The sequence below is a fragment of the Delftia sp. WSY_12 genome (assembly GCF_043104645.1).
GTDB lineage: Bacteria > Pseudomonadota > Gammaproteobacteria > Burkholderiales > Burkholderiaceae_C > Comamonas > Comamonas tsuruhatensis.
The window spans coordinates 1-56,775 of record NZ_JBICKW010000062.1 but is presented as its reverse complement, the minus strand read 5'-3'; the positions used below and the strand labels follow the sequence as shown (position 1 = coordinate 56,775).

The following is a 56,775-nucleotide window of genomic DNA, read 5'->3' as shown; positions in this document are numbered from 1 at the left end:
CACGGCGGGAATGGCACCGGCCTCGCCCGTGCTCCAGTTGGCCAGGTCGCCCGTGGCCGAGACCTGGAAGGCGCCCAGCACGCAGATGTCCAGGTGGCCGCCGCGCATCATGGCGAAGCTGTCGGCATGGTGGAAGTAGCAGCCGCCCGGCAGCAGGGTGACGGGCTGCTTGCCGGCATTGGTCAGGTCATAGTCCTCCTGGCCTTCGGCGGGCGCCGGGCCCATGCCCAGGATGCCGTTCTCGCTTTGCAGGATGACCTCGCGGCCGGCCGGGATGTGGTTGGCCACCTGGGTGGGCATGCCGATGCCCAGGTTGACGTAGGCGCCGTCGAAGATGTCTTCGGCCACGCGCCGGGCCAGCTCTTGCTTGCTGCGTTTCTGGTAGCTGCTCATGCTCTTGCTTTCGGCGGTTGGGGCGCTCATGCGGTTTTCTTGAAGCCGCCGGCCTGGGTGGCCACGCGGTCGATCTTCACGATCTGGCTCACGTAGATGCCGGGCGTGACCACGGCCTCGGGGTCCAGCGCGCCCAGCTCCACGATCTCGTGCACGGTGGCGATCGTGTGCTTGGCCGCCGTGGCCATCACGGGCCCGAAGTTGCGGGCCGACATGCGGTAGGTGAGGTTGCCCCAGCGGTCGCCCTTCTCGGCCTTGACCAGTGCCACGTCGCCGTGGATGGGATGCTCCAGCACATAGTGCTTGCCGTTGATCTCGCGCGTTTCCTTGCCGTTGGCCAGCTCCGTGCCATAGGCCGTGGGGCAGAAGAAGCCGCCGATGCCGGCGCCGGCGGCGCGCAGGCGCTCGGCCAGGTTGCCCTGGGGCACGAGTTCCAGCTCGATCTTGCCGCTGCGGTACAGGTCGTCGAACACCCAGCTGTCCACCTGGCGGGGGAAGCTGCAGATGATCTTGCGCACCTGGCCGCTCTTGAGCAGCGCGGCCAGCCCCTGGTCTCCGTTGCCCGCGTTGTTGTTGACCACGGTCAGCTCGCGTGCGCCCTGGGCGATCAGGCCGTCGATGAGTTCGGTGGGATTGCCCGAGGTGCCGAAGCCCCCGATCAGCACGGTGGAGCCGTCCTGGACGCCCGACAACGCCTCGGCGATGGTGTCGGTGATTTTGTTGATCACTTGCTTGTCTCCGGTATGCAGGCCGCTGGCGCTGCGCTAAAATGTTCGTATGTAGAACAAAAGTTCGCAGAAAGAATTATAGAGCCATGGAAAAAAATGCCGCTTCCGTAATTTCCACAGGTGGGGTTGAAGAAGAGGGCGGTACGCCGCGCCCCGGCGACAGCTATGTGCAGTCCTTTGCGCGCGGCCTGGGCGTGATCCGCTCGTTCAGCGCCGAGGCGCCTGCGCAGACGCTCAGCGAGGTGGCGGCGCGCACGGGGCTCACGCGCGCCGGGGCCCGGCGCATCCTGCTGACGCTGCAGACGCTGGGCTATGTGAAGAGCGATGGCAAGCTGTTCCAGCTCACGCCGCGCATCATGGAACTGGGCTTTGCCTACCTCAGTTCCACCCCGGTCTGGAACCTGGCCGAGCCCGTGATGGAGAGCCTGGTCGACGAGGTCAAGGAGTCCTGCTCGGCCGCCGTGCTCGATGGGGGCGACATCGTCTATGTGCTGCGCGTGCACACCCACAAGATCATGAGCACCAACCTCAGCGTGGGCTCGCGCCTGCCGGCCTGCTGGACTTCGATGGGGCGCGTGCTGCTGGCCGGCGAGAGCGATGAATCCCTGCAGGCCCTGCTGGATGCGCGCGAGCGCCGCCAGTTCACGGCGCTGACCGAGCAGGACGACGAGCGCCTGCGCCAGCGCATTCTGGAGGTGCGCGCCCAGGGCTGGGCCCTGGTGGACCAGGAATTGGCCGAAGGCCTGATCTCCATCGCGGCGCCCGTGAAGAACGCGGCAGGGCGCACCGTGGCCGCGCTCAACATCAGCGGCCAGGCCAACCGCAACAGCGCCGAGATGATGCGCGTGCAACTGCTGCCCCGGCTGCTGGCCGCCACGCAGCTGGTGAGCCAGCTGTTGAGGGCCTCGTCGCGTCTTTCCCTGTAAAACGGAGTGTGGCGCAGTGCGGCAGCGCGGGGCGGGGCGGGGCGGGGCGCTCCATAATTGCCGCTCCACGCCCTGCACCCGCTTGCCTGCACCCAGCACCATGGCCCGCCTGCCCAGACTCACCATTGCGGATCTGCCGCACCACATCATCCAGCTCGGCAACAACGGCGCGGACATCTTCATCGATGCCCAGGACCGGGAGACCATGCTGGGGCTGCTGCGCGAGATGGCGCGCAGCTGCGAGCTGGCCGTGCATGCCTACGTGCTCCTGCCCAGCCAGTTCCACCTGCTGGCCACGCCGCGCACCGACGATGGCCTGCCCAGGTTCATGCAGGCCGTGGGCCGGCGCTATGTCCGCTACTTCAACGACCGCCACGGCCGCAGCGGCACGCTGTGGGAAGGCCGCTATCGCGGCACGGTGCTGCAGCCCAGCTGGCTGCTGCCCACCATGGTCTTCATGGACGACAGCCCCGTGCGCGCCGGCCTGGTCCAGCGGCCGGCCGACTGGCCCTGGTCCAGCTACGCGCACAACGCCGGCCTGCGCAGCGACGCGCTGATCCAGCCGCATGCCGTGTTCTGGGAGCTGGGCAACACCCCGTTTGCGCGCGACGCGGCGTATGTGTCGGCCGTGGAAGAGGGCGTCAGCAGCGATGACGGCGAACGCATCAGCCAGTCGGCGCTGAGGGGCTGGGCGCTGGGCGATGAGCAATTCATTGCCGATTTACAACAGCGCACCGAGCGCCGCGTGACCCGCCAGCGCGCCGGCCGTCCGCCAGGACGGACCAATGAGCGCACCACAACAGTGCGTTAGTACCCACTGATGGACTGCAAGTGCTTGATTCCTCATCGCAGGCCTCTGTGAAATAAATATGTCCCTTATTAATTTCCGATTTTTTTGTTCTGGAATTAATTGGGATCTGACCCTTATATAAATTTATTGCATGAGGTGATGCCTTGCCTTAATCTTGCGTTCCCTGCGAAAAATTTGAGGATTCCGCCATGACGACGGCTGCCGAGATAAAGCATCTCCAAGACCACGGTCTGTACTCCAAGAGCAACGAGCACGACGCCTGCGGCCTCGGCTTTGTTGCACATATCAAGGGCGTCAAGCGCCATGACATCGTCACCGGCGCGCTCAAGATCCTCGAAAACATCGACCATCGCGGTGCCGTGGGTGCCGACAAGCTCATGGGCGATGGCGCGGGCATTCTGATCCAGATTCCCGACCAGCTCTACCGCGAAGAGATGGCAAAGCAGGGCGTGGCCCTGCCGCCCGCGGGCGAGTACGGCGTGGGCATGATCTTCCTGCCCAAGGAACACGCCTCGCGCCTGGCCTGCGAGCAGGAGATGGAACGCGCCATCAAGGCCGAAGGCCAGGTCCTGCTGGGCTGGCGCGATGTGCCCGTGAACCGCGACATGCCCATGTCGCCCACGGTCCAGGAAAAGGAACCCATCCTGCGCCAGGTCTTCATCGGTCGCGGCGCCGACGTGATCGTGCAGGACGCGCTGGAGCGCAAGCTGTACGTGATCCGCAAGACGGCCAGCGCCGCCATCCAGAACCTCAAGCTCAAGCACAGCAAGGAATACTACGTTCCCAGCATGAGCAGCCGCACCGTGGTCTACAAGGGCCTGCTGCTGGCCGACCAGGTGGGCGTGTACTACAACGACCTGTCCGACGAGCGCTGCGTCTCGGCCATCGGCCTGGTGCACCAGCGCTTTTCGACCAACACCTTCCCCGAGTGGCCGCTGGCCCACCCCTACCGCTACGTGGCCCACAACGGTGAAATCAACACCGTGCGCGGCAACTACAACTGGATGCTGGCGCGCGAGGGCGTGATGGCCTCGCCCGTGCTGGCCGAGGACCTCAAGAAGCTCTATCCCATCAGCTTCGCCGGCCAGTCCGACACGGCAACGTTCGACAACTGCCTGGAACTGCTGACCATGGCCGGCTACCCCATCAGCCAGGCCGTGATGATGATGATTCCCGAGCCCTGGGAACAGCACGAGTCCATGGACGAGCGCCGCCGCGCCTTCTATGAATACCACGCCGCCATGATGGAGCCCTGGGACGGCCCGGCCTCCATCGTGTTCACCGACGGCCGCCAGATCGGCGCCACGCTGGACCGCAACGGCCTGCGCCCCTCGCGCTACGTGATCACCGATGACGACCTGGTCATCCTGGCGTCCGAAGCCGGCGTGCTGCCCGTGCCCGACAGCGCCATCGTGCGCAAGTGGCGCCTGCAGCCCGGCAAGATGCTGCTGATCGACCTGGAGCAGGGCCGCCTGATCGAGGACGACGAGCTCAAGGCCAACATCGTCAACACCAAGCCCTACAAGCAGTGGATCGAGAACCTGCGCATCAAGCTGGGCAGCGTGGGCGGTGACACCCATGCCGGCCCCGAGGCAGCCAGCCTGCCGCTGCTCGAGCGCCAGCAGGCCTTCGGCTTCACGCAGGAAGACATCAAGTTCCTGCTGGCCCCCATGGCCAAGAACGGCGAGGAAGGCATCGGCTCCATGGGCAACGACAGCCCGCTGGCCGTGCTGTCGGACAAGAACAAGCCGCTGTACAACTACTTCCGCCAGATGTTCGCGCAGGTGACCAACCCGCCGATCGACCCCATCCGCGAAGCCATCGTGATGTCGCTGGTGTCCTTCATCGGACCCAAGCCCAACCTGCTGGACATCAACCAGGTCAACCCGCCCATGCGCCTGGAAGTGCACCAGCCCGTGCTGGACTTCGCCGACATGGCCAAGCTGCGCGACATCGAACGCCACACGCAGGGCAAGTTCAAGAGCGCAACGATCGACATCACCTACCCGCTGTCCTGGGGCAAGCAGGGCGTGGAAGCCAAGCTGGCATCGCTGTGCGCGCAGGCCGTGGACGCCATCAAGGGCGGCGCCAACATCCTGATCATCAGCGACCGCCATGTGAGCGCCACCCAGGTGGCCATCCCCGCGCTGCTGGCGCTGTCGGCCATCCACCAGCACCTGGTGCGCGAGGGCCTGCGCACCACGGCCGGCCTGGTCGTGGAGACGGGCACGGCGCGCGAAGTGCACCACTTCGCCGTGCTGGCAGGCTACGGCGCCGAGGCCGTGCACCCCTACCTGGCCATGGAAACCCTGGCCGACATGCACAAGGAGCTGGGCGGCGACCTGTCGGCCGACAAGGCCATCTACAACTACGTCAAGGCCATCGGCAAGGGCCTGTCCAAGATCATGTCCAAGATGGGCGTGTCCACCTACATGTCCTATTGCGGCGCCCAACTGTTCGAGGTGATCGGCCTGAACAGCGACACCGTGGACAAGTACTTCACCGGCACGGCCAGCCGCGTCGAGGGCATCGGCGTCTTCGAGATCGCCGAGGAAACCATCCGCAACCACCGCGCGGCCTTCGGTGACGATCCCGTGCTGGAGACCATGCTGGACGCCGGTGGCGAATACGCCTGGCGCGCCCGTGGCGAAGAGCACATGTGGTCGCCCGACGCCATCGCCAAGCTGCAGCATTCCACGCGCTCCAACAACTGGAGCACGTACAAGGAATACGCCCAGCTGATCAACGACCAGAGCAAGCGCCACATGACGCTGCGCGGCCTGTTCGAGTTCAAGTTCGACCCGGCCAAGGCCATCCCGCTGGACCAGGTCGAGTCGGCCAAGGAGATCGTCAAGCGCTTTGCCACGGGCGCCATGTCGCTGGGCTCGATCAGCACCGAGGCCCATGCCACGCTGGCCGTGGCCATGAACCGCATCGGCGGCAAGAGCAACACCGGCGAAGGCGGGGAAGATCCCCAGCGCTACCGCAACGAGCTCAAGGGCATCCCGATCAGGAAGGGCGAGACCCTGGGCTCCATCATCGGCGCCGACAAGGTCGAGGCCGACATCGAGCTGCAGGACGGCGACTCGCTGCGCTCCAGGATCAAGCAGGTGGCATCGGGCCGCTTCGGCGTCACGGCCGAGTACCTGTCGTCCTCGGACCAGGTGCAGATCAAGATGGCCCAGGGCGCCAAGCCCGGCGAGGGCGGCCAGCTTCCCGGCGGCAAGGTGTCCGACTACATCGGCAAGCTGCGCCACTCCGTGCCCGGCGTCGGACTGATCTCGCCCCCGCCCCACCACGACATCTACTCCATCGAGGATCTGGCCCAGCTGATCCACGACCTGAAGAACGTGGCGCCGCACGCCGACATCTCGGTCAAGCTCGTGTCCGAAGTGGGCGTGGGCACCATCGCGGCCGGCGTGGCCAAGTGCAAGAGCGACCACGTGGTCATCGCAGGCCATGACGGCGGCACGGGCGCATCGCCCTGGTCGTCCATCAAGCATGCGGGCTCGCCCTGGGAAATCGGCCTGGCCGAGACCCAGCAGACCCTGGTGCTCAACCGCCTGCGCGGCCGCATCCGCGTGCAGGCCGACGGCCAGATGAAGACCGGCCGCGACGTCGTCATCGGCGCGCTGCTGGGCGCCGACGAGTTCGGCTTCGCCACGGCGCCCCTGGTCGTCGAGGGCTGCATCATGATGCGCAAGTGCCACCTGAACACCTGCCCCGTGGGCGTGGCCACGCAGGACCCGGTGCTGCGCGCCAAGTTCTCGGGCAAGCCCGAGCATGTGGTGAACTACTTCTTCTTCATCGCCGAGGAAGTGCGCCAGATCATGGCCCAGCTCGGCGTGGCGAAGTTCGACGACCTGATCGGCCGCTCCGACCTGCTGGACACCCGCAAGGGCCTGCAGCACTGGAAGGCCCAGGGCCTGGACTTCTCGCGCCTGTTCGCCCAGCCCGAAGTGCCCGCCGACGTGGCGCGCTTCCATGTCGAAAAGCAGGACCACCTGCTGGACAAGGCGCTGGACGTGAAGCTCATCGAGCGCTGCAAGCCCGCCATCGAGAACGGCGAGCGCGTGCGCATCATGGAAGTGGCGCGCAACGTCAACCGCTCCGTGGGCGCCATGCTCTCCGGTGCCGTGACGCGCGTGCATCCCGAAGGACTGCCCGATGACACCATCCGCATCCACTTCGAGGGAACCGGCGGCCAGTCCTTCGGTGCCTTCCTGTGCAACGGCATCACGCTGAACCTGCGCGGCGATGCCAACGACTACACGGGCAAGGGCCTGTCCGGCGGCCGCGTGGTGGTGCATGCCAGCCATGAATTCCGCGGCGACACGACGACCAACACCATCGTCGGCAACACCGTGATGTTCGGCGCCACCAGCGGCGAGGCCTTCTTCGGCGGCGTGGCCGGCGAGCGTTTCGCGGTCCGCCTGTCTGGCGCCACCGCCGTGGTCGAAGGCGTGGGCGACCACGGCTGCGAATACATGACCGGCGGCACCGTGGTGGTGCTGGGCAAGACCGGCCGCAACTTCGCTGCCGGCATGAGCGGCGGCGTGGCCTATGTCTACGACGAGGATGGCCGCTTCGCCGAGCGCTGCAACAAGGCGTCCGTCTCGCTGGACCAGGTGCTGCCCCATGACGAGCACCTGGCCCAGGTCTCGCCTGCCGTCTGGCACCGCCGCGAGACCGACGAGCGCCAACTGCGCGCGCTGATCGAGGCGCACAGCCGCTGGACGGGCTCCAAGCGCGCCCGCGATCTGCTGGACAACTGGGCGGCGGCCCGCTCCAAGTTCGTCAAGGTCTTCCCCAGCGAATACAAGCGTGCCCTGTCCGAGATGTACGAGCGCCAGGTGATGGAAGAGCCCGCCACGCCCGAGGTCGAGGAACACGCCAAGGAGGCGGTGGCCGCCAAATAACAAGGAAGCGAAGGATGCGGGCAGCGGCCCGCACCCATCCCTGCACCCCACACATCAGGACAACGAATCATGGGAAAGACCACCGGCTTCATGGAATATGAGCGCCTCGAGGAGGGCTATGCGCCCGTCGCCGAGCGCGTGAAGCACTACAAGGAATTCGTCATCGGCCTCGATGACAGCCAGGCCAAGATCCAGGGCGCGCGCTGCATGGACTGCGGCACGCCGTTCTGCAACAACGGCTGCCCGGTCAACAACATCATTCCGGACTTCAACGACCTGGTCTTCCACGGCGGCTGGAAGAGCGCCAGCGCCGTGCTGCACAGCACCAACAACTTCCCCGAGTTCACGGGCCGCATCTGCCCCGCACCCTGCGAGGCCGCCTGCACCCTGAACATCAACGACGACGCCGTGGGCATCAAGTCCATCGAGCACGCCATCATCGACCGTGCCTGGGCCGAAGGCTGGGTCAAGCCGCTGCCCAGCAGCCGCAAGACCGGCAAGAAGGTCGCCGTGGTCGGCGCCGGCCCCGCAGGCCTGGCGGCCTCGCAGCAGCTGGCCCGCGCCGGCCACGATGTGACGCTGTTCGAGAAGAACGACCGCGTCGGCGGCCTGCTGCGCTACGGCATTCCCGACTTCAAGATGGAGAAGTCGCACATCGACCGCCGCGTCGAGCAGCTCGTGGCCGAAGGCGTCAAGATCCGTACCGGCGTGCTGGTGGCGGGCAAGGACGGCCTGGGCGAAGACTCCAAGGTCACCAACTGGGCCAAGGAAACCGTCAGCCCCGAGCAGCTCATGGCCGAGTTCGACGCCGTGCTGCTGACCGGCGGTGCCGAGCAGTCGCGCGACCTGCCCGTGCCCGGCCGTGAACTCAAGGGCATCCATTTCGCCATGGAGTTCCTGCCGCAGCAAAACAAGGTCAACGCCGGCGACAAGCTCAAGGGCCAGCTGCGTGCCGATGGCAAGCATGTCATCGTCATCGGTGGCGGCGACACGGGCTCCGACTGCGTGGGCACCAGCAACCGCCACGGCGCCGTCAGCGTGACCCAGTTCGAGCTGATGCCCATGCCGCCCGAGCAGGAGAACAAGCCCCTGGTCTGGCCCTACTGGCCGATCAAGCTGCGCACCAGCTCCAGCCACGAGGAAGGCTGCGAGCGCGAGTTCGCCATCGCCACCAAGGAGTTCATCGGCGAGAAGGGCCAGGTCACGGCCGTCAAGACCGTGCGCATCGAAATGAAGGACGGCAAGATGGTCGAGGTGCCCGGCAGCGAGCAGGTGCTCAAGGCCGACCTGGTGCTGCTGGCCATGGGCTTCGTCAGCCCCGTGCAGGCCGTGCTCGATGCCTTTGGCGTGGACAAGGACGCACGCGGCAACGCCAAGGCCACCACCGACTTCACGGGCGGCTACGCCACCAGCGTGCCCAAGCTCTTCGCCGCCGGCGACGTGCGCCGCGGCCAGTCCCTGGTGGTCTGGGCCATCCGCGAAGGCCGCCAGGCCGCTCGCTCCATTGACGAGTTCCTCATGGGCACGTCCGACCTGCCTCGGTGAGATGCCAACCCCGGAAGGGGCTTGGCCATAGACAAAGAAAAAGCCCTTGGTGATGAACCAAGGGCTTTTTATTACAAATTCCTCGTGTTTCAGCGTAGGCCCTTGAAACTGGCGCGCCCTAAAGCGAGGGACACCGAGGAAGGGCCTGGGCCGGCCGCGCCGCCCCGCACCGAGGGTGTCGTCCCCCTCTGGGGGAAGGCGCGAAGCGACTCAGGGGGAGGGTTTATCCTCTGCGGGCTTATCCACTGCGGTGCCGGGTTCGGCTTCTTCTTCCGGCGCCTTGGAGACGCGGCTGAACCAGCCGGCACCCAGGATGCCGATCTCGTAAAGAATGCACATGGGCACGGCCAGGGCCAGCTGGGAGATCACGTCGGGCGGCGTGACCACGGCGGCGATGATGAAGGCCACCACGATGAAATAGCCGCGGAAGGACTTGAGCTTGGCGATGTCCACCAGGCCGAAGCGCACCAGCAACATGACCACGATGGGCACCTGGAAGGCCAGGCCAAAGGCCAGGTACAGCGACAGGATGGCCTCCACATACGATGCAATGTCCGGCGTGGCCGCCACGCTGTCCGGGGTGAAGCCCTGGATGAAGGCGAACATCTTGTCGAGCACGAAGAACTGCACGAAGGCGATGCCGATATAGGCCAGCAGGCTGCCGAAGATGATCAGCGGCAGCGCAAAGCGCTTTTCATGGCTGTAAAGGCCGGGCGCCACGAAGGCCCACATCTGGTACATGATCCAGGGCAGCACGGCCAAGATGCCCACCATCATCAGTACCTTGAGCGGCACGAAGAAGGGGGTGAACACGCCGACTGCGATGAGCTTGGCATCGGGCGGCATGTGGGCCTTGATCGGGTGGGCGATGAAGTCGATCAGCCCGTTGGGGCCGGGCCATATGGCCAGCACGGCGATCGCCAGACCGATGCCGTAGATGCAGTAGAGCAGGCGGTCGCGCAGCTCCATCAGGTGCTGGACGAAAGGCTGCTCGGTGCCTGCCAGCTCGTCGTCTTTAGGTGGAATGTCGGACATGGTGCGAAACCGCGGCGGGCCGCAAGGGCGTCCACGGACCTGGTATGAAAAGCAGAAAGCCCGACGGATCGGGCAGGGTGGGGCGATGGCGGGTGCCCGGATGGCAGAGGCTGGGCCGGTTGCCTCGTGGCCCGCTGCGCGCCAGCATCTTCAGCGGGACTTCTGGGGACGAAAGCGCGCCACGCGCGCCGCGCCCGACTGCGCCTTGGTGCGCACGCCGGCACGGGCCTTGTACCACTGGGGCACGGCAGCACGCTTGAGGCGCCAGTTCTTGCCCGGGTGGCGGTAGGCCGGCGCCACGGCGCTGTACGTATCGCTGCCTGAATCGTAGGAAGAGGAGTCGTACGAGGAAGACGTGCCGTTGAGCGATGCCGTGGACTCGTTCCAGTCCTTCTCGAAATTGGCGGCCGAAGTGTGGATGGACTGCTCGACGTCACGCGCCGCGCCTTCCACCGTGTCCTTCATCTTGCGCAACTCGTCGAGTTCCATCGAACGGTTGACCTCGGCCTTCACATCGGAGACGTAGCGCTGGGCCTTGCCCAGCAGGGTACCGACGGTGCGCGCCACGCGCGGCAGCTTCTCGGGGCCGATGACCACGAGAGCCACGGCGCCGATCAGCGCCATCTTGGACAGACCGATATCAAACATGGAGGCTTGGCGTGCGGAGCATCAGCTCTTTTGCTTGGCTTCGACGTCGATGGTGGCCTTGTCGGTGGCTGTCTGGCCTGCAACCTGGCCAGGGGCAGCTGCGGGGGTGTCGGTGGAGGTCGAGCCGTCCTTCACACCGTCCTTGAAGCCCTTGACTGCACCGCCAAGGTCGGAACCGATGTTCTTCAGCTTCTTGGTTCCGAACACCAGAACCACGATGGCCAGGACGATCAGCCAATGCCAGATGGAAAACGAGCCCATGAGAATCTCTCCTAAGAATTGCAGATCATTTTAGACGCCGGGCCATGGCGGCAGTTCGCAAGGCCCCACAAAAGCCGTTCGGCCGGCGCATGTACGCAGAAGTCGCAAGCAAGAGGCGGGCCATCTTGCGCGCAAGCCTGCGTCCAGCAAAGGCTTCAGCCCTTCAGCCAGGGGCGGGGGCCGCCCATGACATGGATGTGCAGGTGGTGGACTTCCTGTCCGCCCTCGGTGCCCGTGTTGACCACCAGACGGAAACCGCCGTCGGGATACGGATTGCAGCCTTGCTCGGCGGCCAGGCGGGGCGCCAGCACCATCATGCGGCCCAGCAGCGCAGCGTCGTCGGCCTGGACCTGGGCCATGGAGGGGATGTGCTTCTTGGGCACCATCAGAAAGTGGATGGGCGCGCCGGGATGGATGTCGTGGAAGGCGAAGACTTCATCGTCCTCATAGACCTTGCGGGAAGGGATCTCGCCTTTGATGATGCGGCAAAACAGGCAGTTCGGGTCGTGGTCGTGCATGGCGCTACGGGAGTCCTGGGAAGCTGGCGGTGGATCGAAAAATCAGGGTGAATTGTCGTTGATGTGCAGTGTCTGGCGCACGCCGATGTCGCTGCGGTGCTGCTGGAGCCAGTGCTGCCCCTGCTCGCGCCCCAGCTCGAACAGCTCGCGCACGAAACGCATGTCGGAGCGCGTCTTGGTCGAGGCGCCGTAGCCCTTGAGCACCGCCCCGCCGTCCACGCGGTGCAGCAGCACCTTTTTGTAGCGTGCCGGGTCCAGCTTGCCCTGCTCCAGCAGGCGCTTGACGAACTCGATGGCGCGCAGCTCGGACAGCAGGCCGGCGTTGAAGGTGACCTCGTTCATGCGGTCCATGATGTCGGCCGCCGTGTTGGGCAGGTCGGTGTGCTCGATGGGATTGATCTGCACCAGCAGGATGTCGCTGGACGCCGTGCCGTAGATCAGGGGATACAGGGCGGGATTGCCCGAGAAACCGCCGTCCCAGTAAGGCTCGCCATCGATTTCCACGGCCTTGAACAGCTGGGGCAGGCAGGCCGAGGCCATGACCGCGTCGGCACTGAGCCTTCTGCCCGAAAAGATGCTTCCCCGGCCTGTGCGCACATTGGTGGCGCAGACAAAGACTTTGGGCACCACGCCCTCCACGGGCGGACGCGTCAGCGCCTCGAAATCCACGACCCGTTCGAGCAGCTTGCGCAGCGGGTTGATGTCCAGCGGGTTGGTCTGGTAGGGCGAGAAGAACTGGTTGAGCACGCCCATGAAGGGGCTGCCCGGCAATGGCGCGCCCCACATCAGGCTGCCCATGGTGCCCACGCCTTCCCACAGTTCGGTCAGCGAGGCGCGGGCCAATTGGGCGCCCAGCGCCTGGGCGGCCACAGGGTCGCTTTCCTGGCGCGCTGCCTGGGCAAAGCCCTGTGCCAGGGCCACGGCATTCATGGCGCCGGCGCTGGTGCCGCTGATGCCGTCGAAGACAAGGCTGCCGTCTTCCAGCAGTGCGTCCAGCACGCCCCAGGTCAGGGCGCCGTGCGAGCCCCCGCCCTGCAGGGCGAGGTTGATCTTGCAGGTCGGGGTGGAGGACATGGCGGGCGGGCCGGCGGCTTCAGCGGTCCACGGCCTGGTTGCGGTTCATGGCGACCATGCCGCGCACGATGCGGTACAGGAACCAGATGGAGATCACCGTCCAGGCGATCCAGCCGGGCACGAAGAACAGCAGCCACAGCGGTGCCGTGACCAGGTACAGGATGCCGGCCCAGATCACGCTGCGGATGCGCCACGAGAAATGGTTGGCCATCCAGCTGCCTTCGGCGTCGCCGCGCTTGACCAGGTCGATGATCAGGGCGATCACCAGCAGCGCGATGCTGGGCTGGGCGCCGGGCACGACGGCGGCCACGGCCACCACCAGGTGCAGCAGGTAGCTGACCCAGCCCCAGGCCTTGAGGCCTTCGATGCGGGACTGGTCCAGGGCACGGACTTCGATGTAATCGTCATTCATGGCAGCGGTCCTTTCTCGTTCACATCACGTTCCTGGGCCTTGCGCAGCGCCTTTTCCTCGATGCCGCTGGTGCCTTCGCGGCGCTCCAGCTCGGCAACGACCTGGGCGGGCGTCAGGCCATAGTGGGCCAGGGCGATCATGCTATGGAACCACAGATCGGCCACTTCGTAGAGGATTTTGCCGGCGTCCCCGCCATGGTCTGCGTTCTTGGCGGCCATGACCACTTCGGTGGCCTCTTCGCCGATCTTCTTCAAAAAGGCATCCGGGCCCTTGTGCAGCAGGCGGGCGACGTAGCTTTTGTCGGGGTCGCCGCCGTTGGCGGGCTTGCGGCTTTCGATGACGGCGGCCAGGCGCGCCAGGGCGTCCTGCGAGGAAGTGCTTGCGGTGTCGTTCATGTTCGTGGAATTCATTTGTAGATCGATTCGGGGTCTTTCAAGACCGGATCGACGGCCTGCCACTGTCCATCGCGCAGCACGCTGTAGAAGCAGCTGTGGCGCCCCGTGTGGCAGGCAATGCCGGGCTCGTGGCCGGTCTGGGTGATCTTGAGCAGGACCACGTCGTTGTCGCAGTCGATGCGCACCTCGTGCACGGTCTGCACGTGGCCCGATTCCTCGCCCTTGAACCACAGCTTGTTGCGCGAGCGGCTGAAGTAGACGGCGCGGCCCAGCTCGGCCGTCTTGGCCAGGGCCTCGCGGTTCATCCAGGCGAACATCAGCACGTCGCCCGTGTCCTTTTCCTGCGCGATCACGGGCACCAGGCCCTGCGCATCCCATTTGACTTGATCTAGCCAGTTCATTGCCTGCATTGTGAATATCCTGGGTTGGAATCCCTGTGACAGCATTGTCAGGAATTGCCTGGATTGAAAATACACCCCCTGAGTCGCTTCGCGCCTTCCCCCTCTCTCGCTGCGCGGGAGGGAGACGACAGCCTTGCTGCGGGGCGGCCCTTGCTCGCTGTCCCTGGTCCCTTGGGCCGCGCCGGTTTCATGGGTTGTGGGCGGCGCGAGCGCCATGGAAAACTGAAATGAAGGAGTCCGCCGACGCGCCGTATCAGAGGCGCACGGGCACGCCGCGCTCGGCCATGCGCTGCTTGGCCTGGCCCACGGTGAATTCGCCATAGTGGAAGATGCTGGCGGCCAGCACGGCGTCGGCGCCGCCCAGGGTCACGCCATCGGCCAGGTCGTCCAGTGAGCCCACGCCGCCCGAGGCGATCACGGGCACGGGCACGGCGTCGCTGACGGCGCGCGTGAGCTTCAGGTCGAACCCGGACTTGGTGCCGTCGCGGTCCATGCTGGTCAGCAGGATCTCGCCCGCGCCGCGGCGCGCCATCTCGGCGGCCCACTGCACGGCGTCCAGGCCGGTGTTCTTGCGTCCGCCGTGGCTGTAGACATCCCAGCCGGGGCCGGCGGCGCGGCCGTCGGTGCCGATGCGCTGCTCGTCTTCGGCGGTGCGGCGCTTGGCGTCGATGGCCACCACGATGCACTGCGCGCCGTACTTGTCGGAGGCGGCATTGATCACGTCGGGGTTGGCGATGGCGGCCGAGTTGAAGCTGGTCTTGTCGGCGCCCGCGTTGAGCAGGCGGCGCACGTCCTCGACGGTGCGCACGCCACCGCCCACGGTCAGCGGAATGAAGACCTGGCTGGCCACCGATTCGATGATGGGCAGGATCAGGTCTCGGCCATCGCTGGTGGCCGTGATGTCCAGGAAGGTCAGCTCGTCCGCGCCCTGGGCGTTGTAGCGCGCGGCGATCTCCACCGGGTCGCCCGCATCGCGCAGCTCCACGAAGTTCACGCCTTTGACGACGCGCCCTCCCGTGACGTCAAGACAGGGGATGATGCGTTTGGCAAGCATGGGCAGACTCGTGGCTAGGGCGTGAAACAAGGGCGAAAAGATACCACGCCCTCGGCGTCCGCAGGCGCTGCGGGGTTCAGCGCTTGAGACCTGCGGCCTGGCTTTGCCAGCGCCATGCGTCCTCGCACATGCGGTCCAGGTCCAGCATGGCCTTCCAGCCCAGCAGGCGCTCGGCCTCGGCGGGGTCGGCCCAGCACTGGGCCACGTCGCCGGGGCGGCGCGCCACGATCTGGTAGGGCACGGGGCGGCCGCTGGCGCGCTCGAAGGCCTTGACCATCTCCAGCACCGAGACCGGGCGCCCCGTGCCCAGGTTCACCGTCAGCAGGCCTTGCTGTTCACGCAGATGGCGCAGCGCCGCCAGGTGGCCGCGCGCCAGGTCGGTGACGTGGATGTAGTCACGCACGCCCGTGCCGTCCGGCGTGGCGTAGTCATCCCCATAGACACTGAGCTGCTGGCGCTGGCCGATGGCGACCTGCGACACATAGGGCATGAGGTTGTTGGGGATGTCGCGCGGGTCCTCCCCGATCAGGCCGCTTTCATGGGCGCCCACGGGATTGAAGTAGCGCAGCCGTGCCAGGCGCCACTGGCCGGGCTCGGCGCGGTCCAGGTCGGCCAGCATTTCCTCGATCCACAGCTTGCTGCGGCCGTAGGGGTTGGTGGCAGACAGCGGGAAATCCTCGCGGATCGGCAGGCTGGCCGGGTCGCCGTAGACCGTGGCCGAGGAGGAGAACACCAGGCTGTGCACGCCCGCCGCCTGCATGGCCTGCAGCAGGGCGACCGTGCCGCCCACGTTGTGTTCGTAGTAGCGCAGTGGCTGGGCCACGGATTCGCCCACGGCCTTGAGTGCGGCGAAGTGGATCACCTCGCGGATGGAGTGCTCGGCAAACAGCCGGTCCAGCGCGGCGCGGTCGCGCACATCGCCTTCCACGCACAGCGGGCGCCGGCCCGTGATGCGTTCCATGCGGTCGAGCACGTCGGCGCTGCTGTTGCTGAAGTTGTCGTAGATCAGGTAGGGCTCGCCTGCGGCGGCCAGCTCCACGCAGGTGTGGGAGCCGATGAAGCCGGCGCCGCCTGTGACCAGGATCATGAATACCTCTCATTGGTGATTTTTTGGCGTGCCTAGTATCGCAATAACCCAGCTTTTCCTCGGGTTCAAGTGGGCTGAGCACAAAAGTAGGGAGAAAACACATTTGTAGACAAACAACGTTATGCTCGGCCCGCTTTTCGTCGGATTGACGATAGCTTTCATCAAATTGTTAAGAAATTTGATGCATAAAAACTATGAATTGATGGGGCATCACCACGCCCTGAGGAGAAGGCCATGAACGGTTTCCTGCGAAGCTGCCTGGTCTGCTGGGGGTTGCTGTGCGGCTGGGTGGTGCAGGCTGCCGAACCCGCGGTGGCTGTCTATTACGGGAACAAGGCATCGCTCAGTGAATTGAGCCTCTACGACATTGCCGTCGTGGAGCCGGGCCATGGCTATGACCCGGTCCGGTTTCGCAAGCAGGCCCCGGGCAGCGAGCTGTATGCCTACGCTTCCGTGGCCGAGGTGCAGCCCGAGCGCGCCTACTTCGGCAAGATTCCCGAGGCCTGGAAGATGGCGCGCAACGGCGCCTGGCAGTCCATCGTCCTGGATCAGACACCCGCGCAGTGGCCCGCCTTCTTTGCTGACGAGGTGATCGCGCCGCTGTGGAAGCAGGGCTTTCGCGGCTTCTTCCTGGACACGCTGGACTCCTACCGCCTGGCCGCGAATTTCGACGAAAAGGCCCAGCAGGACGGTCTGGTGCGCGTCATCGAGACGCTGCACCAGCGCTATCCCGGCATCCGCCTGATCCTGAACCGGGGCTTCGAGATAGTGCCGCGCGTGAGGGACAAGGTACAGATGGTGGCGGCCGAGTCGCTGTTGCGGGGCTGGGATGCCAGCCTCAAGCGCTATGTGAGCGTGCCCGAGAAAGACCGCGAATGGCTGCTGCAGCAACTGCAGACCATCCGCGAGCGCGACCGCCTGCCGGTGCTGTCCATCGACTACCTGGCCCCGCATGACCGCGACGCCACGCGCGAGACCGCCCGCCGCATTGCGCAGCTGGGCATCATCCCCTGGGTTTCCGATGCCGGGCTGCAGACCCTGGGCATAGGCCAGGTGGAGGCGGTGGCGCGCAGGGTGTTGATTCTCTACAACGGTGCCGACTATCCGTCCATCAACGGCGCATCGGCGCACCGCTTCCTGGAAATGCCCCTGAACTACATGGGCTACGTCGCCGACTACGCCGATGTGCGCGAGCCCCTGCCCGAAGGCGTGTCGCGCGACCGCTATGCCGGCGTGGTGAGCTGGTTCGGCGGCGCGGTGCCCGAGATGCGGGCCAAAAGCGTGCGGCAGTGGCTGGCCAACCAGGTGCAGCAGGGCATGCCGCTGCTGGTGCTCAATACGCTGGGCCTGTCCCAGGACCGCACCATGTCGGCCGCCCTGGGCACGCGCAGCACGGAAGCGGCACCCGTGTTCCCGCTGCGGCGCGCCGAAAAGGCGCCGGTCATGGGTTTCGAGATACAGCCGGCCGAGCCAGCGCACGATTACGAAGGCTGGGAGTTCACGCCGCAGATGGCCAGGGGCAGCCGCGAGTTGCTGTCCTTCGACGACAAGCGGGGGCGCCGCTTCGTGTCGGCCGCCATCACGCCCTGGGGCGGCTTTGCACTCATGCCCTATGTGGTGGTGGGCATGCCGGGCACCGACCAGTCGCGCTGGGTGATCGACCCCTTCGCGCTGTTGCGCGAGGCGCTGCGCCTGCAGGACTTTCCGGTGCCCGACGTCACCACCGAGAACGGCCGCCGCCTGCTGCTGGCCCATGTGGACGGGGACGGCTTTCCTTCCAAGGCCGAGCTGCCGGGTACGCCCTTCGCGGGCGAGGTGCTGCGCCGCGAGATCCTGGAGCGCTACAGGATTCCGCACACCATCTCGGTCATCGAGGCCGAAGTCTCGCCGCAGGGCCTGTATCCGCAGTGGGCCGACCAGCTGGAGGGCATTGCCAAGCGCATCTTCGCCATGCCCCATGTCGAGATCGCCAGCCATTCCTATTCCCATCCCTTCTTCTGGGAGCCCGGGGCAGCGCCCGACGGGGATGACAGCAAGGAGGTGAACCTCAACCTCCACATCCCCGGCTACCAGATGGACATGAACCGGGAGATCAATGGCTCGGTCGACTACATCCGCAAGCGCCTGGCGCCGCCCGGCAAGCCGGTGGACGTGTTCTTGTGGACCGGCAACACGGCGCCCAGCGCCGAGGCCCTGGCCATCTCCGACGCGGCGGGACTGCTCAACATGAATGGCGGCGACACGGCCATCACGCGCAGCAATCCCTCGCTGACGGAGGTGCGCAGCTGGGGCCTGCGCAAGGGCGGCCATCTGCAGATCTATGCGCCCGTCACCAACGAGAACATCTACACCAACCTCTGGCACGGGCCGTTCTACGGCTTCGAGCGCGTCATCGAAACCTTCGAGATGACCGACGCGCCCCGGCGCATGAAGGCCGTGGACATCTACTACCACTCCTACTCCGCCAGCAAGCAGGCCAGCATCAAGGCCCTGCACAAGGTCTACCAGTGGGCGCTGGCGCAGCGGCTGAACCCGGTCTACAGCTCCGAGTACATCCGCAAGGTGCAGGATTTCTACGAATTCGCCATCGGCCGCGACGCGCAGGGCTGGCGCCTGCGGGGCCCGGGCCAGTTGCGCACGCTGCGCATGCCGCCCGGCATGGCCCTGCCTTCCATGGCTGCCAGCCGCGGCATCGCCGGCTATGCCAAGGGCGCGGACGGCAACTACCTTCACCTGGCCGGCGGCGCCGGATACCTGGTGCAGCAGGATGCCGCAGGCGCGGCCGCCTCCGCGGCGCGCCCCTATCTGGTGGATGCCAATGCCCGGCTCACGCAATGGCTGCCCCAGGCCGATGGCGGCGTGCGCTTGACCCTGCAGGGCCATGTGCCGCTGGAGCTGCGCATGCACCTGCCGTCCGGCTGTGCGCTGAGTTCCCTGAACGCCGCCAATCCCCTCATTGCCGTGGCGGGTGCCGATACGGGCAGCTCCAACCTCCGTTCCTTCAGAAGTACCCATCACAGTGTTGAACTCCAAGCGCAATGCCGGGGGCTCTGAGCGCCCCGTCACGGTTCCCTTCTGGCTGATCGTGCTGCTGGCGGTACTGATCGGTGGTGCCCTGTGGATGCTGTTTCCCAAGCAGGATCTGGAGCGCCGGCTCTCCGTCACCGGAGATGATTCCGAGCTGTCCTACAACTACCTGAGCAACCTGCTCAAGAGCGACCCGGGCAATGAAAACCTGCGCGCCCTGCTCAAGGCCAAGGAGGAGCGCCTGAAAGCCATCAAGCTGGCGCGCGAAGAGGCAGCCAAGCAGGCGCTGCCCAGCGCCGCCGTCCAGGCCTGGGAGCGCTGGCAGGCCGCCTACCAGAACTATCTGGAGGCGCAAAAGCAGGACCATCGCGCCGGAGGGCAGGCCGATGCCCTGGCGCTCCAGGTGATGCAGGCGCTCAAGGAGGTCCCGCTGGCGGGTCTGACCCAGGAGCAGGCGCTGTACCTGGCTTCTTCGGCGCTGGTACTCAAGGACGCACCGCTGGCCCTGGGCATCTACGACGATGTGGCCGCCCGCCAGGGCGATCCCGCGCGCAAGGCGCAGGTCTATGAGTCCGCAGCGCGGCAGGCGCTGGGCATGTCGCTGTACGAGGAATCGGCCCGGCTGCTGCGCCAGGCCAGCGCCACGACCGAAGACGTCCCGCAGTCGCGCGCCTATCTCTGGCAGGCCCTGCAGGTGCTGCAGTCCGGCAACCGTGCCAGCGAAGCGCTGGCGCTGGCGCGCCAGCAGGAAGAACTGTTGGGCAGCGACCCGGAAACGCTGCGAAGGCTCATCGGCCTGGCGCGCGCGGCCGGCAACCGGGCCGAGGCCGAGCGCTATGCCAAGCGGCTGCTGCAGCTGTCCCTGCTGCAGCAATGGCAGGTGCAGGCGGCAGGCGCTTCGGGAGCCGGCCCGGCCGTAGCGTCCGCAGTGGCCGACGACGGCGCCTGGGCACTGCAGCCCGTGGCCTGGACCGCCCCGGGCTGGCGCATGCTGCGCACGGCCGACCCCGCACGCAAGCCGCCGCCGGGCCTGCCCTTTGACGACAAGACCTACCAGCTGGGCTACGAGGTGTTCCTCGAAAACCGCAACCTGGAAGATGCCTGGCGCGTGGCCACGGCTGCGGTGCGCCAGGCGCCGCAGGACATGGCCTGGCGCGAGCGCCTGGCCCAGGTGTCCGAATGGATGGGGCAGCAGCAGCAGGCCCTGGACAACTGGCTGGTCATTGCGCAGAACACGGGCCGTGAAGATGCCTGGAAGACGGTGATGCGCCTGGCGCCGGGCCTGTTCGACGACCGCGCCCTGATTGCCGGCCTGCGCCACCAGTTGAGCCGCCGTCCCCAGGATGCCGCGCTGCTGCAGGCGCTGGTCCAGGCCTATGAGCGCCAGGCCGAGCCGGGCGCGGCCATCGACTATCTGCAAAAGCACGGCAGCACGCCGCAGTCGCAGATTCTGCTGGCCCAGCTGGCCGAGCGCGCAGGCCGTTCGCCGCTGGCGCTGCAGGCATGGAAGCGCGTGCTCAGCGATCCCGAGCAGCGCACGCCGGCCCATGTCATGCCCGCCGCCGTGCTCGCGCTGCTGCAGGGCGAGCCGGCGCTGGGCCTGCGCTGGCTGGAAGACGCACAGACGCGCGTTCCGGCCGGCATGCAGGACGAAGGCGAGTACTGGCGCCTGCTGGGCGACCTGGCCCAGGACCAGCGCCAGGAGGCGCTGACGCTCAAGGCCTACCGCCGCCTGCTGCAGACGCCGCACGCCGGCATCAGCGACTACGACGAAGTGATCCGCCTGCTGCAGCGCACCGACCGGCGCGAGGCGGCCCAGATGTCCCTGCATGCCTGGGAGCAGTTCCAGGACGTGCGCCATCTGACACAGGCCTTCTACCTGCTGGAGGACCAGGAGGACTGGACGCAGATCGGCCGCCAGGTCGAGCGCATCATGGCCGACCCGGCCTTGCTCAAGCGCCTGATGGGCCAGCCCACCTTCTTCCAGATCCTGGGCGCCTACTACCAGCGCACTGCGCAGCCGAAAAAGGCCATGGAAGCCTTCGAGAAGGGCCTGGCGCTGGACCCCGGCTCCACGCCGCTGCGCCAGGGCCTGATGTGGCTGCTGATCGACACGCAGAACGCGGCGGCCCTCAAGCTGCTGCTGGCGGCGGCCGAGCCCGTGTGGGCACGTGATGCCGACATGCACGGCGCCCTGGCGGCGGCCTACATGACGCTGTCGCGCCCGGCTGTTGCGCTGGAGCGGTATCTGAAGCCGCACCGCACGGAGCATGCGGACGACTTCCTGTGGATGATGCAGTACGCGGACGCGCTGGAGCAGAACCAGCAGGCGGACCAGGCCTGGAACCTGAGGCAGCAGCTGTGGCAGCGCGAGAAGGCGCGCACGCGTGCGCAGCAGGGCCCTTCGGCCGATGCGGCCCGCCGCTGGCTGACCGCCGAGGGCCTGGACGAGGTCCAGCGCCAGGCCCGCAGCCGGCTCATGCTCTTTCATACCCAGGGCGATGCCGAATTCGCCCTGATGCGCGAGCTGCTGCGCATGGACCTGCAAGGCGGGCGCCGCGAGCATTCCGCTGCTGCGGCCGAGCTGGCCATCGCCTGGCTGCAGGAGCGTGGCGAATACCAGGCCGAGCGCGGCTACCTTTGGCAGCAGTACGCGCGCAGCCGCAGCAAGAGTGCCAGCGCACCGCTGTGGGCTGAGATCACGGTGGCCCTGGCGGAAAAGGATGTGGCCCAGGCCGGGCAGCTGCTGCAGCGCCATGACGAGGCACTGCCGCGCTACGACCGCATCAACGCGGCGGCCATGGTGGGCGATGTGCGGCTGGCGCAGACCGCGGGCTTCGAGAGCATGGCCTACCAGCCCGACGACGATCCCCTTCACCTGGGGCTGACCGAGCAGTTGCTGGCCTTCAGCGACTACGGCGGCCTGCAGTTGCGCAATCGCCGCATGGACGCCATCGACGAGCAGGTCTCGCGGCTGCGCTGGCATGTGGGTCTCAACCCCCGCTGGGCGCTGGACCTGGATGCCGAGGACGTGCGCCGCACGGTCAACAAAAGCACCCTGGTGCGCGGACCCTCCCAGGAGCGGGGCATCGGCCTGCGCCTGACGCGCAAGACGCAGTCGGCCTCCAGCGAGTTCATGCTGGGCCGGCGCGAAAGCCTGGAGAGCTACACGCCGATGCAGTTCACGCAGACCTACAACGTGGACAGCCGCTGGAGCCTGCAGGCATCGCTGGGCCGGCACCTGGCCACGCAGGAAACGCTGGCCATGCGCATGGGCGGCATGAAGGACCGCGTGTCGCTGGGCAGCAGCTACCAGCTCTCGCGCCTGGACCAGATCACGCTGGAGCTGGCATCGGAGCGCTACCGCGTGCAAAGCGGCGCCCGCGTGGGCTCCGGCAACCATGCGATGCTGCAATACCTGCACACCTATCGCAGCGAGGCACCCACCCTGCAGTTCGGCGCCTTCACCTCCTGGCACCGCTACAGCCGCACCGACCCGGCGCTGCTGCAGGGCAGGGATGCGGCCATCCTGGGCTACCTGCCTGCGTTCAACGATCCCACCATCGACTATCTGTTGCCGCGCAGCTTCCGCTTCTCGGGCCTGCAGATGATGTTCAACACGGGCTACGAGCAGCAATACACGCGCGCGCTGCGGCCCTATGCCAGCCTGGCCCTGACGCACCACAGCATCAACGGCGCGGGCTACGAGCTGGGCATGGGCCTGGCCACCAGCCTGTTCGGCGCGGACCACCTCGCGCTGGGCCTGAACCTGTCCAAGTCGGGCATCAACACCGTGGGCAATACCCGCGAGCTGTTGCTCACCTACCGCCTCCACTACTGATCCGAAGACTTCAAGGAGCCTTTCCATGACACACCGCACTTCTTTTGCCTCCCGCCTTCGCGTGCTCACGGGTATGGCCCTTGTCGGCCTGCTGTCTGCCTGCTCGACCATCGACCGGGGCACGGCGCCCGCGCTGGAGACGAACGCCAGCTGGGCCGTGCTGCCCTTCGAGAACCACACCGAGACACCCATGGCCGGCAACCGCGCCGCCGCCATCGCCACGGCGCTGATCAATGCGCGCGGCGTGGGCCAGGTCAAGCGCTACACGGGCGATGCGCTGCAGGAGACGCTGTTCGACGGCCGCGACGCCAAGCGCCGCGAGGACGCCCTGGCCTGGGCGCGCGGCGAAGGCGTGCGCTATGCGCTGACGGGCGCGGTGGACGAATGGCGCTACAAGGTCGGAGTGGATGGCGAACCGGCCGTGGGCGTGACGCTGGAGATCGTGGACGTGGGCACCGGCGCCACCGTGTGGAGCGGCGCGGGCGCGCAAAGCGGCTGGAGCCGCGAGGCCCTGGCCGCCGTGGGCCAGAAGCTGATCCGCAATCTGCTGGGCACGGGCCTGGCCAACGCCCGATAAGCGCATCGAGGAACGATTTTCCATGCCAGACCAAGCCACCACGCCCAAGGCGGCACCGCATCCCGATGCACCGCGCCGAGCCGGCATTGCCGCGGAATTCAGGGGTTCGCCCCTGGGCCTGCTTGTGCAGACAAGCGCCAAGCCCTGGGTGGTGGTGGGAGAGACGCTGCTTTTGCCGTTGCTGGCCCTGTTGGCCGGCATGTGGGCCAACCCCGCCAATCCCCTGTGGGTGGAGGCGGAGTTTCCCTGGGCCTGGCTGGCGCCCGTGGTCGTGGCGCTGCGCTACGGGCCCGTTGCCGGCCTGTCGGCGTCCGGTGTGCTGCTGCTGGCATGGCTGGGCGTCAACCAGCGGGATCTGTCGCTGTTTCCCGAACAGTATTTCCTGGGCGGCCTGATCCTGGTCATGGTCGTGGGCGAGATCTCCAGCCTGTGGCGCGCGCGCATACGCCGTGCGCGCACGGCGCAGAACTACATGGACCAGCGCACCGAGCAGCTGATCCGCCAGCACTACCTGCTGCGCCTGTCGCATGACCGCCTCGAGCAGGAGCTCATAGGCCGTCCCGTGTCCATGCGCGACGCCATCAACGTGCTCAGCGGCCTCAGCGGCGCCGAGGGCGATGCGCAAAGCCTGCTCAACCTGCTGGCGCGCTTCAGCCAGATCAGCGTGGCCAGCCTGGTGCCCGTGCGCAACGATGTGCTGGACCCCACGCCCATTGCCCAGCTGGGCGGCGAGCGGCCCATCCATGTCCATGACCCGCTGGTGCGCCAGGCGCTGGACAGCCATGTGCTGTGCCATATCTCGCAAAGCATGGCGCAAGGCCAGCAGACGCAGTACATCGTCGTGGCGCCCATGCTGGACCTGGAAGGCGAGATCTACGGCCTGCTGCTGGTCGAGGAAATGCCTTTCTTCGCACTGCAGGAAGAAGCGCTGCAGACCATCAACCTGCTGCTGGGCTACTACACCGACAGCGTGGCTGCCAACAGCCTGGCCGCACCGCTGCTGCAGGCCTATCCCGACTGCCCGCCGCACTTCGCCTTCGAGGTGCAGCGCATGGAGCATGTGAACCGCAGCGCGCGCCTGAGCAGCGTGGTGGTGGCGCTGGAGCTGTCGCCGTCGGCCGTCCAGGCGCAGATGGCCCAGCAGATCATGCGGCTGGAGCGCATGCTGGACCGTTCCTGGCTGCAGGAACGCGATGGCCGGCAGCTGCTGGCCATCTTCATGCCGCTGGGCACCAACGCCACGGCCGAGGGCTACCTGAACCGCATCGAGGCCTGGCTGGCCCAGCGCGGCGTGGCCTCGCTGGCCGATGCGGGCATCTTCCCGCGCACCATCTTGCTGGACCGCTGCTCGGCCATCAGCGTGCTGGAGCGGCTGCACCAGATGGGGCAGGGCCATGCTTAACCTCAAGCTGGCCCTGGGCGCGCTGGCCGCGGAGATCGCCTCCTGGAGCAGCCTGTGGCTGCTGCGCAGCCAGTCGGATGCCGCCCTGCTGGGCTATCTCATGGCCCATGGATTGGCCAGTGGCCTGCTGGCGCTGTGCCTGGCGCCGTTCCTGGCCACCTCGGCCAGGTCGGTGCGCCAGCGCCTGGCCCTGGTGGCGCTGATGGGGCTGTTTGCCTATGCCGTGCCGGTGGCCGGCATCCTGGGCGCCGTCGTGGCCACCATTGCGCTGCACACGCAGCGCGGCCCGCGCGGTGGCCAGCGCTTTCCGGTGATGCCCCTGCCCGATTTCGACCCGCACCAGCAGTCCGGCACCAGCCGCCGCCAGGCGGGCCTGCAGTCCTTCCTGGCCAATCCCAATGTGCCCGTCGCCTCGCGCATGCGGGCCATGGTGGCGCTGGGCAGCGTTCCGGGGCGCATTGCCTCGCCCATGCTGCGCACGGCGCTGGGCGATTCCAGCGAGGACCTGCGCCTGCTGGCCTACAGCATGCTGGACGCCAAGGAGCGCGAGATCAGCAAGACCATCCACCAGGAGCTGCAGCTGTTCGAGCATGCCCGTCAGTCCGAGGGCGATGCGCCCTGCGGGCCGCGCGGACTGCAGGCGGCTCGGGCGCTTACCGACCTGTATGCGGAGCTGGTCTACCAGGGCGTGGCGCAGGGCGATGTGCGTGACCACGCCATCCAGCAATCCCTGCACTACTGCGACCTGGTGCTGGCCCAGCGGCCCGACAACGCGCTGCTGCTGTTGCGCCGTGGCCGGCTGTTGCATCTGCAGGGCAGGCAGGTGGAGTCGCTGGCCTGCTACGAGCGCTCGCTGGCGCTGGGCATGGAGCCCGCGCGCGTCGTGCCCTACCAGGCCGAGCTGCTGTTCGAGCGGCGCGAGTTCGCCAAGGCGCAGGCGCTGATGCGATCGCTGGACATCGAGCATGCCCTGCCGCGCCTGAAGCCCAGCATCCGCTACTGGAGTGCCTCATGAGCCGTGCGAGCCAGTTCCCCACGGCTGCCAGTGCGGACATCGCGCTGCTGCTGGAGGGCACGTTTCCCTATGTCAGCGGCGGCGTGTCCAGCTGGGTCAACCAGATCCTGCAGGCCTATCCCGAGCACCGCTTCGCCATCGTCTTCCTGGGAAGCCGGCGCGAGGACTATGGCGATTTCCGCTACGCGCTGCCGCCCAACGTGGTGCACTTCGAGCAGCATTTCCTCTTTGACGCCCTGCACTCCAACATCCAGCCCGCGCCCTCGCGCGGCCATCCCGAAGCCCTGGCCAAGGCCCGGGAGTTCCTGCAAGCGCTGGAGGCACATGACGGCAGTGCCGAAAGCCGGGCCAAGGTGCTGGCGGCCATGCGCTCGATTGCGCTGGAACTGCAGCCCGGCGGCAGCCTGCCGCTGGAGGATTTCCTGCACAGCGAATTCGCCTGGGACCTGATCCGCGACAGCTACCGGCGCCACTGCACCGATCCATCGTTCGTGGACTTCTTCTGGACCGTGCGCATCATGCTGCAGCCGCTGTGGCTGATGGCGCGCATCGCCCACGGGCTGATTCCGGTGCGCGTGCTGCACACGGTCTCCACGGGCTATGCGGGGTTTCTGGGGGGGCTGCTGCACCATTCGCGCGGCCTGCCGCTGGTGCTGTCCGAGCATGGCATCTACACCAAGGAACGGCAGATCGACCTGCTGCAGAGCACCTGGATACGCGACAACCGCAACATCTTCCAGCGCGACCCCATGGAGGTGTCGTTCTTCCGGCAGATGTGGATACGGTTTTTCGACTGGATGGGGCGCTTTTGCTATGGCGCGGCCGACCCCATCATTGCGCTGTACGAGAACAACCGCCTGCGCCAAGTGGCCGATGGCGCGGCGGCAGAGCGCACGGTAAGCATTCCCAACGGCATCCGCATAGAGCGCTTTGCGCCGCTGCGCGCCCAGCGGCCGGCCGAGACGCCGCCCGTGCTGTGCCTGATCGGCCGCGTGGTGCCCATCAAGGACATCAAGACCTTCATCCGCGCCATGCGCCGCGTGGTCAACCGGATGCCCCAGGCCCAGGCCTGGGTGGCCGGCCCCACGGCCGAAGACCCGGCCTATGCCGATGAATGCCAGAACCTTGTGGACAGCCTGGGCCTGCAGGCCAACGTCCGCTTTCTGGGCATGCAGAAGGTGGAGGAGTTGCTGCCCAAGGTGGGCGTGGTCGTGCTGTCGTCCATCAGCGAGGCGCTGCCCCTGGTGATTCTCGAAGCACAGGCCGCCGGCGTGCCCGTGGTCAGCACCGACGTGGGCTCGTGCCGCCAGCTCATCGACGGGCTGGGGCCCGAGGACCAGGCCCTGGGCTCGTGCGGGCGCGTGGTCGGCATTGCCAACCCCGAGGCACTGGCCGATGCCTGCCTGGAGCTGCTGGCATCGCCCGGGCAATGGCAGGCCGCCAGCGCGGCCGGGATTGCGCGCGTGGAGCGCTACTACTCCGACCGGCTGCTGTTCGAGCGCTACAGGCAGGTCTATGACAGGGCGCTGCAACAGTCCGAGGAAAAACACTGATGGCCGGCATTGGATTCGAACTGCGCCACCTGCTGCGCAAGAACACGCTGACCAGCGTGCTCCAGGCCTACGCCTATGCGGGCGTGATCGGCTCGGGGCCGTGGGTGTTCTCCATCATCGGCATCCTGCTGGTGGGGGTGTTCAGCGTCAGCGTGGTGGCGCCGCCGCTGCTGGTCACGCAGTTCCAGACCTCGGTCACCTACCTGGTGGCCAGCAGCCTGATCCTGACCGGGGCGGCGCAGCTGGCATTCACGCGCTTTGTCTCGGACCAGCTGTTCCTCAAGAAGGACGAGAGCATCCTGCCCAACCTGCATGGCCTGCTGCTGGTCGTGGTGGCCACTGCCAGCGCGCTGGGCACGCTGGCGCTGTTCGTGGTGCTGCCGGGCCAGGGCCTGCTGTACCGCGTGCTGATGCTGGCGGGCTTCACGCTGATGTGCGTGGTCTGGGTCATGACCGTGCTGCTGTCGGGCCTCAAGCACTACCGGGCCATTGCCGGGCTGTTCGGCGCCACCTACCTGCTCATCGTGCTGCTGGCGCTGCCGCTGCGCTACTGGGGGTTGGAAGGGTTGCTGGCCAGCTTCGTGATCGGCCACGTGCTGCTGCTGGCCGGCATGTGGCTGATCGTGCTGCGCAGCTTTCCGCTGCAAAAGCGCTGGATCGCCTTTGACTTCACGCAGCGCTCGCTGATCTTTCCGGCGCTGATCGCCATCGGCGTGCTCTACAACCTGGGCATCTGGATCGACAAGTTCATGTTCTGGTACTACCCGCCGACCTCGCAGCAGATCATCGGCGGGCTCAGGGCCTCGCTGATCTACGACCTGCCGGTGTTCCTGTCCTACCTGTCCATCATCCCGGGCATGGCGGTCTTTCTGGTGCGCATCGAGACCGACTTCGTCGAGTACTACGACAAGTTCTTCGATGCCGTGCGCGGCGGCGGATCGCTCGAGTACATCGAGTCCATGCGCAACGAAATGGTCTACGCCATCCAGGCGGGCCTGGGCGAGATCGCCAAGGTGCAGACGCTGGCCGTTCTCGTCACCCTGGTGGCCGGACCGGCCATCCTGCAGTTGCTGGGCATCTCCCAGCTGTACCTGCCGCTGCTGCATGTGCAGGTGGTCGGCGCCGGGCTGCAGGTGGGCGTGATGGCCGTGCTCAACGTGTTCTTCTATCTGGACGAGCGGCGCATCGTCTTCATGCTGTGCCTGCTGCTGGTGGTGCTGAACATCGCCTTCACGGGCATTTCGCTGGCGCTGGGCGCCGCGTTCTATGGCTACGGCTTTTGCCTGGCCATGCTGGTGACGCTGTGCGTGGGCCTGTTCATGCTCTCGCGCGAACTCAACCGGCTCGAGTACAAGACCTTCATGCTGCAGTGACCGGCAGGCATCTCTCGCCCTTTGCCGATTTGCACGGTCTTGATCCAGCGTGTTGGCGGGGGGCGCCGGTCTGCGCGACAATACGGGATTCGGCGCCGGCACCCAACCGAGACAAAGGTTCCGCCAAGGAACCATTCATTACAACGATTGCGCACCTTGCGTGCAGCGGCCGCCGCCTTTCGCTTTTTCCACTCCAAAGCTTTAAGCCATGAAAAAACGCACCCTCTTGGCCATGGTGGCCCTGTCTGCACTGCTGGCAGCCTGCGGCAAGAACGAGTCCGCATCGACCGCCGCCGCGCCGGTTGCCGCCCCCGTGCCGGCAGCCATGACCAAGTTGGTGATCGGCCTGGACGACAACTTCCCGCCCATGGGCTTTCGTGACGACAAGAACGAGATCGTCGGCTTCGACATCGACATGGCGCGTGAAGCCGCCAAGCGCATGAACGTGGAGGTGGACTTCAAGCCCATCGACTGGAGCGCCAAGGAGGCCGAGCTGGTCGGCAAGCGCGTCGACGCGCTGTGGAACGGCCTGACCATCACCGAAGAGCGCAAGAAGAACATCGCCTTCACCGCGCCCTACATGGAGAACCACCAGATCATCATCGTGCGCGCCGACTCCGACATCAAGGACAAGGCTGGCCTGGCCGGCAAGGTCGTGGGCGCGCAGGATGGCAGCTCGGCCGTGGACGCCATCAAGAAGGACGCCGCCGTGGCCGCCAGCTTCAAGGACCTGAAGACCTTCGGCGACAACATCACCGCGCTGATGGACCTGTCGGCCGGCCGCCTGGACGCCGTCGTGGTCGACGAGGTCGTGGGGCGCTTCCACGTGGCCAAGAAGGCTGGCGAGTACCTGGTGCTCGAGGACAACTTCGGCACCGAGGACTACGGCGTGGGCCTGCGCAAGGAGGACACCGAAGTTCTGGGCAAGCTCGAAGCCGCGCTGGCCGAGATGAAGAAGGACGGCAAGGCCGCCGAAATCGCCTCCAAGTGGTTCGGCAAGGACATCATCAAGTAAATCCGGCACACCATGCGACCGGCAAGGCCAGCCTGGCATTGCCGGTCTTTTGCGTTCTGGGACGCACGCGCCCGTGGCTGCCCGGATCCTGCCGATGCCGGCGGGGCCGCGCACCGCACTGAGGCCATTCGATGGAATATGTAATCTCGCTCATGGGGCCGCTGTCCGCCGGCGCCCTGGTCACCCTCAAGCTCTTCGTCATCACCCTGGCGCTGTCCATTCCCCTGGGACTGTCGCTGGCGCTGATGCGCATCTCCCGCTTTCCCGCCCTGAGCCGGCTGGTCGGCGGCTACATCTGGCTGATGCGCGGCACGCCGCTGATGCTGCAGATGCTGTTCATCTACTTCGCGCTGCCCTTCGTGCCCGTGATCGGCGTGCGCCTGCCCGATTTCCCGGCCGCCGTGGTCGCCTTCGCGCTGAACTACGCCGCCTACTTCGCCGAAATCTTCCGCGCGGGCATCCAGTCCGTGGACCGCGGCCAGTACGAGGGCGCCAAGGTGCTGGGCATGAGCTACGGCCAGACCATGCGCCGCATCATCCTGCCGCAGATGTGGGCGCGCATCATCCCGCCTGTGAGCAACGAGACCATCACCCTAGTCAAGGACACCTCGCTGATCTACGTGCTGGCCCTGAACGATCTGCTGCGCGCGGCGCGCGGCATCGTGCAGCGCGATTTCACCATCACGCCCTTCGTGGTGGCCGCAGGCTTCTATCTGGTCATGACTCTCGTGTTGACCTGGATCTTCCAATACCTAGAAAAACGCCATGCCAAATACGACGCGTGATAACGCGCCCGAGACCATGATCTCGGCGCAGAACATCTGCAAGGGCTTTGGCGGCGTGCCGGTGCTGCGCGGCGTTTCGCTGGAGCTGGCGCGTGGCGAGGTGGTGGCCATCATCGGTCCCTCGGGATCGGGCAAGAGCACCTTTTTGCGCTGCCTCAACCACCTGGAAACCATTGACAGCGGCCGTGTCGCCGTTGAAGGCGAAGTGCTGGTGGACAGCGGCGCGGACGGCCGTGCCCACTACGTGCCCGAGGCGCAGATCCGCCAGATCGGCCGCAAGATGGGCATGGTGTTCCAGTCCTTCAACCTGTTCCCGCACCTCACGGTGCTGGAGAACGTCATCGAGGCGCCGATCGTCGTCAAGGGCCTCAGGCGCGAGCAGATCGTGCCCAAGGCCGAGGCGCTGCTGCACAAGGTGGGCCTGCTGGAAAAGCGCGATGCCTATCCCAACCGTCTGTCGGGCGGGCAAAAGCAGCGCGTGGCCATTGCCCGGGCCCTGGCCATGGAGCCCGACATCCTGCTGTTCGACGAGCCCACCTCCGCGCTGGACCCCGAGCTGACCGGCGAGGTGCTGCGCACCATGCGCGAGCTGGCGCAGGAGCACATGACCATGCTGGTCGTGACCCACGAGATGGGCTTTGCCCGTGAAGTGGCCAATCGCGTGATCTTCATGGACAAGGGGGAGATCGTCGAGCAAGGCCCTGCGGAAGCATTCTTTGCGGCGCCGCAGCACACACGGACCCAGGCATTCCTGCAGAACATGTTGTAAAAAAACATCTGTCCAGTCCGGATTTTCCCCAGGTCCAGAGAGCGTGCAACGCTTGTGTAGCAAGCAAAGCATGCTCTTTTTTTTATGGCGGTTTCTGCCATGACTTTTTGAGAAACATACACGGATGTATGTTTATCTCGGTCGGAGGTGAGCAAGCAGCGGCACCTGTCTGCACAATAGCGGGCTTGCCTGCGAACATTTATCGACCGCACCACAGCATGATCCCAACCGCCTCTTTCGTGGAGTTGCGCAACGTCACCTTCGGCTATGGCGAGCGTGTGATCCTGCGCGACCTGTCGCTGCAGGTGCCGCGCGGCAAAGTCACGGCCCTGATGGGCGCATCGGGCGGGGGCAAGACCACCGTGCTGCGCCTGATCGGCGGCCAGCAGCATGCCCAGCAGGGGCAGGTGCTGTTCGATGGCAAGGACGTCACCACCATGGACGCCGCGGGCCTGTACGCTGCGCGCCGGCGCATGGGCATGCTGTTCCAGTTCGGCGCCCTGTTCACCGACATGAGCGTGTTCGACAACGTGGCCTTCCCGCTGCGCGAGCACACCGACCTTCCCGACGAACTGGTCCGCGACATCGTGCTCATGAAGCTGCATGCCGTGGGTCTGCGCGGTGCGCGCGACCTCATGCCCAGCGAGATATCGGGCGGCATGGCCCGCCGCGTGGCGCTGGCGCGGGCCATTGCACTGGACCCCGAACTGGTCATGTACGACGAGCCCTTCGCCGGGCTGGATCCCATTTCCCTGGGCACCGCTGCCCAACTGATCCGAGAACTCAACGACGCCATGGGCCTGACCTCCATCCTGGTGTCCCATGACGTGGAGGAAACCTTCCATGTGGCCGACCATGTGGTCATCCTGGGCAACGGCGGTGTCGCCGCCCAGGGCTCGCCCGAGGAAGTCAAGGCCAATCCCGATCCGCTGGTGCAGCAGTTCATCCACGCACGCGCCACCGGCCCCGTACCCTTCCATTACCCCGGCGTGAGTGCCGAAGAGGATTTCGGCACGCCTGAAAGCCCGGTCAAGGCCAGCGGCCGGAGGCGCGCATGAACCGGCTGCATCCCGCTCGCATAGGCGCGGCCGTGCGCCACCAGTTGACCCAGCTGGGCATGGGCACCCGCCTGTTCGGCCGCCTGCTCGCGCTGATGGGGCCGGCGCTGGGCAGGCCGCGGCTGATTGGCGACCAGATCCATTTCCTGGGCAACTATTCGCTGGCCATCATCGGCGTGTCCGGCCTGTTCGTCGGTTTCGTGCTGGGCCTGCAGGGCTACTACACCCTGCAGCGCTACGGCTCGGCCGAGGCGCTGGGCCTGCTGGTGGCGCTGTCCCTGGTGCGCGAGCTCGGCCCCGTCGTCACGGCGCTGCTGTTTGCCGGCCGTGCCGGCACGGCGCTGACGGCCGAGATCGGCCTCATGAAGGCCGGCGAGCAGTTGTCGGCCATGGAAATGATGGCCGTGGACCCCGTGCGCCGCATCCTGGCGCCGCGCTTCGTGGCCGGCCTGATCGCCATGCCGCTGCTGGCCGCTGTCTTCAGCGCCGTCGGCGTGATCGGCGGCTGGCTGGTGGGCGTGGTCATGATCGGCGTCGATGGCGGTGCCTTCTGGGGCCAGATGCAAAACGGCGTGGACTGGTGGTATGACCTGGGCAACGGCGTTCTCAAGAGCCTGGTGTTCGGCGTGGCGGTGACCTTCATCGCGCTGCTGCAGGGCTATGCAGCCAAGCCCACGCCCGAAGGCGTGTCCCGCGCGACCACGCGCACGGTGGTGATGGCCTCGCTGGCCGTGCTGGGGCTGGACTTCCTGCTCACGGCCACGATGTTCAGCCTTTGACCCGGCGCCGAAGCCACCCCCGCAAAACAAGGAAAAACAAACCATGCAGCAATCCAAGAGTGATGTCTGGGTCGGACTGTTCGTGCTGATCGGCGCTGCGGCGCTGGTGTTCCTGGCGCTGCAGTCGGCCAACCTGCTGAGCCTGAGCTTCCAGAAAACCTACACGCTGACCGCGCGCTTCGACAACATCGGCGGACTCAAGCCCAAGGCGGCCGTGCGCAGCGCGGGCGTCGTCGTGGGCCGCGTGGAATCCATCACCTTCGACGATCAGGTCTTTCAGGCCAGCGTGACCATGGCCATGGAAAACCGCTACGCGTTTCCCAAGGACAGTTCCCTGAAGATCCTGACCAGCGGCCTGCTCGGCGACCAGTACATCGGCATCGAAGCCGGCGCAGATGACCACAACCTCAAGGATGGCGACCGCGTCGTCGCAACCCAGTCGGCCGTTGTGCTGGAAAATCTGATCGGACAGTTCCTCTACGGCAAGGCCGAGCAGGGTGGCAGCTCCGGTGCAGGAGGCAAAGAATGACAACCAACCATGAACAGGCGACCGCGGGTCGCCCTGCAGTCCAGGCAGCATCCTGGCAGCGCACAGCCATGCTGGGCACATTGGCCGCCGCTTCGCTGCTCGCCGGCTGCGCCACCGCGCCGGGCGAGGCCCGCAATCCCCAGGACCCGTTCGAGCCGTTCAACCGCAGCGTCTACTCGTTCAACGACGGCCTGGACCGTGCCGTCCTGAAGCCGGTGGCCACGGTCTACCGCGACGTCACTCCGCGTCTGGCCCGCGATGGCGTGAGCAATTTCTTCTCCAACCTCAGCGATGTCTGGTCCTTCGTGAACAACGCGCTGCAGGGCCAGGCCGAAGGCGCCTACAACTCCGTCGTGCGGTTCTCGGTGAATACGGTCTTCGGCCTGGGCGGCTTGCTCGACATCGCCAGCGAGGCCGGCATCGAGCGCCAAAAGCAGGACTTCGGCCAGACCCTGGGTCGCTGGGGCGTGCCCACCGGGCCGTACCTGGTGCTGCCGCTGCTGGGCCCGTCCACGGTGCGTGACACTGCGGCTCTTCCGGTGGATGCCTGGGGCAACCCCATGTCGGCGATCAACGACATCCCGGTTCGCAACAGCCTGTATGTGCTGCGACTGGTGGATACACGTGCCCGCCTGCTCAATGCCTCCGACACGCTGGACTCCGTCGCGCTCGACCGCTACAGCCTGACGCGCGATGTCTACCTGAACCTGCGGCGTGGCAAGTCGGGTGATGACGGTCGCATCGAGGATTACGACGACGATGCCGGCAAGCTGCCGCCCGAAGACGGCGCGAAGTAAGCAGTTCGTAACATCCCGAGATGAAAAACGGCCGCTGCCTGACATGGCGCGGCCGGAAAAATGTGCAATATCAACCCGGTCCGGGGCATGAGGCCCTGCTGGGAAAGGAAGAGTGATGATCAATCGACGTGCCTGGAGCGCTGCCGCTGCAGCCATGCTGGCCATGGGAACCCTTGGCGCGGCACTGCCGGCCCGCGCAGCCGGCGAGACCCCCGATGCGCTGATCAAGCGTGTCTCCACCGACGTGCTGGAAACCATCAAGAAGGACCCCTCGCTGCGCGAGGGCGATGTCTCCAAGGTCAATGCGCTGGTCAATGACAAGGTCATGCCGTATGTGAATTTCCGCCGCATGACCTCCGCCTCGGTGGGGCCGGCCTGGCGCCAGGCCACGCCTGCGCAGCGCGAGAAGCTGGAGACCGAGTTCAAGGCCCTGCTGATCCGCACCTATTCGGGCGCGCTGACGCAGGTCAGCAACCAGACCATCAACGTCAAGCCCCTGCGCGCGGCAGCCGGCGACACCGATGTGCTGGTGCGCACCGAAGTGCTGGGCCGCGGCGAGCCCGTGCAGCTGGACTACCGGCTCGAGAAGTCCGGCGACGGCTGGAAGATCTACAACCTGAACGTGCTGGGCGTGTGGCTGGTGGAAACCTACCGCAACCAGTTCAGCCAGGAAATCAATGCCCGCGGCATCGACGGCCTGATCGAGACCCTGGCCACGCGCAGCAAGATGCCGGCCACGCCGCCCTCCAAGGGCTGACAGCCGCGGACGCACGCGCCATGCTGCAGCTCCCCCGTGAACTGACCTACCGCCAGGCGCGCAGCTGTCTCGTGCAGCTGCGGCCCCAGGTGCAGGCCTTCGATGGCGCCCAGGTGCGTGTCGATGCCAGCGGTGTCGAGGTCTTCGACTCGTCCGCACTGGCCGTGCTGCTGGCCTGCCGCCGCACCGCGAAGGCGGCAGACAAGCAATTGGTGGTCGTGGGCCTGCCGCAGGGCCTGCAGTCCATGGCGGCGCTGTATGGCGTCGACGGGCTGCTGGCCGACATGGCCGCATCCTCCCCCTCCTGAGCCGGCGCAGCGCGCCGCTGCAAAGAGCCCTGCAAGGCAGGTTTGGCTGCAAGGGCCTAGAATCGCGCCTCGCATGTCTGCCGTCTCATTCCAATCCATCTCCAAGACCTACCAGACCCCCAAGGGGGCCTTCCAGGCGCTCAACCACGTGAGTCTGGACATTGAGGAGGGCGAGTTCTTCGGCCTGCTCGGTCCCAATGGCGCTGGCAAGACCACGATGATCAGCATCCTGGCCGGCCTGTCGCGCGCCACCAGCGGCCGCGTGCTGGTCCAGGGCAGCGACGTGCATGCCGACTACTCGGCTGCCCGGCGCAAGCTGGGCATCGTGCCGCAGGAGCTGGTCTTCGATCCCTTCTTCAATGTGCGCGAGGCGCTGCGCTTTCAGTCCGGCTATTTCGGCGTCAGGAACAATGACGACTGGATCGACGAGCTGCTGCACAGCCTGGGGCTGACCGACAAGGCCAATTCCAACATGCGCCAGCTGTCCGGCGGCATGAAGCGCCGCGTGCTGGTGGCCCAGGCGCTGGTGCACAAGCCGCCCATCATCGTGCTCGACGAGCCCACGGCCGGCGTGGACGTGGAGCTGCGCCAGACGCTGTGGCACTTCATCGCACGCCTGAACCGCGAAGGCCATACCGTGCTGCTCACCACCCACTACCTGGAAGAGGCCGAGGCGCTGTGCAGCCGCGTGGCCATGCTCAAGCAGGGCAACATCGTCAAGCTCTCGACCATGTCGGATCTGCTCAAGTCCGCCTCCTCCAACGTGCTGCAGTTCAAGACCGATACCGCCTTGCCGCCGGCCCTGGCCGCACGGGCGCGGGTGACCGGCCGCATCGTGCAGATACCCGCCAACGACGCCAGCGATGTGGAGCGCCTGCTCGCCGCGCTGCGCGAGGGCTCCGTCGTGCCCGAGGACGTGGAAATCCGCCGCGCCGATCTGGAGGACGTCTTCATCCATGTGATGAATGAGCAGGGACAGACTTCGCAGGGAGCTTCGGCATGAACGGCTGGCAGACTCTGCTCAAGAAGGAAGTGCTGCGCTTTTGGAAGGTCAGCTTCCAGACCGTGGCCGCACCCGTGCTCACGGCCGTGCTCTATCTGCTGATCTTCGGCCATGTGCTCGAAGGCCGGGTGCTGGTGTACGACCGCATCAGCTACACGGCCTTCCTGATCCCTGGCCTGGTGATGATGAGCGTGCTGCAGAACGCCTTCGCCAACAGCTCCTCCAGCCTGGTGCAGAGCAAGATCATGGGCTCCATGGTCTTCGTGCTGCTCACGCCGCTGTCGCACTGGGCCTGGTTCGGGGCCTATGTGGGAGCGTCGGTGCTGCGCGGGCTGCTGGTGGGCGCGGGCGTGTTCGTCGTCACGCTGTACTTTGCCATTCCCGAATTCACGGCGCCGCTGTGGATTCTGGTCTTCGGCCTGCTGGGCGCGGCGCTGCTGGGCACGCTGGGCGTGATCGCCGGCCTGTGGGCCGACAAGTTCGACCAGATGGCGGCCTTTCAGAACTTCCTGATCATGCCCATGACGTTCCTGTCGGGCGTGTTCTATTCGATCCAGTCCCTGCCGCCTTTTTGGCAAAAAGTCAGCCATCTGAACCCGTTTTTCTACATGATCGACGGTTTCCGCTACGGCTTCTTCGGCCAGAGCGACGTATCGCCCTGGGTCAGCCTGGCCATCGTCGGCTCGGCCTGGCTGGCGGTGAGTGCCCTGGCCGTGCATCTGCTGCGCATCGGCTACAAGATCCGCGGCTGAGGTTTTTCCTCAGGCTGCGGCGGGCGCTGTGCCGGCATTTTCGAACCCACCCATGAACAGGCGGCCGGCGCCCGGCGCCGCCGCCAACCAAGGCCATGCCGCGATGCATGGCAGGAAAGCTTCCCCATGACTGCAGACCAACTCAAGGAACTGATCGCCACCGGCCTGCCTTGCGAACACATTGCGCTGGAAGGTGATGGACGGCACTGGTTTGCCACCATCGTCTCGGCCCAATTCGAGGGCCAGCGACTGCTGCAGCGCCAGCGCCTGGTCTACGCCACGCTGGGCCAGCGCATGCACACCGACGAGGTCCATGCCCTGTCCATGAAGACCTACACGCCCGCCGAGTGGGCTGCCCAGGCCGGCCAGGCCTGAGCCGGCGGTCAGGCACTTCAGACTCCTGCTGCACCGGTCGCCAGGGCCCGTGCGGCATCTTCCTTTCCCCGATTTCCAGATTCAAGTCTGTCAGCCATGGACAAACTCCTGATTCGCGGTGGCCGAGCGCTGCATGGCGAGGTGACGGTCTCCGGCGCCAAGAATGCCGCCCTGCCCGAGCTATGCGCTGCGCTGCTGTCGTCCGAGCCCGTCACCCTGCGCAATGTGCCGCGCCTGCAGGACGTGGCCACCATGCTCAAGCTCATCCGCAACATGGGTGTCGGCGCCGAGCACGATGACAGCGGCACCGTGCGCATCCACGCCGGCTCGCTGTCCAACCCCGAGGCACCCTACGAACTGGTCAAGACCATGCGCGCCTCGGTCCTGGCCCTGGGCCCGCTGCTGGCCCGATTCGGCCAGGCCCGCGTGTCGCTGCCCGGCGGCTGCGCCATCGGCTCGCGCCCCGTGGACCAGCACATCAAGGGCCTGCAGGCCATGGGTGCCGAGATCGTTGTCGAGAACGGCTACATGCACGCGTGCCTGCCCGGGCATCTCAAGCGCCTGCAGGGCGCCCGCATCACCACCGACATGGTGACGGTCACGGGCACCGAGAACTTCCTGATGGCCGCCGTGCTGGCCGAAGGCGAGACGGTGCTGGAAAACGCCGCCATGGAGCCCGAGATCGGCGACCTGGCCGAAATGCTCATCAAGATGGGCGCAAGGATCGAAGGGCACGGCACCAGCCGCATCGTCATCCAGGGTGTGGAGCGGCTGAGCGGCTGCGAGCACCAGGTGGTGGCCGACCGCATCGAGGCCGGCACCTTCCTGTGCGCCGTGGCGGCCACGGGCGGCGAGGCGCTGCTGCGCAATGGCCGTGCCGACCACCTGGGCGCGGTCATCGACAAGCTCAAGGACGCTGGGGCCGAAGTGTCCGCCGAGGAGGGCGGCATCCGCGTGCGCGCTGCCGGCAAGCTCAAGGCCCAGAGTTTCCGCACCACCGAGTACCCGGGCTTTCCCACCGACATGCAGGCGCAGTTCATGGCGCTGAACCTGGTGGCCGAAGGCTGCAGCATGGTCACCGAGACCATCTTCGAGAACCGCTTCATGCACGTCGACGAGATGCTGCGCCTGGGCGCGCAGATCACCACCGACGGACGCGTGGCCACCATCACCGGCAGCCAGTCGCTGTCGGGCGCGGCCGTCATGGCCACCGACCTGCGCGCTTCGGCCAGCCTGGTCATCGCCGGCCTCGTGGCCAAGGGCGAGACCCTGGTCGATCGCATCTATCATCTGGACCGCGGCTACGATCGCATGGAAGACAAGCTGCGCGGCCTGGGTGCCGACATCGAAAGAGTTTCCCAATGACCATCACGATTGCCCTGTCCAAGGGCCGCATCTACGACGAAACCGTGCCGCTGCTGGCCGCTGCCGGCATCTCGGTCACCGAAGACATTGAAAAGTCGCGCAAGCTGATCTTCGAGACCAACCAGAGCCACGTGCGCGTGGTGCTGGTGCGCGCCTCCGACGTGCCGGTCTACGTGCAGTACGGCGGCGCCGACCTCGGCGTGGCCGGCCTGGACTCCCTGATCGAGCATGGTGCCCAGGGCCTGTACCAGCCCCTGGACCTGAAGATCGCGCGCTGCCGCGTCAGCGTCGCCGTGCGCAACGGCTTCGACTACGCGCTGGCCGTCAAGCAGGGCGCCCGCCTGCGCATCGCCACCAAGTATCCCGAGATCGCGCGCAACTTCTTCGCCACCAAGGGCGTGCACGTGGACATGGTCAAACTCTACGGCTCCATGGAACTGGCCCCGCTGACCGGCATGGCCGACGCCATCGTCGACCTGGTGTCCACCGGCAACACGCTCAGGGCCAATGACCTGGTCGAGGTCGAGCCCATCATGGAGATCAGCTCGCGCCTGGTGGTCAACCAGGCCTCGCTCAAGCTCAAGCAGGCCCCTCTGCGCAAGATCATCGATGCCTTCGCATCGGCCATTCCCCAAGACTGAAGCCCTCTGCACCATGGAATACCAAGCCGCTCCCGCCCGCCTGTCCACGCTTGACGCCAACTTCGAACACGATTTTGCGCAGCGCCTGCATTGGTCGGCGGACACGGACGCGGCCATCGAGCAGCGCGTGGCCGACATCCTGGCCGATGTGCAAAAGCGCGGCGATGCGGCCGTGCTGGAGTACACGGCGCGTTTTGACGGATTGCAGGTGGACGGCATGGCAGCGCTGGAGCTGACGCAGGCCGAGCTCAAGGCCGCCTTCGACAGCCTGGGCGACGAGCAGCGCGATGCGCTGACGGCCGCTGCCCAGCGCGTGCGCACCTACCACGAGGCACAAAAGCGCGCCAGCGGCGAGAGCTGGAGCTACCGCGACGCCGATGGATCCCTGCTGGGCCAGAAGGTCACGCCGCTGGATCGCGTGGGCATCTATGTGCCCGGCGGCAAGGCCGCCTATCCGTCCAGCGTGCTGATGAATGCCATTCCCGCCCATGTGGCTGGCGTGCAGGAAATCATCATGGTCGTGCCCACGCCGCGCGGCGAGAAGAACGCCCTGGTGCTGGCGGCTGCCTATGTGGCGGGCGTCACGCGCGGCTTCACCATCGGCGGTGCCCAGGCCGTGGCGGCCCTGGCCTACGGCACGGCCACCATCCCCAAGGTGGACAAGATCACCGGCCCCGGCAATGCCTATGTGGCCAGCGCCAAGAAGCGGGTGTTCGGCACCGTGGGCATCGACATGATTGCCGGCCCCAGTGAAATCCTGGTGCTGGCCGACGGCAGCACGCCGCCCGACTGGGTGGCCATGGACCTGTTCAGCCAGGCCGAGCATGACGAGCTGGCGCAGAGCATCCTGCTGTGCCCCGATGCCGACTACATCGCCGCCGTCCAGCGCGAGATCGACCGCCTGCTGCCCGAGATGCCGCGGCGCGCCATCATCGCCAAGAGCCTGAGCGACCGGGGTGCCCTCATCCTCACGCGCGACATGCAGGAGGCCTGCGCCATCAGCAACCGCATCGCGCCCGAGCACCTGGAAGTCTCCAGCAACGATCCCCACCAGTGGGAGCCGCTGCTGCGTCATGCAGGCGCCATCTTCCTGGGGGCCTACACCAGCGAAAGCCTGGGCGACTACTGCGCCGGCCCCAACCATGTGCTGCCCACCAGCGGCACGGCGCGCTTTTCCTCGCCGCTGGGGGTCTATGACTTCCAGAAACGATCCAGCCTCATCGAGGTCAGCGAGCAGGGCGCCCAGACCCTGGGCCGCATCGCCTCGGTGCTGGCGCATGGCGAAGGCCTGCAAGGCCATGCGCGCGCTGCCGAAATGCGCCTGAAGTAGACACTCGCTTCCTATTGGACGAAGGCGCCGTCACCGAAAGGGGCGGCGCTTTTTGCTGCCTGAACGCTAGAGCAAGTATGTCAAGAATCGACACGAAATCAGTGGAGCACGAATTTCGTGTAGACTTGCACCCTGTGAAGAACCTCACCATCACCGTCGAAGACAGCGTGCTCGAATGGGCGCGCATCGAGGCCGCGCGCCGCGGCACCAGCGTCTCGCGCATGGTGGGCGACTTCATGGCCGAGATGCAGCGCCGCGAGGACGCCTACGAGCGCGCCTACCTGGCCTGGCGCACCGACGAGCGCGGCTGGGACGGCGGCCAGCCGTCATCCACGCAGCCCGCCCAGCGCAGTGCCGCGCTGCGCCGCGAGGGCCAGGCATGAACACCGTCTTCGTCGATACCTCCGTGCTGGTCGCTGCCGAAGACACGGGGCAGGGCGCCTTGCATGCCGCCGTGCTGCAGTGGCTGGACCTGCTGTGGCGCACGCGCAGCGGGCGCACCGGCAGTCAGTCGCTGTGCGAGTTCTATGAACAGGTCACCACGGCCGCCCAGCCTTTGCCGCAGGGCGATGCGCGCGCCGCCATCCGCCGCTACCAGACCTGGACGCCCTGGAAGACCGATGCCGCCACGCTGGAGACCGCCTGGGCCGTGCAATCGCGCCACCAGCTGGCCTTTGGCGACTGCCTGGCCGTGGCCTGCGCCCAGCACAGCGGCTGCGAGCAGATGCTGACCCTGCACCTGCCGCACGGCGCCCAGTTCGGCGGCGTCGCCATGGTGCACCCGCTGCACCAGGCGCCGCAGCAGCAGCAGGCCTGAGCGGCTTCGCTGATGGATTTCTTCCCCCACTGACTCGTGAAAGTGTGCATGCCATGACAGCTTCCATTCCGCAGGTTCAGGCCCTCGCCCTGGAGCGCATCCGCGCCGATGTCCGCTCCATGCATGCCTACCATGTGCAGCCCTCACAAGGCCTGCTCAAGATGGACACGATGGAGAACCCCTTCCGCCTGCCGCCCGAGCTGCAGGCCGCGCTGGGCGAGCGCCTGGGCCGGCTGGAGATCAACCGCTACCCTGGCGAGCGCCAGGAAGTGCTCAAGGACATGCTGGCCCGCTACGCGCAGGCGCCGGCCGGCAGCGCCGTACTGCTGGGCAATGGCTCGGACGAGATCATCACGCTGCTGGCCCTGGCCTGTGCCCAGCCCCACGCCGAGGGCCGCGCCACCATGCTGGCGCCCATGCCGGGCTTCGTCATGTATCCCATGAGCGCCAGGCTGCAGGGCCTGGACTTTGTGGGGGTCGACCTGACGGCCGACTTCGAGCTGGACGTGCCCGCCATGCGCGCCGCCATTGCCGAGCACCGCCCCGCCATCACCTATATCGCCTATCCCAACAATCCCACGGCCACGCTCTGGGCCGAGGCCGATGTGCAGGCCGTGATCGACGCGGTCGGCGCCATCGGCGGCCTGGTCGTCATGGACGAGGCCTACCAGCCCTTCGCCCGCCGCAGCTGGGCAGAGAACATGCGCGCCGACCCGGCCCGCAACGCCCATGTGCTGCTGATGCGCACGCTCAGCAAGTTCGGCCTGGCCGGCGCGCGCCTGGGCTATCTGATCGGCCCGGCCGCCATCGTCGGCGAGATCGACAAGGTGCGCCCGCCCTACAACATCAGCGTGCTCAACTGCGAGACGGCCATCTTCGCGCTGGAGCACGAGGCGCTGTATGCGCAGCAGGCCGTGGCCATCCGCGCCGAGCGCCAGCCGCTGATCGACGCGCTGACCGCGCTGCCGGGTGTGGAAAAGACCTGGCCATCCGAGGCCAACATGGTCTTGCTGCGCGTGCGCGATGCCGCGCGTGCCCAGGCCGAGATGAAGGCCCGGGGCGTGCTGGTGAAGAACGTCAGTGCCATGCACCCGCTGCTGGCCAATTGCCTGCGCCTGACCGTGGGCACCCACGAAGAAAACGCCCAGATGCTGGCGGCCCTGAAGGAATCCCTATGAGCAATGCAGTCCCCGCACGCACCGCCGAAGTGCAGCGCAATACCGCCGAGACCCGGATCAAGGTCGCCATCAACCTGGACGGCACGGGCAAGGCCAGCCTGCACTCGGGCATCGGCTTTCTGGACCACATGCTCGACCAGATCGCGCGCCATGGCCTGATCGACCTGGACATCGAGTGCGAGGGCGACCTGCACATCGACGGCCACCACACGGTGGAGGACATCGGCATCACCCTGGGCCAAGCCTTTGCCAAGGCCGTGGGCGACAAGAAGGGCATCCGCCGCTACGGCCACGCCTATGTGCCGCTGGACGAGGCCCTGAGCCGCGTGGTCATCGATTTCTCGGGCCGTCCCGGGCTGCACATGGACGTGAAATTCACGGCCGGCAGCATCGGCCAGCTCGACACCCAGCTGGTCTACGAATTCTTCCAGGGCTTCGTCAACCATGCGGGCGTGACCCTGCACATCGACAACCTCAAGGGCTTCAATGCCCACCACCAGTGCGAGACCATCTTCAAGGCCTTCGCACGCGCCCTGCGCTTTGCGCTGGAGCATGACGAGCGCATGGCCGGCGTCATCCCCTCGACCAAGGGCGCTCTGTAAAGAGAAGCGATTGGCATCGGCCAGAACTTGATCTGACCGGGCAATCCCGCCGAAAATCCGACAGAACACGCGCCACACGCTATGAGTTTGACTGACAACACCGTCGCCGTCGTCGATTACGGCATGGGCAATCTGCGCTCGGTTTCACAGGCCGTGCGCACGGCCGCCGCCGATTCCGGCTGGCAGGTCGTTGTGACCTCCGATCCCGAGGTGGTCCTGGCCGCCGACCGCGTCGTGCTGCCGGGCCAGGGCGCCATGCCCGACTGCATGCGCGAGCTGCGCGAATCCGGCCTGCAGGAAGCCGTGCTGCATGCCGCTGCCAACAAGCCCCTGTTCGGCGTCTGCGTGGGCATGCAGATGCTGCTGGACCACAGCGACGAAGGTGACGTGCCCGGCCTGGGCCTCATCCCCGGCAACGTGCGAAAGTTCGATCTGGCGGGCCGCACCCAGGCCGATGGCAGCCGCTTCAAGGTTCCGCAGATGGGCTGGAACCGCGTGCACCAGACGCACAACGCCGGCCATGCCCACCCGCTGTGGCGTGGAATTCCCGAAGACAGCTTCTACTACTTCGTGCACAGTTTCTATGCCGTGGTGCAGCAGCCGCAGCATTGCGCTGCTCAGGCCGACTACGGCGGGCGCTTTGCCTGCGCCATCGCGCGCGATAATATTTTCGCCACGCAGTTTCACCCCGAAAAAAGCGCTGACCAGGGCCTGGCCCTGTTCCGCAACTTTCTGGGCTGGAAGCCCTGAATCCCCTTTTCTTCCCCGCACCGGCCGCTGAATCCCAGGCCTTCATTGCTCGCAAACCATCATGCTGCTCATTCCTGCCATCGACCTCAAGGACGGCCACTGCGTACGCCTCATCCAGGGTGATATGGACCAGTCGACCACGTTCGGCGAAGACCCGGCCATCATCGCCCGCCGCTGGCTCGACGCCGGCGCGCGCCGCCTGCACCTGGTGGACCTCAATGGCGCGTTTGCGGGCCAGCCCAAGAACCTTGCGGCCATCAAGGCCATCCTCAAAGAGGTGGACGGCCGGATTCCGGTGCAGCTCGGCGGAGGCATCCGTGACCTGGACACCATCGAGAAATACATAGATGCCGGCATCAGCTACGTGATCATCGGCACCGCTGCCGTGAAGAACCCTGGCTTTCTGCAGGACGCCTGCAGCGCCTTCGGCGGCCATGTGATCGTCGGACTCGACGCCAAGGACGGCAAGGTCGCCATCGACGGCTGGAGCAAGCTCACGGGCCAGGACGTGCACTCGGTGGCCAAGCGCTTTGAGGACTGGGGCGTGGAGTCCATCATCTACACCGACATCGGCCGCGACGGCATGCTCACGGGCATCAACATCGATGCCACCGTCAATCTTGCCCAATCGCTGAAGATCCCCGTCATCGCCTCGGGTGGCCTGGCGGGCATGGCCGACATCGAGGCGCTGTGCAAGGTCGAGGACGAAGGCATCGAGGGCGTGATCTGCGGTCGCGCCATCTACTCGGGCGATCTCGACTTCGCCGCAGCGCAGGCTCGCGCCGACGAACTCACGGCCTGAGCGGCCTGCGCCTTCTCGATATTCGCGGGCGCCTGTCCCTGACAGGCGCCCGCGCTGCATTCAGCGCCGGGGTTTCAAGCGGCCTCTACGAGCAGGCGGGAAGGGCTTGCCCGGCATTGGTGGCGCGCACGGTCTGCACAAAGGCATCCCAGTAATTCGGCAGCCCGGCCCAGGGGTTGCCCACGCCGGTGCTGGGCTCGAACTCCAGCTGGGTCACATAGATCCATCCCGCCTGGTAGCGTGCCGAGGCGGCCGACTGCACGGCCGTCTGCATGGCCGCGCAGCCCGACACGTTGTGCACCAGCGAGGCCTGCTGGCTATTGGCCAGCCCGTACAGCCAATCGAAACTGGTCGTGCGCGGATCGTAGGTGGCGTACGTGGAGCCCTTGCCCTCGAACGTGGTCAGCACATCGGCCACATCGGCATAACCGGCCACGGGCACGAGGCCTGGGTTGCCGATCACGATCAGGTCGGGATTCTTGGCCTTGATGTACTGGTAGATGCTGCGGTAGAAGTCCAGCCGGTTGGCGGTGGCCGCCATCTCGTCAATGAAGAAGCCCTTGACCAGGCCTGCGCCGTAGTGCGTGAAATAGTTGTCGATATTGGCCTGGATGCTGGCCAGCGATCGCGTGCCCGTGCCATAGCTGGAGCTCACATAGCCCACCAACTGCCCGCCCGCGTTGGCAAAAGCGGTTGCGGCGCGCGTGATGTTCGCATCCGGGCCACTGAAAATGCCGTTGGCCGGGTTCAGGATGGCCGTCATCTGCACGGTCGGATTCGCCTGTGCGCTGGCCGTCAGCGCATTCCAGGCCGTGGCCCCCGCGCCCGTGGGATAGAAATACGCAGGCACCAGCACCCGCAGCGGCGCAGGAGCCGGGCGCAGATAGAAGGTCTGCGAAGCGCTGCCCGTGCGGCTTCCCACGGTGGCGCTGGCCTGCACCTGCTGGCGGCCCGGCGTGGCGCCGGTCAGGGAGGCAGTTGCCACGCCGGAGCTGGTCAGCGCCGAGGTGCTGACGCCTGTGGCTGCGCTGAAGCTCACCACGGTTCCATCGGCGGCATTCACGCCATCTGCGAGAACACCTGCGCGCAGGGTCAGTGCCGAGCCTGCAGTCACCACATCCCTGGCGGCAGGGGCCGTCCATTGCACGGTGACCGAGGTCACTCCGGGCTGGCCGGTGCCGCCGCCATCTCCCCCGGTGCCGCCGCCAGCGCTGCTGTCACCACCACCGCCTCCGCCGCAGGAAGCCAAGGAGGCGGCCAGGGCGAGCATGCCGAGTCGCAGGACAAGAGGAGAGGGAGCGTGGGAGCGTTGCATGACAGAGGAAGGCTGGGCGGGGGAAAGGCTATATTCAAGCATGAAAGTTACATCTTCCTTTCCCGCAGTAACAGCTTTACCTGCGGCCGCGCAAGCTCCCGGCGCCTGCGCTGATGCATGGCAGGGCCTGCCCGCCATCCGCCTGCGCCTGGCCTGCGGCGATGCTGCCCTGGTGGCCTTGCAGGGGGCGCAACTGCTGTCCTGGCAGGCAGGTGGCGAGGAGCAACTGTTCCTGAGCCCTCATGCCGCCCATGACGGCCACACACCCATACGCGGCGGTATTCCGGTCTGCTTTCCCCAATTCAACCAACGCGGCCCGCTGGTCAAGCACGGCTTTGCGCGCACCCTGCCGTGGCAGGCTGATGCAGCACAGGCCGAGGTTGTTGCCGGCGATGGCTTGTTCCTGCGGCTCAGGCTCGCCGACACGCCGCAGACGCGCGCCGTCTGGCCGCATTCCTTCGAGACCTGGCTGGAGGTGACGCTGTTGCCCGGCCGGCTTGACGTGGAGCTGGTGGTGCACAACCGGGGCGACACGCCTTTGGCTTTCACTGCCGCCTTGCACAGCTACCTGCGCGTGGCGGACGTGGAGCAATGCCGGCTGCAAGGCCTTGACGGCCTGCCTTACTGGGATGCCGTGGCCGACACCCATCCCACGCAGCACGGTGACGTGCGCTTTGGCGAAGAGCTCGATCGCGTCTACCCCCGGCCCGGGAACGCCATGGAGCTGGCCGCACCTGGCGGCGGCTTGCGGATCTCGCAGGATGCCGCCTGGAGCGAGACTGTGGTCTGGAACCCCGGCCCCGCGCTGTGTGAACGTCTGCCCGACATGCCGCCGCAGGGGTGGCGGCAGATGCTGTGCGTGGAGGCCGCCGCCATCGATGCGCCCGTGCATGTGGCGCCCGGCGCGCAATGGCGCGCGGCCCAGCGCCTGCACAAGCTGTAGTTCAGCACCTGCCCTGCAACGAAAAAAGCGCCTGTGAACAGGCGCTTTTTTCGTTGGGGCGGGGGGCGGGTCAGCGGCGCTGCATGCGCTGTGCCGACTGCGCAGGGCGCAGGCCCGGGGTGATCTGCAGCTCCACGGGGCCTTCGCCACGGCGCACATCGAATTTCGCGGCCTCGCCGGGCTTGAGCGCGGCCACGGCGGTCAGCAGTTCGGACACATTGCGGATGGGCTTGTCGCCCACCTGCACGATCACATCGCCCGGGCGCATGCCGGCCTGGGCAGCGGGGCCTGCCTGCAGCACGCCGGTGATGATCACGCCGGAGTCGGCCTTCACGCCAAAGGTCTCTGCCAGCTCCGGCGACAGCTCATTGGGCTCCACGCCGATCCAGCCGCGCACCACGCGGCCGTCCTTGACGATGCCGTCCAGCACCAGCTTGGCCGTGGACACGGGAATCGCAAAGCCGATGCCCATGCTGCCGCCCGAGCGCGAATAGATGGCGGTATTGATGCCCAGCAGATTGCCGCTGGCATCCACCAGCGCGCCGCCCGAATTGCCGGGGTTGATGGCGGCGTCGGTCTGGATGAAGTTCTCGAAGGTATTGATGCCCAGCTGACTGCGGCCCAGGGCGCTGACGATGCCGCTGGTCACCGTCTGGCCCACGCCGAAGGGGTTGCCGATGGCCAGCACGCGGTCGCCCACGTCGATCTGGTCGGAATTGCCCAGAACGATGACGGGCAGCTTGTCCAGGGCGATCTTGAGCACGGCCAGGTCGGTCTCGGGATCGGTACCGATCACCTGGGCCTTGGCCTGGCGGCTGTCGGTCAGCGTGACCTCGATGTCATCGGCGCCCTCGACCACGTGGTTGTTGGTCAGGATGTAGCCGTCGGTGCTGATGATCACGCCGCTGCCCAGGCCTGCCTGCTCCTGCGTGCCCTGGTCGCCGAAGAAGAACTGGAACCACGGATCGTTGCTGCGCGGATGCCGTACCGCCTTGCTGGTGTTGATGCTCACCACGGCAGGCGCCGCCTTCTTGGCCGCAGGTGCAAAGCTGCCCGGGCTGACTTCTCCGACGGGCGTGGCCGGCGCCTCCAGCAACGCAATGCCCGCGTTGCTGCGCACGGCGCCGCGGCGCAGCCAGTCCGGCTGCAGGGTGGCAACGACGAAGTAGGCAGCCACCAGGATGGTGACCGCCTGCGAAAACAGCAGCCAGGTGCGTTTCATGAAGTGTGGTGTTCTGTGCGGGAGGACAAGGCCCCATTGTGAGGCATGTCGTACACAGGGCGGTGGTGGGCGCGTTCGCTGGGGCGCTGGGTGATCGATGAATCACCGGACAACCGACATTGCTATATCGGGATGTGCCGATTTTTTTCTTTTACTGAGGCGCTGATGGGCGTGTCAAATTTTTTGTTGCGCCATTTGAAAATGGGACAAGTCTTATTTAAATTGGCTTGCTAATTATTTTTCAAGTCACGATTTGATACGGATGAGGAAATTCAATACAATCGCGGCCCAATGAATAGAGCGGGGACGGAGGGGCTATGGAGTGGAAAGACTCGGGGAGGATTGCGCCCAGATGGCTGATGCTATTGGTTGGCGCGGTGTTTGCGATTGCAGGAACCATCGGCATTGCCTTTGCACAGGCCGCCGATGCAGTATGTGCCGAAGTCAAGATTGTCATAGAGCAAAAACTCTCGCTGGAGCGCCAGGCATTTGACGCCAGGATGGTGATCACCAATGGCCTGGCGGACCAAAAGCTGGAGAACGTCAGCATCACGCTGCAGTTCCTGGATGCGAACAACCAGACGGTGATCGCCACCACGGATCCCGCAGCCTCCGGAGCCCGCTTTTTCTACCGCACGGATGGGGTCGAGGGCATCACTTCCCTGCAGGGCGGCACCATCGCTCCCAAGGCCGTCGCCAATGTCCGATGGCTGATCATTCCCGCAGCCGGCACGGGCGGCCGCGATCCCCAGGGTGCGGTCTACTACATAGGCGCCAAGGTCACCTACACGCTGGATGGCAAGACCGACACCGTGGAGGTGGCACCAGAGTCCATCGTCGTGCGGCCCCAGCCTGAACTGGTGCTTGACTACTTCCTGCCCCGTGATGTTCCGGGTGACGATGCCTTCACACCCGAGGTCGAGCCTTCCGACCCCTTCACGCTGGGCGTGCGCATCAAAAACAGTGGTGGCGGCACTTCGTACAAGACCAAGATCGATACCGCGCAGCCCCGCATTGTCGAAAACCGGCAAGGGCTGCTTGTCAATTTCCAGATTCTGAGCGGCTATGTCAACGATGCGCCAGCAGGCAAAAGCCTGCTGCTCGACTTTGGCGACATCACGCCGGGATCGTCCCTGCATGGGCGCTGGAACATGGTGTCCAGCCTGGCCGGCAAATTTGTCGAATTCACGGCCGGATTCACCCATGCGGATTCGCTGGGCGGTGCCCTGACGTCCCTGATCAAGACCGTCAATACCCATCAATTGGTCCAGGATGTGCGTGTCGATCTTCCAGGGCGCGACAAGGTTCGCGATTTTCTGGCCCTGGATGGAGATGTCTACCGCGTCTATGAATCCGATGGCGTGGATACCGAGGTCAGCGATCAAAGCCGATCCGCCCAATTCGTGCCCTCCGGTGCCACCGCCAGCCTGCAGTTCAATCCCGTGGCCAATGGCATGGCCTATGCGCGCGTGCCCGATCCCTCCAGGGGCACCCGTCTTCCCCTGCAGGTGGTCCGCTCCGACGGCTACGTCGTTCCTGGCGAAAACGTCTGGCTGTCCAGACAGCGCAACGAGGACCTGAGCTGGAGCTATTACCTGAACCTGTTCGACGTGAACACCACGGGCCGCTACACCATCGGTCTGGTCGCTGGCGAGGCACAGGCCAGTATTGCCGGCGCGGCATTCGAGGACCGCAATGCCAACGGGCTGCGCGATGCAGGCGAGCCCGCCATCCCCGTGCTCGAAATCAAGCTCACCGGCACGCGGGCAGGCACCGGGGAGTCGGTGCTGGCCACTGCCCACACCGATGCCCAGGGCCAATTCCGATTCGATGGACTGCTGCAGGGCAGCTATGCGCTGTCGGCTGCCGTCAGCGAGGGGCTGGTCGATGGCGCTGCGCTTGCGGGCACGGCGGGCGGTCAGTCCGCACCGGGACGCATATCGGGCATTGATCTGGCCACCGGTACGGCGGCTGCGGGCTATCTGTTTGCAAAGCGCTCCGCCAAGGCGACCGGGCCAGATCCCGAACCGGAAGCGGACACTGGCATCAGCGTGACGGCGGCACCGGCCACCATGGCGCGCGACGGTGGCTCCACGGTCACCATCACGGCACGCAATGCCGGGCCGGCCATTGCAGCGGCCACCGTCGTCCATGTGGACCTGCCCCAGGGGCTGGAGGTCGCCAGCCAGTCGGCATCGGCGGGCAGCTATTCGCAGGGCCGCTGGACCCTGGGCGACATGGCCAAGGACTCCGCCCCCACCCTGGTGCTGCAGGTGCGTCCTGCAGCAGGCTCCACGGCCAGGGAATTCCTGCTGGCCGCGCGCATCGGCGCGGCCACCCGCGACCCCGTCACCGGCAACAACGCGGCCAGTACCCTGCTCAGGCGCGAGCAGGAGGCCTTCGTGGCCGCTTCGCAGACCCTGGACCAGGGCCTGCGTGTGCTGGCCTATGCCGCATGCGGCGCCGATACCGCTTGCACGGACGGCAAGCGCCAGGCTCTGCAGGATCTGCTGGCGCAGGCCGATGGCTCGGTGCAGTTGGCGGTCACGCCAGGTGAGCTCCGCAAGGCCTTGCGTGCCGGCGACTTCAGCGCGCTCTGGCTCCATGGATCGGTGGACGACCTGGCCGCTTCCCAGATGGAGGAAGTGCGGGCCGCCGTCTACCGCGGTGCCTCGCTGGTCATCGATGGCGCACCGGGCGCGTTGCCGGACACCTTGGCCGACGTCTGGGGCGGCAGCCGCTCAGGCCAGCCATTGCCTGCGGGCGTCTCTGTGCACCTGGGCGATGCAGGCTTGGGCGATGCGGCGCTGGCGCTGCAAGGCCAGGCGTGGGCTTTGCAGAACGAGGGCGCAGGCTCGGAACTGGCCCGCTATGGCACAGGGCAGACCGCTGCGTTGGGCGTGGCCCACGGCAAGGGCCAGGTTCTGGTGATCGGCTTCGATGCCCTGGCGCAAGGCGCGGTTGCGGCTTCGTGGAAAGACTGGACCAAGACGCGCTTCACTGCCCTGGTTCCGCCTGTGTCCGAGCCCATGCTGGCGCAATCCGCCGTGCGCGTCAGAACCAGCATTGCCAACCGCAGCACGCAAGCCGTTGCGCTGGAGCAGGCCATGACCCTGGCCAGTGGCATGAAGCTGCGTTCCTCCTCGCCGCAGGCCGTGGTCGACGGTGATCGGGTCAGGTGGACCCTGGAGCCCGCCTCCCAGGCCGAGTTGCAGGTGCAGGCCTGGCTAGACCTGCCCGGCACCTCGCTGGCCACCACGGTCGAGACGCAGTTGCGCAAGGCCGGCGACAAGTCGCTGGTGGACAGCTGGTCGCAGCCGGTCACCGTCATCGCAGAACCTCAAGCCGCCGCTAACACCCGGGCTGCAGTGGCTGCGCTGGCGCAGGCCACGGCAGACCAGCGGCAGGCCGTCGAGGCATTGCTGGGCCAGGCTCGGGTCGCCATGGAGCAGCAAAAGCCGGCCCAGGCCCTCTCGGCCCTGGTGCAGGCCCAGCCCCTGTTGAGGGCGCTGCCATCCCACGGTACCCGGAATATGGCCCTGCAATCGCTGGCGCAGTGGATAGGCCTGGTCGCCGCCCAGTGGCAGGAGGAGGCCGCGCGGGATTGGACGCTTTCCATCGTGTCCGGCGACCTGCAGTCCGCCAGGCTGGAGCAGCCGTTTGCGCTGCCGCTGCAGGTGCGCCTGCAGACGGCTGACGGCAACCCGGTGGCGGGGCAGGAAGTCACATTCGACGCTCCCGCCAGCGGGGCCTCCGCACGCTTTGCCGGCGGCAGCCGCCAGGCGCGCGTGCTCACCGACGCACAGGGCCTGGCACGCAGCCCGGCGCTCACCGCCACGGGCACTGCGGGCAGCTTCACCGTATCCGCCGGCGTCGAGGCCTTGCCTGGCGGCGTGCGCTTCACGCTGGGCAACCTGGATGGCACGGCGCCCGTGCTGCGCATTGTCAAGCTGGCAGGGGACGGGCAGACGGCCACCGTGGGGACGGCCTATGCGGCACCCGTACGCATAAAGGTCACCGATGCGAAGGGCGCCGCCGTGGCCGGCCACGCCGTGGTCTTTGCGCTGCCGGATAGCGGAGCGAGCGCCATGTTTGACGGCGGCACGCTCGCAGCGCAGGCCGTCACCGATGCAGCAGGCGTTGCCGCTTCGCCCGCTCTTCGAGCCAATGGACTGGTCGGAGCATTCGAGATGCGCGTGACGGCAGCCGGTGCGGGCGAACCCTTGCGCGTGTCCCTGCAAAACCAAGCCGCGCCTGTGGGCGGCAAGGACGTGGCCCTGCCCACACCCAGCGGCTCCGGCACGCTGAAAGCCTCGGTGGCGGGCGGAGGCGCCAGCTGCCGCTTCAACCCGGACAAGACGGCCGTACGCAAGCCCGAGGGCTGGCTGCCGCTGTTCAACGTGCTGCTCTTCCCTCATGGTGTGTTCGACTACGAACTCACCGGCTGCGACGTCGGAAGCACGGTCACCGTCACCACCGAGTGGCCCAACCTGTTCGGTATCAGCAGCTACCTGAAGTTCGGGCCCACGCCCTATTCGAAGGGCCGCAGCATCTGGTACGCGCCCAGGAATCTGTCGATCAACGGCAACCGCATCAGCTACACCATCACCGATGGCCAGTTGGGCGACGACGACCTGCAGGCCAATGGCGTCATCAAGGACCCGGGCGGCCCCGTTATTCAGTCTGGGCCGTTGCCTGAGGATCAGTTGACGGCGGTGCCTGGCCTGGAGGCGGCGGGCCTGGCCCTGTTGTCCGCCCTCATGGCCTTGGGCGCCTGCCTGCAGCACAGGCGCCGGCGCGCCGCACGTGCAGGCGCGGGGATGGATGCATGAAGTTGCTCCGTTTTCCGGGCGCTGGCCTGGCGCATGCAATGGCGGTGTGCGCAGCCGTCCTGGTGGCTGCACCATTGCGGGCGCAGACCGATGCCGAGCCGCAGTCCTGTCGGGCAGACGCGCATGCCGTACGGGACGCAAGGGCAGCCGAGTCCCCTGTGACGTGGCCCCGACAGGTGCCGCCTCTGGCGTTGACCCCTTCCTGCTGGATGAGTCCGGCCGAGTGGCGGCAGCGCCTTGTTTCCCCTGGCGCACAGGCGGCCATGCTCGTCGACGTTCGGCCGGCGCAGCACAGGCGCGCTACCCCCGTCGCGCAGGCCCTGCAAATGGACTTGCCGCAGTTGCAAGGCAAGCGCTTTCTGATGCAGGAGGAAGTCATCCTGCTGGGCACCGGGCTGGACCATGCGGACCTTGACTCGGCATGCCGGCAATTGCGCAGCCAGGGCTTTGGCCGTGTGAAGGCCTTGCTGGGCGGCGCGGCGGTGGCCCTGCATCCCACGGCATCGGCCAGGCTGCAGGACCTGTCCGCCAGCGACTGGATCGCCAGCCTGGGACAAGGCATTGAATGGACGGTGCTTTCCCTCAGCAAGGCCCTGGATGCGGCGCCGGCTGTGCAGTCACCCGTTGACGAACAACAAACGCACCGTCTGCTCGCCACGCACGATCTGGCCATCCAACTGAACGCCATGGCCAGCGGCAAGGCACGAAGCGACCAGTCAGGGGGCTCTGCATCCCGGGCTTTGGTGGTCATAGCCGACGCTTCGACGGAGCCTGAGCTGCGTGCCCGATTGGCCGCGCAACGGGCCTCTTTGGGTGAGCGGCCTGACGCAGTGCCCGTGTACTGGCTGCTGGGCGGCTGGCAGGCCTATCAGGCCCAGGTGGCGAGCATGCAGGCCATCGGAACAACGGCAGGCCACCGGCTTCAGGCGGCATGCGGGCGGTTTTGAGCAAGCACAACGATTGAACGAGTCAAGTATTGGGGGAGAAGTGGCGATGCAGTACAGCGTGCGAACGGATGGGTCTGTGGGTGTGTGCAGAAGGGCGAATCCTTTGCGTTGGCAGGTCCTGGCCGTGACCGCGCTGGCCCGCATGGCAGGCGTGGTGAAGGCATGGCTGGCTGCCTGTCTTGCGCTGGCATTGCTGCTGGTCTCTCCCGCCTGGGCCCAGACCACGTTGAGCGGCACCATCTCCAGCCCAACGATATTGCGTGCCAGCCAGTCGCCTTACCTGATGCAGGGCGACGTGGTGCTCGATGGCGATGCAACGCTCACCATCGAGCCGGGTGTGACCCTGCGCATGGCCCCTGGCGCCAGTTTCCTGCTCAGGAAAGGTGCGCTGCAAGCCGTGGGCACGCCGGACAAGCCCATCCTCATCACCTCGGCCGCCACAACCCCTGCGCCCGGGGATTGGCGGCAATGGCGCATGACGGCCGGCACGCGCAGCGCCCAGACGCTGCTGGACCACGTCACCATCGAATACGGCAGCGGCGTGGTCATCGAGAACGCTGCCCCTTCCATCAACAACACGGCCTTCAATCACCACAGCGGCCCGGCCATCGGCGTTGATCTTGCGTCCTCGCCGGCCGGCAAGGGAAACTCGGCAAAGGGCAACTCGCTGAATGCCATTGCAGTCCCTTCGGGCACCATTCGCTCCCAAGTCATTTGGGGCATGGTCGGCATTCCCTACCTGGTGCAGCAGGGCCTCATTCAGATAGGTCAGGCGCCCTTGTCCATCGAGCCCGCCAGGCTTCGGCTCAGTCCCGGCGTGGTCGCCATGCTGAGGGTTTCGCTCAACGCACCCGCACCTGCACAAGGCGTGGTGGTGGACATCACCAGCAGCGTGCCCTCGGTGGCTTCGGCCGTATCGCGGGTCACCGTGGCCCCGGGGCAGACCAGCGCGGACCTGGAGGTACAAGCCAGCACCCTGGGCGCCACCCGCATCACCGCAAGCCACGCCACGCTGGGCTTGGCCGAAACGCAGATCGAAGTCGTCAATCTGCCCTCGCTGAGCCTGGTGCCCGGCAACCCTACCGTCGGTCTCAATCGACCCTATCCCATGACTGTGTCGTTGCTCGCGCCGGCACCCGCCGGTGGCGTAAGCGTGCAGTTGGGCAACTCCGATGCCAACGTGCTCTCTGTCCCATCGTCCGTGCTGGTCCCGGCCGGCCAACAAGGCGTCAGCTTCGAAGTGACAGGCCTTGCCGATGGCAGCAGCCGGCTGACAGCCCAGGCGGAAGGCCATGCCAGCGCCCTGGCAACAGTCTCCGTGCGTGGCAAGGCACTGGTGCTGCCCGCCAGCGTCATCGTGGCGCCTGGTGCGCAGGCCAGCGTGACCATCGAAACCACTGAGCCAGCTCCCACGGAAGGGTTGGCCGTCAGCCTCGTGCTGGAGCAATCAGGGTTGGCGCAGGTACCTGCGTCTGTGCATATCCCTGCGGGGCAGAGCAAGGCAGCCTTCACGGTGGCAGGCCAGACCCTGGGCATGACCCGTATCACAGCCACTGCTGCCGGCTATCAGCCGGCGCAGGCCATGCTGCGCGTGGATGCCATCAGCCTCAATACTGACCCAGCTGCCGACCTGGTGATGAATGAGGAACTGACCAGGGTCCTGCGTGTGCAGTTGAGCAAGGCGGCTCCACAAGGCGGCGTCACGGTGTCTGTGATCAGCAGTGATCCGGCGGTTGCCGGCGTGAGCCCTGCCGAGGTGTTCATTCCCCAGGGACAGATCTATGGGACGACGCCGATCACCGTCAAAGCGCTGGCTGTGGGGCAGACAGTGCTGGATTTCGCATCTCCAGGCTTGATCGCCAAGGCGGTGAAGGTGGATGTGAAGGCGAAGTTCGCGCTGAGGCTCACGAGGTATGGAGGAAGCAAGTTGATCGTGGGCAAGGGGCTGTACAGCGTCTCGGACGAGTTGTATGTGGAGCGGCTGGTCAACGGTGTGGTCAGCAACGGAGCTGATGCGGTGACGGTGAACCTGCGCTGTGTGGCGGCGGAGATCTGCGAGACGCCAGCGACGGTGACGATTCCTGCGGGACAGAGCCGGGCCTACATCAA

At 66.4% G+C, this 56,775-nt stretch carries 50 protein-coding genes (1 of these 50 only partly in view); 36 read left to right on the top strand and 14 right to left on the bottom strand.

Going from position 1 to position 56,775, the window contains the following annotated elements:
• Window positions 1-393, bottom strand: the 5' portion of a protein-coding gene (locus ACF8LI_RS27545; RefSeq protein ID WP_026062883.1) for a 3-oxoacid CoA-transferase subunit B. The gene continues 267 nt to the left of window position 1, outside the view; the window shows 393 of its 660 coding nt (coding positions 1-393); its start codon is at window positions 391-393; the stop codon falls past the left edge of the window.
• A 26-nt stretch (window positions 394-419) separates the two neighbouring features.
• The gene (locus tag ACF8LI_RS27540; protein WP_012207359.1) at window positions 420-1,121 is read right to left on the bottom strand and encodes a 3-oxoacid CoA-transferase subunit A; all 702 of its coding nucleotides are present in this window, start codon (window positions 1,119-1,121) and stop codon (window positions 420-422) included.
• Between the two features lie 86 nt (window positions 1,122-1,207).
• On the opposite strand from ACF8LI_RS27540, the gene ACF8LI_RS27535 reads away from it, so the two are divergent.
• The 4 genes from ACF8LI_RS27535 to ACF8LI_RS27520 all read left to right on the top strand — a co-directional run bounded on the left by ACF8LI_RS27535 (window position 1,208) and on the right by ACF8LI_RS27520 (window position 9,322).
• Window positions 1,208-2,047, top strand: a complete 840-nt coding sequence (locus tag ACF8LI_RS27535; RefSeq protein ID WP_392414612.1) for an IclR family transcriptional regulator C-terminal domain-containing protein — start codon at window positions 1,208-1,210, stop codon at window positions 2,045-2,047.
• A gap of 100 nt (window positions 2,048-2,147) precedes the next feature.
• Entirely contained in the window at window positions 2,148-2,858 is a 711-nt protein-coding gene (locus tag ACF8LI_RS27530; protein ID WP_016445555.1) for a transposase, read from the top strand.
• A 188-nt stretch (window positions 2,859-3,046) separates the two neighbouring features.
• Window positions 3,047-7,777, top strand: a complete 4,731-nt coding sequence (locus tag ACF8LI_RS27525; protein WP_277848931.1) for a glutamate synthase-related protein — start codon at window positions 3,047-3,049, stop codon at window positions 7,775-7,777.
• 69 nt (window positions 7,778-7,846) lie between these two features.
• The gene (locus ACF8LI_RS27520) at window positions 7,847-9,322 is read left to right on the top strand and encodes a glutamate synthase subunit beta (RefSeq protein WP_016445557.1); all 1,476 of its coding nucleotides are present in this window, start codon (window positions 7,847-7,849) and stop codon (window positions 9,320-9,322) included.
• Between the two features lie 210 nt (window positions 9,323-9,532).
• On the opposite strand, the gene tatC is transcribed toward ACF8LI_RS27520, so the two are convergent.
• The 10 genes from tatC to galE all read right to left on the bottom strand — a co-directional run bounded on the left by tatC (window position 9,533) and on the right by galE (window position 16,207).
• A complete protein-coding gene (tatC, locus tag ACF8LI_RS27515; RefSeq protein WP_017406166.1) occupies window positions 9,533-10,357 on the bottom strand; it encodes a twin-arginine translocase subunit TatC in 825 nt (274 codons plus the stop codon).
• Between the two features lie 150 nt (window positions 10,358-10,507).
• A complete protein-coding gene (gene tatB, locus ACF8LI_RS27510) occupies window positions 10,508-11,005 on the bottom strand; it encodes a Sec-independent protein translocase protein TatB (protein ID WP_016445559.1) in 498 nt (165 codons plus the stop codon).
• A gap of 21 nt (window positions 11,006-11,026) precedes the next feature.
• The gene (gene tatA / locus ACF8LI_RS27505; protein ID WP_016445560.1) at window positions 11,027-11,266 is read right to left on the bottom strand and encodes a Sec-independent protein translocase subunit TatA; all 240 of its coding nucleotides are present in this window, start codon (window positions 11,264-11,266) and stop codon (window positions 11,027-11,029) included.
• Window positions 11,267-11,421: 155 nt separating this feature from the next.
• Window positions 11,422-11,784 carry a histidine triad nucleotide-binding protein gene (locus ACF8LI_RS27500; protein WP_016445561.1) on the bottom strand — a complete coding sequence of 121 codons (363 nt, stop codon included), beginning with the start codon at window positions 11,782-11,784 and terminating at the stop codon, window positions 11,422-11,424.
• A 42-nt stretch (window positions 11,785-11,826) separates the two neighbouring features.
• The gene (locus ACF8LI_RS27495; RefSeq protein ID WP_016445562.1) at window positions 11,827-12,858 is read right to left on the bottom strand and encodes a patatin-like phospholipase family protein; all 1,032 of its coding nucleotides are present in this window, start codon (window positions 12,856-12,858) and stop codon (window positions 11,827-11,829) included.
• Window positions 12,859-12,877: 19 nt separating this feature from the next.
• Complete coding sequence (locus tag ACF8LI_RS27490) at window positions 12,878-13,270, bottom strand: membrane protein (RefSeq protein WP_013800783.1); 393 nt, start codon at window positions 13,268-13,270, stop codon at window positions 12,878-12,880.
• Window positions 13,267-13,680, bottom strand: a complete 414-nt coding sequence (locus tag ACF8LI_RS27485) for a phosphoribosyl-ATP diphosphatase (protein WP_392414611.1) — start codon at window positions 13,678-13,680, stop codon at window positions 13,267-13,269. The genes ACF8LI_RS27490 and ACF8LI_RS27485 overlap by 4 nt, the downstream gene beginning before the upstream one ends.
• Window positions 13,677-14,075 (bottom strand): phosphoribosyl-AMP cyclohydrolase, encoded by a 399-nt coding sequence (gene hisI / locus ACF8LI_RS27480; RefSeq protein WP_174538852.1) that lies wholly within the window; start codon window positions 14,073-14,075, stop codon window positions 13,677-13,679. Before hisI ends, ACF8LI_RS27485 begins: the two co-directional genes overlap by 4 nt.
• Before the next feature lie 244 nt (window positions 14,076-14,319).
• The gene (gene hisF / locus ACF8LI_RS27475) at window positions 14,320-15,120 is read right to left on the bottom strand and encodes an imidazole glycerol phosphate synthase subunit HisF (protein WP_017406260.1); all 801 of its coding nucleotides are present in this window, start codon (window positions 15,118-15,120) and stop codon (window positions 14,320-14,322) included.
• Window positions 15,121-15,196: 76 nt separating this feature from the next.
• A complete protein-coding gene (galE, locus tag ACF8LI_RS27470; RefSeq protein WP_047217108.1) occupies window positions 15,197-16,207 on the bottom strand; it encodes a UDP-glucose 4-epimerase GalE in 1,011 nt (336 codons plus the stop codon).
• A gap of 234 nt (window positions 16,208-16,441) precedes the next feature.
• Here galE and ACF8LI_RS27465 point away from each other — a divergent pair, with 234 nt between their 5' ends.
• The 28 genes from ACF8LI_RS27465 (at window position 16,442) to hisA (ending at window position 45,407) form a co-directional block, all read left to right on the top strand.
• Window positions 16,442-19,261, top strand: a complete 2,820-nt coding sequence (locus tag ACF8LI_RS27465) for a bifunctional glycoside hydrolase 114/ polysaccharide deacetylase family protein (RefSeq protein WP_392414610.1) — start codon at window positions 16,442-16,444, stop codon at window positions 19,259-19,261.
• Window positions 19,227-23,075, top strand: coding sequence for a tetratricopeptide repeat protein (locus tag ACF8LI_RS27460; RefSeq protein ID WP_392414609.1), 3,849 nt, complete (start codon window positions 19,227-19,229; stop codon window positions 23,073-23,075). The genes ACF8LI_RS27465 and ACF8LI_RS27460 overlap by 35 nt, the downstream gene beginning before the upstream one ends.
• Before the next feature lie 25 nt (window positions 23,076-23,100).
• Entirely contained in the window at window positions 23,101-23,652 is a 552-nt protein-coding gene (locus ACF8LI_RS27455; protein ID WP_016445568.1) for a hypothetical protein, read from the top strand.
• A 22-nt stretch (window positions 23,653-23,674) separates the two neighbouring features.
• Entirely contained in the window at window positions 23,675-25,054 is a 1,380-nt protein-coding gene (locus ACF8LI_RS27450) for a PelD GGDEF domain-containing protein (RefSeq protein WP_392414608.1), read from the top strand.
• Window positions 25,047-26,069, top strand: coding sequence for a hypothetical protein (locus ACF8LI_RS27445; protein ID WP_016445570.1), 1,023 nt, complete (start codon window positions 25,047-25,049; stop codon window positions 26,067-26,069). The genes ACF8LI_RS27450 and ACF8LI_RS27445 overlap by 8 nt, the downstream gene beginning before the upstream one ends.
• Window positions 26,066-27,622 carry a GT4 family glycosyltransferase PelF gene (gene pelF, locus ACF8LI_RS27440; protein ID WP_016445571.1) on the top strand — a complete coding sequence of 519 codons (1,557 nt, stop codon included), beginning with the start codon at window positions 26,066-26,068 and terminating at the stop codon, window positions 27,620-27,622. Before ACF8LI_RS27445 ends, pelF begins: the two co-directional genes overlap by 4 nt.
• Window positions 27,622-28,995, top strand: coding sequence for an exopolysaccharide Pel transporter PelG (gene pelG, locus ACF8LI_RS27435; protein WP_016445572.1), 1,374 nt, complete (start codon window positions 27,622-27,624; stop codon window positions 28,993-28,995). The genes pelF and pelG overlap by 1 nt, the downstream gene beginning before the upstream one ends.
• Before the next feature lie 208 nt (window positions 28,996-29,203).
• Window positions 29,204-30,010, top strand: coding sequence for an amino acid ABC transporter substrate-binding protein (locus ACF8LI_RS27430; protein ID WP_016445573.1), 807 nt, complete (start codon window positions 29,204-29,206; stop codon window positions 30,008-30,010).
• 131 nt (window positions 30,011-30,141) lie between these two features.
• Window positions 30,142-30,795, top strand: coding sequence for an amino acid ABC transporter permease (locus ACF8LI_RS27425; RefSeq protein ID WP_012207336.1), 654 nt, complete (start codon window positions 30,142-30,144; stop codon window positions 30,793-30,795).
• Window positions 30,776-31,564 carry an amino acid ABC transporter ATP-binding protein gene (locus tag ACF8LI_RS27420; protein WP_392406271.1) on the top strand — a complete coding sequence of 263 codons (789 nt, stop codon included), beginning with the start codon at window positions 30,776-30,778 and terminating at the stop codon, window positions 31,562-31,564. The genes ACF8LI_RS27425 and ACF8LI_RS27420 overlap by 20 nt, the downstream gene beginning before the upstream one ends.
• 218 nt (window positions 31,565-31,782) lie before the next feature.
• A complete protein-coding gene (locus tag ACF8LI_RS27415; protein WP_154833601.1) occupies window positions 31,783-32,622 on the top strand; it encodes an ABC transporter ATP-binding protein in 840 nt (279 codons plus the stop codon).
• On the top strand, window positions 32,619-33,401 hold the full coding sequence (gene mlaE / locus ACF8LI_RS27410) for a lipid asymmetry maintenance ABC transporter permease subunit MlaE (protein ID WP_016445576.1): 783 nt from the start codon (window positions 32,619-32,621) through the stop codon (window positions 33,399-33,401). Before ACF8LI_RS27415 ends, mlaE begins: the two co-directional genes overlap by 4 nt.
• Window positions 33,402-33,444: 43 nt before the next feature.
• Window positions 33,445-33,930, top strand: a complete 486-nt coding sequence (mlaD, locus tag ACF8LI_RS27405; protein WP_016445577.1) for an outer membrane lipid asymmetry maintenance protein MlaD — start codon at window positions 33,445-33,447, stop codon at window positions 33,928-33,930.
• The gene (locus tag ACF8LI_RS27400) at window positions 33,927-34,727 is read left to right on the top strand and encodes a VacJ family lipoprotein (RefSeq protein WP_392414607.1); all 801 of its coding nucleotides are present in this window, start codon (window positions 33,927-33,929) and stop codon (window positions 34,725-34,727) included. Before mlaD ends, ACF8LI_RS27400 begins: the two co-directional genes overlap by 4 nt.
• Before the next feature lie 115 nt (window positions 34,728-34,842).
• Entirely contained in the window at window positions 34,843-35,484 is a 642-nt protein-coding gene (locus ACF8LI_RS27395; RefSeq protein WP_016445579.1) for a phospholipid-binding protein MlaC, read from the top strand.
• 20 nt (window positions 35,485-35,504) lie between these two features.
• Window positions 35,505-35,792: a lipid asymmetry maintenance protein MlaB gene (locus tag ACF8LI_RS27390; protein WP_047217101.1), complete on the top strand. Its 288-nt coding sequence runs from the start codon at window positions 35,505-35,507 to the stop codon at window positions 35,790-35,792.
• A gap of 73 nt (window positions 35,793-35,865) precedes the next feature.
• Complete coding sequence (locus ACF8LI_RS27385) at window positions 35,866-36,795, top strand: ABC transporter ATP-binding protein (protein WP_013800798.1); 930 nt, start codon at window positions 35,866-35,868, stop codon at window positions 36,793-36,795.
• Window positions 36,792-37,547 (top strand): ABC transporter permease, encoded by a 756-nt coding sequence (locus ACF8LI_RS27380; RefSeq protein ID WP_016445581.1) that lies wholly within the window; start codon window positions 36,792-36,794, stop codon window positions 37,545-37,547. Before ACF8LI_RS27385 ends, ACF8LI_RS27380 begins: the two co-directional genes overlap by 4 nt.
• A gap of 126 nt (window positions 37,548-37,673) precedes the next feature.
• Window positions 37,674-37,922, top strand: coding sequence for a BolA family protein (locus ACF8LI_RS27375; RefSeq protein WP_012207326.1), 249 nt, complete (start codon window positions 37,674-37,676; stop codon window positions 37,920-37,922).
• A 96-nt stretch (window positions 37,923-38,018) separates the two neighbouring features.
• Window positions 38,019-39,287, top strand: coding sequence for a UDP-N-acetylglucosamine 1-carboxyvinyltransferase (murA, locus tag ACF8LI_RS27370; protein ID WP_016445582.1), 1,269 nt, complete (start codon window positions 38,019-38,021; stop codon window positions 39,285-39,287).
• Window positions 39,284-39,928, top strand: coding sequence for an ATP phosphoribosyltransferase (gene hisG / locus ACF8LI_RS27365; protein WP_017405470.1), 645 nt, complete (start codon window positions 39,284-39,286; stop codon window positions 39,926-39,928). Before murA ends, hisG begins: the two co-directional genes overlap by 4 nt.
• Before the next feature lie 13 nt (window positions 39,929-39,941).
• On the top strand, window positions 39,942-41,258 hold the full coding sequence (gene hisD, locus ACF8LI_RS27360; RefSeq protein ID WP_392414606.1) for a histidinol dehydrogenase: 1,317 nt from the start codon (window positions 39,942-39,944) through the stop codon (window positions 41,256-41,258).
• Between the two features lie 77 nt (window positions 41,259-41,335).
• Window positions 41,336-41,641, top strand: a complete 306-nt coding sequence (locus tag ACF8LI_RS27355) for a hypothetical protein (RefSeq protein ID WP_174538854.1) — start codon at window positions 41,336-41,338, stop codon at window positions 41,639-41,641.
• A complete protein-coding gene (locus tag ACF8LI_RS27350) occupies window positions 41,638-42,075 on the top strand; it encodes a PIN domain-containing protein (RefSeq protein WP_133072255.1) in 438 nt (145 codons plus the stop codon). Before ACF8LI_RS27355 ends, ACF8LI_RS27350 begins: the two co-directional genes overlap by 4 nt.
• Before the next feature lie 53 nt (window positions 42,076-42,128).
• The gene (gene hisC, locus ACF8LI_RS27345) at window positions 42,129-43,253 is read left to right on the top strand and encodes a histidinol-phosphate transaminase (protein ID WP_016445587.1); all 1,125 of its coding nucleotides are present in this window, start codon (window positions 42,129-42,131) and stop codon (window positions 43,251-43,253) included.
• The gene (hisB, locus tag ACF8LI_RS27340; protein ID WP_016445588.1) at window positions 43,250-43,855 is read left to right on the top strand and encodes an imidazoleglycerol-phosphate dehydratase HisB; all 606 of its coding nucleotides are present in this window, start codon (window positions 43,250-43,252) and stop codon (window positions 43,853-43,855) included. The genes hisC and hisB overlap by 4 nt, the downstream gene beginning before the upstream one ends.
• Window positions 43,856-43,936: 81 nt before the next feature.
• Window positions 43,937-44,605: an imidazole glycerol phosphate synthase subunit HisH gene (gene hisH, locus ACF8LI_RS27335; RefSeq protein WP_017405475.1), complete on the top strand. Its 669-nt coding sequence runs from the start codon at window positions 43,937-43,939 to the stop codon at window positions 44,603-44,605.
• Window positions 44,606-44,666: 61 nt separating this feature from the next.
• Window positions 44,667-45,407, top strand: coding sequence for a 1-(5-phosphoribosyl)-5-[(5-phosphoribosylamino)methylideneamino]imidazole-4-carboxamide isomerase (gene hisA / locus ACF8LI_RS27330; protein ID WP_016445590.1), 741 nt, complete (start codon window positions 44,667-44,669; stop codon window positions 45,405-45,407).
• Between the two features lie 85 nt (window positions 45,408-45,492).
• On the opposite strand, the gene ACF8LI_RS27325 is transcribed toward hisA, so the two are convergent.
• Window positions 45,493-46,677 carry a spherulation-specific family 4 protein gene (locus tag ACF8LI_RS27325; protein ID WP_392414605.1) on the bottom strand — a complete coding sequence of 395 codons (1,185 nt, stop codon included), beginning with the start codon at window positions 46,675-46,677 and terminating at the stop codon, window positions 45,493-45,495.
• 85 nt (window positions 46,678-46,762) lie between these two features.
• On the opposite strand from ACF8LI_RS27325, the gene ACF8LI_RS27320 reads away from it, so the two are divergent.
• A complete protein-coding gene (locus ACF8LI_RS27320) occupies window positions 46,763-47,665 on the top strand; it encodes a D-hexose-6-phosphate mutarotase (RefSeq protein WP_392414604.1) in 903 nt (300 codons plus the stop codon).
• A 70-nt stretch (window positions 47,666-47,735) separates the two neighbouring features.
• Here ACF8LI_RS27320 and ACF8LI_RS27315 read toward each other — a convergent pair whose 3' ends face one another.
• The gene (locus tag ACF8LI_RS27315; protein ID WP_012207313.1) at window positions 47,736-48,887 is read right to left on the bottom strand and encodes a S1C family serine protease; all 1,152 of its coding nucleotides are present in this window, start codon (window positions 48,885-48,887) and stop codon (window positions 47,736-47,738) included.
• A 359-nt stretch (window positions 48,888-49,246) separates the two neighbouring features.
• Between ACF8LI_RS27315 and ACF8LI_RS27310 the strand changes: the two genes are divergently transcribed.
• The 3 genes from ACF8LI_RS27310 to ACF8LI_RS27300 all read left to right on the top strand — a co-directional run.
• Entirely contained in the window at window positions 49,247-53,719 is a 4,473-nt protein-coding gene (locus ACF8LI_RS27310) for an IPTL-CTERM sorting domain-containing protein (protein WP_392414603.1), read from the top strand.
• Window positions 53,720-53,982: 263 nt separating this feature from the next.
• The gene (locus ACF8LI_RS27305) at window positions 53,983-54,666 is read left to right on the top strand and encodes a hypothetical protein (RefSeq protein ID WP_209670921.1); all 684 of its coding nucleotides are present in this window, start codon (window positions 53,983-53,985) and stop codon (window positions 54,664-54,666) included.
• A 103-nt stretch (window positions 54,667-54,769) separates the two neighbouring features.
• Window positions 54,770-56,775, top strand: a 2,006-nt coding sequence (locus tag ACF8LI_RS27300; protein ID WP_392414602.1) for a hypothetical protein, incomplete at its 3' end; no start/stop codon positions are given.

What these genes read in the sequence shown, in the direction of transcription:
- mlaE (WP_016445576.1), top strand. Translation starts at nt 32,619, where the DNA reads ATGAACCGGCTGCATCCCGCTCGCATAGGCGCGGCCGTGCGCCACCAG.
- ACF8LI_RS27315 (WP_012207313.1), bottom strand. Translation starts at nt 48,887, where the DNA reads ATGAAACGCACCTGGCTGCTGTTTTCGCAGGCGGTCACCATCCTGGTG.
- ACF8LI_RS27395 (WP_016445579.1), top strand. Translation starts at nt 34,843, where the DNA reads ATGATCAATCGACGTGCCTGGAGCGCTGCCGCTGCAGCCATGCTGGCC.
- hisI (WP_174538852.1), bottom strand. Translation starts at nt 14,075, where the DNA reads ATGCAGGCAATGAACTGGCTAGATCAAGTCAAATGGGATGCGCAGGGC.
- ACF8LI_RS27355 (WP_174538854.1), top strand. Translation starts at nt 41,336, where the DNA reads ATGTCAAGAATCGACACGAAATCAGTGGAGCACGAATTTCGTGTAGAC.
- tatA (WP_016445560.1), bottom strand. Translation starts at nt 11,266, where the DNA reads ATGGGCTCGTTTTCCATCTGGCATTGGCTGATCGTCCTGGCCATCGTG.
- tatC (WP_017406166.1), bottom strand. Translation starts at nt 10,357, where the DNA reads ATGTCCGACATTCCACCTAAAGACGACGAGCTGGCAGGCACCGAGCAG.
- murA (WP_016445582.1), top strand. Translation starts at nt 38,019, where the DNA reads ATGGACAAACTCCTGATTCGCGGTGGCCGAGCGCTGCATGGCGAGGTG.
- ACF8LI_RS27310 (WP_392414603.1), top strand. Translation starts at nt 49,247, where the DNA reads ATGCTATTGGTTGGCGCGGTGTTTGCGATTGCAGGAACCATCGGCATT.
- hisA (WP_016445590.1), top strand. Translation starts at nt 44,667, where the DNA reads ATGCTGCTCATTCCTGCCATCGACCTCAAGGACGGCCACTGCGTACGC.
- ACF8LI_RS27415 (WP_154833601.1), top strand. Translation starts at nt 31,783, where the DNA reads ATGATCCCAACCGCCTCTTTCGTGGAGTTGCGCAACGTCACCTTCGGC.
- hisD (WP_392414606.1), top strand. Translation starts at nt 39,942, where the DNA reads ATGGAATACCAAGCCGCTCCCGCCCGCCTGTCCACGCTTGACGCCAAC.
- ACF8LI_RS27495 (WP_016445562.1), bottom strand. Translation starts at nt 12,858, where the DNA reads ATGTCCTCCACCCCGACCTGCAAGATCAACCTCGCCCTGCAGGGCGGG.
- pelG (WP_016445572.1), top strand. Translation starts at nt 27,622, where the DNA reads ATGGCCGGCATTGGATTCGAACTGCGCCACCTGCTGCGCAAGAACACG.
- ACF8LI_RS27455 (WP_016445568.1), top strand. Translation starts at nt 23,101, where the DNA reads ATGACACACCGCACTTCTTTTGCCTCCCGCCTTCGCGTGCTCACGGGT.
- ACF8LI_RS27425 (WP_012207336.1), top strand. Translation starts at nt 30,142, where the DNA reads ATGGAATATGTAATCTCGCTCATGGGGCCGCTGTCCGCCGGCGCCCTG.
- hisH (WP_017405475.1), top strand. Translation starts at nt 43,937, where the DNA reads ATGAGTTTGACTGACAACACCGTCGCCGTCGTCGATTACGGCATGGGC.
- ACF8LI_RS27305 (WP_209670921.1), top strand. Translation starts at nt 53,983, where the DNA reads ATGCTCGTCGACGTTCGGCCGGCGCAGCACAGGCGCGCTACCCCCGTC.
- ACF8LI_RS27325 (WP_392414605.1), bottom strand. Translation starts at nt 46,677, where the DNA reads ATGCTCGCCCTGGCCGCCTCCTTGGCTTCCTGCGGCGGAGGCGGTGGT.
- ACF8LI_RS27320 (WP_392414604.1), top strand. Translation starts at nt 46,763, where the DNA reads ATGAAAGTTACATCTTCCTTTCCCGCAGTAACAGCTTTACCTGCGGCC.
- ACF8LI_RS27385 (WP_013800798.1), top strand. Translation starts at nt 35,866, where the DNA reads ATGTCTGCCGTCTCATTCCAATCCATCTCCAAGACCTACCAGACCCCC.
- ACF8LI_RS27535 (WP_392414612.1), top strand. Translation starts at nt 1,208, where the DNA reads ATGGAAAAAAATGCCGCTTCCGTAATTTCCACAGGTGGGGTTGAAGAA.
- ACF8LI_RS27390 (WP_047217101.1), top strand. Translation starts at nt 35,505, where the DNA reads ATGCTGCAGCTCCCCCGTGAACTGACCTACCGCCAGGCGCGCAGCTGT.
- ACF8LI_RS27525 (WP_277848931.1), top strand. Translation starts at nt 3,047, where the DNA reads ATGACGACGGCTGCCGAGATAAAGCATCTCCAAGACCACGGTCTGTAC.
- ACF8LI_RS27500 (WP_016445561.1), bottom strand. Translation starts at nt 11,784, where the DNA reads ATGCACGACCACGACCCGAACTGCCTGTTTTGCCGCATCATCAAAGGC.
- ACF8LI_RS27465 (WP_392414610.1), top strand. Translation starts at nt 16,442, where the DNA reads ATGAACGGTTTCCTGCGAAGCTGCCTGGTCTGCTGGGGGTTGCTGTGC.
- ACF8LI_RS27445 (WP_016445570.1), top strand. Translation starts at nt 25,047, where the DNA reads ATGCTTAACCTCAAGCTGGCCCTGGGCGCGCTGGCCGCGGAGATCGCC.
- ACF8LI_RS27375 (WP_012207326.1), top strand. Translation starts at nt 37,674, where the DNA reads ATGACTGCAGACCAACTCAAGGAACTGATCGCCACCGGCCTGCCTTGC.
- ACF8LI_RS27430 (WP_016445573.1), top strand. Translation starts at nt 29,204, where the DNA reads ATGAAAAAACGCACCCTCTTGGCCATGGTGGCCCTGTCTGCACTGCTG.
- hisB (WP_016445588.1), top strand. Translation starts at nt 43,250, where the DNA reads ATGAGCAATGCAGTCCCCGCACGCACCGCCGAAGTGCAGCGCAATACC.
- ACF8LI_RS27485 (WP_392414611.1), bottom strand. Translation starts at nt 13,680, where the DNA reads ATGAATTCCACGAACATGAACGACACCGCAAGCACTTCCTCGCAGGAC.
- pelF (WP_016445571.1), top strand. Translation starts at nt 26,066, where the DNA reads ATGAGCCGTGCGAGCCAGTTCCCCACGGCTGCCAGTGCGGACATCGCG.
- ACF8LI_RS27380 (WP_016445581.1), top strand. Translation starts at nt 36,792, where the DNA reads ATGAACGGCTGGCAGACTCTGCTCAAGAAGGAAGTGCTGCGCTTTTGG.
- ACF8LI_RS27530 (WP_016445555.1), top strand. Translation starts at nt 2,148, where the DNA reads ATGGCCCGCCTGCCCAGACTCACCATTGCGGATCTGCCGCACCACATC.
- ACF8LI_RS27490 (WP_013800783.1), bottom strand. Translation starts at nt 13,270, where the DNA reads ATGAATGACGATTACATCGAAGTCCGTGCCCTGGACCAGTCCCGCATC.
- hisC (WP_016445587.1), top strand. Translation starts at nt 42,129, where the DNA reads ATGACAGCTTCCATTCCGCAGGTTCAGGCCCTCGCCCTGGAGCGCATC.
- tatB (WP_016445559.1), bottom strand. Translation starts at nt 11,005, where the DNA reads ATGTTTGATATCGGTCTGTCCAAGATGGCGCTGATCGGCGCCGTGGCT.
- mlaD (WP_016445577.1), top strand. Translation starts at nt 33,445, where the DNA reads ATGCAGCAATCCAAGAGTGATGTCTGGGTCGGACTGTTCGTGCTGATC.
- ACF8LI_RS27350 (WP_133072255.1), top strand. Translation starts at nt 41,638, where the DNA reads ATGAACACCGTCTTCGTCGATACCTCCGTGCTGGTCGCTGCCGAAGAC.
- ACF8LI_RS27400 (WP_392414607.1), top strand. Translation starts at nt 33,927, where the DNA reads ATGACAACCAACCATGAACAGGCGACCGCGGGTCGCCCTGCAGTCCAG.
- ACF8LI_RS27520 (WP_016445557.1), top strand. Translation starts at nt 7,847, where the DNA reads ATGGGAAAGACCACCGGCTTCATGGAATATGAGCGCCTCGAGGAGGGC.
- galE (WP_047217108.1), bottom strand. Translation starts at nt 16,207, where the DNA reads ATGATCCTGGTCACAGGCGGCGCCGGCTTCATCGGCTCCCACACCTGC.
- ACF8LI_RS27420 (WP_392406271.1), top strand. Translation starts at nt 30,776, where the DNA reads ATGCCAAATACGACGCGTGATAACGCGCCCGAGACCATGATCTCGGCG.
- hisF (WP_017406260.1), bottom strand. Translation starts at nt 15,120, where the DNA reads ATGCTTGCCAAACGCATCATCCCCTGTCTTGACGTCACGGGAGGGCGC.
- hisG (WP_017405470.1), top strand. Translation starts at nt 39,284, where the DNA reads ATGACCATCACGATTGCCCTGTCCAAGGGCCGCATCTACGACGAAACC.
- ACF8LI_RS27450 (WP_392414608.1), top strand. Translation starts at nt 23,675, where the DNA reads ATGCCAGACCAAGCCACCACGCCCAAGGCGGCACCGCATCCCGATGCA.